General features: G+C 41.6%; 56 protein-coding genes and 9 tRNA genes (2 of these 65 running past the window's edge). 12 read left to right on the top strand and 53 right to left on the bottom strand.

Features of this window, described 5'->3' with window-relative positions:
- The 15 genes from JJN14_RS01255 to JJN14_RS01185 form a co-directional block, all read right to left on the bottom strand.
- Positions 1-37 carry the 5' end (the start) of a 3'-5' exoribonuclease YhaM family protein gene (locus tag JJN14_RS01255; protein ID WP_201058704.1) on the bottom strand. Its footprint begins 905 nt before the window's first position, so only the first 37 of its 942 coding nucleotides appear in the window; its start codon is at positions 35-37; the stop codon falls past the left edge of the window.
- Positions 27-1,283: a DNA recombination protein RmuC gene (rmuC, locus tag JJN14_RS01250; RefSeq protein ID WP_201058703.1), complete on the bottom strand. Its 1,257-nt coding sequence runs from the start codon at positions 1,281-1,283 to the stop codon at positions 27-29. Before rmuC ends, JJN14_RS01255 begins: the two co-directional genes overlap by 11 nt.
- A gap of 1 nt (position 1,284) precedes the next feature.
- Positions 1,285-1,947: a thiamine diphosphokinase gene (locus JJN14_RS01245; RefSeq protein ID WP_201058702.1), complete on the bottom strand. Its 663-nt coding sequence runs from the start codon at positions 1,945-1,947 to the stop codon at positions 1,285-1,287.
- Positions 1,910-2,566: a ribulose-phosphate 3-epimerase gene (rpe, locus tag JJN14_RS01240; protein WP_201058701.1), complete on the bottom strand. Its 657-nt coding sequence runs from the start codon at positions 2,564-2,566 to the stop codon at positions 1,910-1,912. The genes JJN14_RS01245 and rpe overlap by 38 nt, the downstream gene beginning before the upstream one ends.
- A gap of 10 nt (positions 2,567-2,576) precedes the next feature.
- The gene (rsgA, locus tag JJN14_RS01235) at positions 2,577-3,455 is read right to left on the bottom strand and encodes a ribosome small subunit-dependent GTPase A (protein ID WP_201058700.1); all 879 of its coding nucleotides are present in this window, start codon (positions 3,453-3,455) and stop codon (positions 2,577-2,579) included.
- Between the two features lies 1 nt (position 3,456).
- Positions 3,457-4,329: a 16S rRNA (adenine(1518)-N(6)/adenine(1519)-N(6))-dimethyltransferase RsmA gene (rsmA, locus tag JJN14_RS01230; RefSeq protein ID WP_201058699.1), complete on the bottom strand. Its 873-nt coding sequence runs from the start codon at positions 4,327-4,329 to the stop codon at positions 3,457-3,459.
- 65 nt (positions 4,330-4,394) lie between these two features.
- On the bottom strand, positions 4,395-4,961 hold the full coding sequence (gene rnmV, locus JJN14_RS01225) for a ribonuclease M5 (RefSeq protein ID WP_201058698.1): 567 nt from the start codon (positions 4,959-4,961) through the stop codon (positions 4,395-4,397).
- Entirely contained in the window at positions 4,961-5,731 is a 771-nt protein-coding gene (locus JJN14_RS01220) for a TatD family hydrolase (protein ID WP_201059121.1), read from the bottom strand. The genes rnmV and JJN14_RS01220 overlap by 1 nt, the downstream gene beginning before the upstream one ends.
- A 139-nt stretch (positions 5,732-5,870) precedes the next feature.
- Entirely contained in the window at positions 5,871-7,010 is a 1,140-nt protein-coding gene (locus JJN14_RS01215; RefSeq protein ID WP_075232260.1) for a tyrosine-type recombinase/integrase, read from the bottom strand.
- Positions 7,011-7,072: 62 nt separating this feature from the next.
- Positions 7,073-7,282 carry a DNA-binding protein gene (locus JJN14_RS01210; protein WP_201058697.1) on the bottom strand — a complete coding sequence of 70 codons (210 nt, stop codon included), beginning with the start codon at positions 7,280-7,282 and terminating at the stop codon, positions 7,073-7,075.
- 51 nt (positions 7,283-7,333) lie between these two features.
- The gene (locus tag JJN14_RS01205; RefSeq protein ID WP_201058696.1) at positions 7,334-8,185 is read right to left on the bottom strand and encodes a rolling circle replication-associated protein; all 852 of its coding nucleotides are present in this window, start codon (positions 8,183-8,185) and stop codon (positions 7,334-7,336) included.
- A gap of 237 nt (positions 8,186-8,422) precedes the next feature.
- Positions 8,423-8,989, bottom strand: a complete 567-nt coding sequence (locus JJN14_RS01200; protein WP_061087562.1) for a hypothetical protein — start codon at positions 8,987-8,989, stop codon at positions 8,423-8,425.
- An 11-nt stretch (positions 8,990-9,000) separates the two neighbouring features.
- Positions 9,001-9,366, bottom strand: a complete 366-nt coding sequence (locus JJN14_RS01195; protein WP_075232262.1) for a hypothetical protein — start codon at positions 9,364-9,366, stop codon at positions 9,001-9,003.
- Between the two features lie 139 nt (positions 9,367-9,505).
- The gene (locus JJN14_RS01190; protein ID WP_075232263.1) at positions 9,506-9,931 is read right to left on the bottom strand and encodes a sigma-70 family RNA polymerase sigma factor; all 426 of its coding nucleotides are present in this window, start codon (positions 9,929-9,931) and stop codon (positions 9,506-9,508) included.
- Between the two features lie 196 nt (positions 9,932-10,127).
- On the bottom strand, positions 10,128-11,081 hold the full coding sequence (locus JJN14_RS01185) for a hypothetical protein (RefSeq protein WP_201058695.1): 954 nt from the start codon (positions 11,079-11,081) through the stop codon (positions 10,128-10,130).
- A gap of 152 nt (positions 11,082-11,233) precedes the next feature.
- On the opposite strand from JJN14_RS01185, the gene JJN14_RS01180 reads away from it, so the two are divergent.
- Positions 11,234-11,566 carry a helix-turn-helix domain-containing protein gene (locus JJN14_RS01180; RefSeq protein WP_075232265.1) on the top strand — a complete coding sequence of 111 codons (333 nt, stop codon included), beginning with the start codon at positions 11,234-11,236 and terminating at the stop codon, positions 11,564-11,566.
- Positions 11,567-11,865: 299 nt separating this feature from the next.
- Complete coding sequence (locus JJN14_RS01175; protein WP_201058694.1) at positions 11,866-13,710, top strand: APC family permease; 1,845 nt, start codon at positions 11,866-11,868, stop codon at positions 13,708-13,710.
- Positions 13,711-14,044: 334 nt separating this feature from the next.
- Here the strand turns inward: JJN14_RS01175 and JJN14_RS01170 are convergent, their stop codons facing one another.
- From JJN14_RS01170 to JJN14_RS01155, 4 genes are all read right to left on the bottom strand, one after another.
- Positions 14,045-16,009: a peptide ABC transporter substrate-binding protein gene (locus tag JJN14_RS01170; protein WP_201058693.1), complete on the bottom strand. Its 1,965-nt coding sequence runs from the start codon at positions 16,007-16,009 to the stop codon at positions 14,045-14,047.
- 137 nt (positions 16,010-16,146) lie between these two features.
- Positions 16,147-16,281 carry a 50S ribosomal protein L34 gene (rpmH, locus tag JJN14_RS01165; RefSeq protein ID WP_000831905.1) on the bottom strand — a complete coding sequence of 45 codons (135 nt, stop codon included), beginning with the start codon at positions 16,279-16,281 and terminating at the stop codon, positions 16,147-16,149.
- Positions 16,282-16,425: 144 nt separating this feature from the next.
- On the bottom strand, positions 16,426-17,640 hold the full coding sequence (locus JJN14_RS01160; RefSeq protein ID WP_000666455.1) for a pyridoxal phosphate-dependent aminotransferase: 1,215 nt from the start codon (positions 17,638-17,640) through the stop codon (positions 16,426-16,428).
- 262 nt (positions 17,641-17,902) lie between these two features.
- Positions 17,903-18,202: a hypothetical protein gene (locus tag JJN14_RS01155; RefSeq protein WP_120770873.1), complete on the bottom strand. Its 300-nt coding sequence runs from the start codon at positions 18,200-18,202 to the stop codon at positions 17,903-17,905.
- A gap of 163 nt (positions 18,203-18,365) precedes the next feature.
- On the opposite strand from JJN14_RS01155, the gene JJN14_RS01150 reads away from it, so the two are divergent.
- Entirely contained in the window at positions 18,366-18,818 is a 453-nt protein-coding gene (locus JJN14_RS01150; RefSeq protein ID WP_004260486.1) for a universal stress protein, read from the top strand.
- 56 nt (positions 18,819-18,874) lie between these two features.
- Here JJN14_RS01150 and JJN14_RS01145 read toward each other — a convergent pair whose 3' ends face one another.
- Positions 18,875-20,263: a Cof-type HAD-IIB family hydrolase gene (locus JJN14_RS01145; protein ID WP_201058692.1), complete on the bottom strand. Its 1,389-nt coding sequence runs from the start codon at positions 20,261-20,263 to the stop codon at positions 18,875-18,877.
- Between the two features lie 65 nt (positions 20,264-20,328).
- On the opposite strand from JJN14_RS01145, the gene JJN14_RS01140 reads away from it, so the two are divergent.
- On the top strand, positions 20,329-21,291 hold the full coding sequence (locus JJN14_RS01140) for an asparaginase (RefSeq protein WP_201058691.1): 963 nt from the start codon (positions 20,329-20,331) through the stop codon (positions 21,289-21,291).
- A 50-nt stretch (positions 21,292-21,341) separates the two neighbouring features.
- Here the strand turns inward: JJN14_RS01140 and ccpA are convergent, their stop codons facing one another.
- Entirely contained in the window at positions 21,342-22,352 is a 1,011-nt protein-coding gene (ccpA, locus tag JJN14_RS01135) for a catabolite control protein A (protein WP_001090627.1), read from the bottom strand.
- Positions 22,353-22,590: 238 nt separating this feature from the next.
- Here ccpA and JJN14_RS01130 point away from each other — a divergent pair, with 238 nt between their 5' ends.
- Positions 22,591-22,908 (top strand): DUF960 domain-containing protein, encoded by a 318-nt coding sequence (locus JJN14_RS01130; RefSeq protein ID WP_000886037.1) that lies wholly within the window; start codon positions 22,591-22,593, stop codon positions 22,906-22,908.
- 6 nt (positions 22,909-22,914) lie between these two features.
- Positions 22,915-23,187, top strand: a complete 273-nt coding sequence (locus JJN14_RS10015) for a hypothetical protein (RefSeq protein ID WP_236253699.1) — start codon at positions 22,915-22,917, stop codon at positions 23,185-23,187.
- Between the two features lie 8 nt (positions 23,188-23,195).
- Here JJN14_RS10015 and folK read toward each other — a convergent pair whose 3' ends face one another.
- The 6 genes from folK to JJN14_RS01095 form a co-directional block, all read right to left on the bottom strand.
- Positions 23,196-24,008: a 2-amino-4-hydroxy-6-hydroxymethyldihydropteridine diphosphokinase gene (gene folK, locus JJN14_RS01120; protein ID WP_201058690.1), complete on the bottom strand. Its 813-nt coding sequence runs from the start codon at positions 24,006-24,008 to the stop codon at positions 23,196-23,198.
- Between the two features lie 41 nt (positions 24,009-24,049).
- Positions 24,050-24,604, bottom strand: a complete 555-nt coding sequence (gene folE / locus JJN14_RS01115) for a GTP cyclohydrolase I FolE (protein WP_201058689.1) — start codon at positions 24,602-24,604, stop codon at positions 24,050-24,052.
- Entirely contained in the window at positions 24,585-25,907 is a 1,323-nt protein-coding gene (locus JJN14_RS01110) for a bifunctional folylpolyglutamate synthase/dihydrofolate synthase (protein WP_201058688.1), read from the bottom strand. Before JJN14_RS01110 ends, folE begins: the two co-directional genes overlap by 20 nt.
- 1 nt (position 25,908) lies before the next feature.
- A complete protein-coding gene (gene folP / locus JJN14_RS01105) occupies positions 25,909-26,889 on the bottom strand; it encodes a dihydropteroate synthase (protein ID WP_201058687.1) in 981 nt (326 codons plus the stop codon).
- Between the two features lie 93 nt (positions 26,890-26,982).
- On the bottom strand, positions 26,983-27,690 hold the full coding sequence (locus JJN14_RS01100; protein WP_201058686.1) for a CPBP family intramembrane glutamic endopeptidase: 708 nt from the start codon (positions 27,688-27,690) through the stop codon (positions 26,983-26,985).
- Positions 27,691-27,742: 52 nt separating this feature from the next.
- Positions 27,743-29,161: an NCS2 family permease gene (locus JJN14_RS01095; RefSeq protein WP_201058685.1), complete on the bottom strand. Its 1,419-nt coding sequence runs from the start codon at positions 29,159-29,161 to the stop codon at positions 27,743-27,745.
- 189 nt (positions 29,162-29,350) lie between these two features.
- Here JJN14_RS01095 and JJN14_RS01090 point away from each other — a divergent pair, with 189 nt between their 5' ends.
- The 5 genes from JJN14_RS01090 to JJN14_RS01070 all read left to right on the top strand — a co-directional run bounded on the left by JJN14_RS01090 (position 29,351) and on the right by JJN14_RS01070 (position 34,454).
- Positions 29,351-30,163 carry a Cof-type HAD-IIB family hydrolase gene (locus JJN14_RS01090; protein WP_201058684.1) on the top strand — a complete coding sequence of 271 codons (813 nt, stop codon included), beginning with the start codon at positions 29,351-29,353 and terminating at the stop codon, positions 30,161-30,163.
- A gap of 224 nt (positions 30,164-30,387) precedes the next feature.
- Positions 30,388-31,407: an alcohol dehydrogenase AdhP gene (gene adhP / locus JJN14_RS01085; protein ID WP_000649145.1), complete on the top strand. Its 1,020-nt coding sequence runs from the start codon at positions 30,388-30,390 to the stop codon at positions 31,405-31,407.
- Positions 31,408-31,651: 244 nt separating this feature from the next.
- Positions 31,652-32,641, top strand: coding sequence for a PTS sugar transporter subunit IIB (locus JJN14_RS01080; protein ID WP_049551676.1), 990 nt, complete (start codon positions 31,652-31,654; stop codon positions 32,639-32,641).
- 74 nt (positions 32,642-32,715) lie between these two features.
- Complete coding sequence (locus JJN14_RS01075; protein WP_201058683.1) at positions 32,716-33,528, top strand: PTS mannose/fructose/sorbose transporter subunit IIC; 813 nt, start codon at positions 32,716-32,718, stop codon at positions 33,526-33,528.
- Between the two features lie 14 nt (positions 33,529-33,542).
- Positions 33,543-34,454 (top strand): PTS system mannose/fructose/sorbose family transporter subunit IID, encoded by a 912-nt coding sequence (locus JJN14_RS01070; RefSeq protein WP_049551677.1) that lies wholly within the window; start codon positions 33,543-33,545, stop codon positions 34,452-34,454.
- 160 nt (positions 34,455-34,614) lie between these two features.
- Here the strand turns inward: JJN14_RS01070 and pepC are convergent, their stop codons facing one another.
- The 9 genes from pepC to tgt form a co-directional block, all read right to left on the bottom strand.
- Positions 34,615-35,949: an aminopeptidase C gene (pepC, locus tag JJN14_RS01065; RefSeq protein WP_201058682.1), complete on the bottom strand. Its 1,335-nt coding sequence runs from the start codon at positions 35,947-35,949 to the stop codon at positions 34,615-34,617.
- Between the two features lie 111 nt (positions 35,950-36,060).
- Positions 36,061-36,783, bottom strand: coding sequence for a pseudouridine synthase (locus JJN14_RS01060; RefSeq protein WP_125416578.1), 723 nt, complete (start codon positions 36,781-36,783; stop codon positions 36,061-36,063).
- A gap of 223 nt (positions 36,784-37,006) precedes the next feature.
- Positions 37,007-37,237, bottom strand: a complete 231-nt coding sequence (locus tag JJN14_RS01055; protein WP_201058681.1) for a GlsB/YeaQ/YmgE family stress response membrane protein — start codon at positions 37,235-37,237, stop codon at positions 37,007-37,009.
- Positions 37,238-37,246: 9 nt separating this feature from the next.
- Complete coding sequence (locus tag JJN14_RS01050) at positions 37,247-38,488, bottom strand: aminopeptidase (protein WP_201058680.1); 1,242 nt, start codon at positions 38,486-38,488, stop codon at positions 37,247-37,249.
- Between the two features lie 23 nt (positions 38,489-38,511).
- Positions 38,512-38,664 carry a hypothetical protein gene (locus JJN14_RS01045; protein WP_201058679.1) on the bottom strand — a complete coding sequence of 51 codons (153 nt, stop codon included), beginning with the start codon at positions 38,662-38,664 and terminating at the stop codon, positions 38,512-38,514.
- A gap of 18 nt (positions 38,665-38,682) precedes the next feature.
- Positions 38,683-43,074, bottom strand: a complete 4,392-nt coding sequence (locus tag JJN14_RS01040; protein ID WP_201058678.1) for a PolC-type DNA polymerase III — start codon at positions 43,072-43,074, stop codon at positions 38,683-38,685.
- 345 nt (positions 43,075-43,419) lie between these two features.
- Positions 43,420-44,571, bottom strand: a complete 1,152-nt coding sequence (gene nagA / locus JJN14_RS01035; RefSeq protein ID WP_201058677.1) for an N-acetylglucosamine-6-phosphate deacetylase — start codon at positions 44,569-44,571, stop codon at positions 43,420-43,422.
- A 151-nt stretch (positions 44,572-44,722) separates the two neighbouring features.
- Complete coding sequence (locus tag JJN14_RS01030; protein WP_201058676.1) at positions 44,723-46,540, bottom strand: acyltransferase family protein; 1,818 nt, start codon at positions 46,538-46,540, stop codon at positions 44,723-44,725.
- A gap of 100 nt (positions 46,541-46,640) precedes the next feature.
- A complete protein-coding gene (tgt, locus tag JJN14_RS01025) occupies positions 46,641-47,783 on the bottom strand; it encodes a tRNA guanosine(34) transglycosylase Tgt (RefSeq protein ID WP_001285237.1) in 1,143 nt (380 codons plus the stop codon).
- 116 nt (positions 47,784-47,899) lie between these two features.
- On the opposite strand from tgt, the gene JJN14_RS01020 reads away from it, so the two are divergent.
- Positions 47,900-48,757, top strand: a complete 858-nt coding sequence (locus JJN14_RS01020) for a DUF975 family protein (RefSeq protein ID WP_201058675.1) — start codon at positions 47,900-47,902, stop codon at positions 48,755-48,757.
- Positions 48,758-48,782: 25 nt separating this feature from the next.
- On the opposite strand, the gene pcp is transcribed toward JJN14_RS01020, so the two are convergent.
- From pcp to JJN14_RS00935, 17 genes are all read right to left on the bottom strand, one after another.
- The gene (pcp, locus tag JJN14_RS01015; RefSeq protein WP_078238598.1) at positions 48,783-49,427 is read right to left on the bottom strand and encodes a pyroglutamyl-peptidase I; all 645 of its coding nucleotides are present in this window, start codon (positions 49,425-49,427) and stop codon (positions 48,783-48,785) included.
- A 112-nt stretch (positions 49,428-49,539) separates the two neighbouring features.
- Positions 49,540-49,902, bottom strand: coding sequence for a DUF1304 domain-containing protein (locus tag JJN14_RS01010; RefSeq protein ID WP_201058674.1), 363 nt, complete (start codon positions 49,900-49,902; stop codon positions 49,540-49,542).
- A 10-nt stretch (positions 49,903-49,912) separates the two neighbouring features.
- Positions 49,913-50,338 (bottom strand): MarR family winged helix-turn-helix transcriptional regulator, encoded by a 426-nt coding sequence (locus JJN14_RS01005; RefSeq protein ID WP_201058673.1) that lies wholly within the window; start codon positions 50,336-50,338, stop codon positions 49,913-49,915.
- Between the two features lie 303 nt (positions 50,339-50,641).
- The gene (locus JJN14_RS01000) at positions 50,642-51,844 is read right to left on the bottom strand and encodes a LysM peptidoglycan-binding domain-containing protein (protein ID WP_125386679.1); all 1,203 of its coding nucleotides are present in this window, start codon (positions 51,842-51,844) and stop codon (positions 50,642-50,644) included.
- Between the two features lie 159 nt (positions 51,845-52,003).
- On the bottom strand, positions 52,004-52,630 hold the full coding sequence (locus JJN14_RS00995; protein ID WP_201058672.1) for an HAD family hydrolase: 627 nt from the start codon (positions 52,628-52,630) through the stop codon (positions 52,004-52,006).
- A gap of 3 nt (positions 52,631-52,633) precedes the next feature.
- Positions 52,634-53,914: an MATE family efflux transporter gene (locus JJN14_RS00990; RefSeq protein WP_033687429.1), complete on the bottom strand. Its 1,281-nt coding sequence runs from the start codon at positions 53,912-53,914 to the stop codon at positions 52,634-52,636.
- 60 nt (positions 53,915-53,974) lie between these two features.
- A complete protein-coding gene (gene thrC / locus JJN14_RS00985) occupies positions 53,975-55,459 on the bottom strand; it encodes a threonine synthase (protein WP_201058671.1) in 1,485 nt (494 codons plus the stop codon).
- Positions 55,460-55,534: 75 nt separating this feature from the next.
- Positions 55,535-56,812: a gamma-glutamylcysteine synthetase gene (locus JJN14_RS00980; protein ID WP_201058670.1), complete on the bottom strand. Its 1,278-nt coding sequence runs from the start codon at positions 56,810-56,812 to the stop codon at positions 55,535-55,537.
- Between the two features lie 106 nt (positions 56,813-56,918).
- Positions 56,919-57,002, bottom strand: a tRNA-Leu gene (locus JJN14_RS00975).
- Between the two features lie 9 nt (positions 57,003-57,011).
- A tRNA-Gln gene (locus JJN14_RS00970) sits at positions 57,012-57,083 on the bottom strand.
- A 13-nt stretch (positions 57,084-57,096) separates the two neighbouring features.
- A tRNA-His gene (locus tag JJN14_RS00965) sits at positions 57,097-57,169 on the bottom strand.
- A gap of 14 nt (positions 57,170-57,183) precedes the next feature.
- Positions 57,184-57,254: transfer RNA gene (locus tag JJN14_RS00960), tRNA-Trp, on the bottom strand.
- Between the two features lie 4 nt (positions 57,255-57,258).
- Positions 57,259-57,339, bottom strand: a tRNA-Tyr gene (locus JJN14_RS00955).
- 12 nt (positions 57,340-57,351) lie between these two features.
- A tRNA-Phe gene (locus JJN14_RS00950) sits at positions 57,352-57,424 on the bottom strand.
- Positions 57,425-57,427: 3 nt separating this feature from the next.
- Positions 57,428-57,501, bottom strand: a tRNA-Met gene (locus JJN14_RS00945).
- Positions 57,502-57,511: 10 nt separating this feature from the next.
- Positions 57,512-57,601, bottom strand: a tRNA-Ser gene (locus tag JJN14_RS00940).
- Positions 57,602-57,605: 4 nt separating this feature from the next.
- Positions 57,606-57,671: transfer RNA gene (locus JJN14_RS00935), tRNA-Glu, on the bottom strand; it runs 6 nt beyond the window's last position.

The raw sequence follows: 57,671 nt of genomic DNA, 5'->3' as shown, positions 1-57,671 counted from the left end.
CAAACAGCTCATCTTTTTTCATGTGACTAATCTTCATATTCTTCCTCATCTTCTTGGAAATGGAGTAGATCAAGCGCAGGCTCACCTTCTGATAACTCAATGTGACGGAGCGTCCGCTCGATAGCTGTGGTACGACGGTTTAATAATTCATCAATATTGCCAGAGGCATGTTGGAGGTGTTTTTGTGCCTTAACCAGAATGCCACCAAACTTGCCAAACTCGGTCTTGACACTGGCAAGAGTCTTGCTGATATGGTCGGCACTCTTTTGGATATTGAGAGTCTTGAAGCCAACCGATAGGGAGTTGAGCAGAGCTGACAGGGTACTTGGACCTGCGACAATAATCTGCTCCTCCCGCCTCAAATCATCAAAGAAAACAGGATTGCGGACGATTTCTGAGTAGAGACCTTCTGTCGGAACAAACAAAACTCCAAAATTGGTCGTCCGAGGCGGTGCTATGTACTTGCTCTTGATATCCTTTGCGAAACGCTTAACGCTTGCTAAGAGCGACTTGCGACAGCGTTCGATTTCTTCCTTATCACCTGCTTCATAGGCTTCTTCTAAGCGATAATAATCTGCCAGTGGAAACTTGGAGTCAATCGGCAGGTAGACATATTCCTGGTCGCCTTGTCCGGGTAACTTAATGGCATACTCCACTCGTTCACTGGAGTTTTCAACCGTTGCGTATTCTCGTTCATACTGGGTAGGGGTCATGATGTCCTCAATGATTTGTCCCAGTTGCAATTCGCCCAGAATCCCTCGCGTCTTGGTTCCAGAGAGAACCTTATTGAGAGCACCAACATCGCGGGCAACTGTCTGCATTTCTCCCAGACCACGATTGACCGACTCCAGTTGTTTGGAAACTGTCTCAAAGGAAGCCTGTAAACGTGTCTGCAAGGTCTTTTCTAGTTTTTCCTCGACCGTATGACGCATTTGTTCCAAACGTTGCTCATTTGATTCCTGCAAGGCTTGGAGACGTTGGTCGGTCTTATCTCTTGTTTGCAAGAGATTATCTGTCATTTCTTGACGGACCTGAGTCAAACCTTGGTGCAATTCGATTCGCACTTCTTGCAAGCGGTCGCTGACAGCCACTTCCAAGTCTTTTTGATCTAACTGGCTGGCTTGTCTTGCTTGTTCAAAGCGGTAATCCAACTGGTCTGACAAGTGATCTGCCTGATCCTCCAAGCTCTTACTTAGATGTTTTTCCTGCTTATCCTGCCTTTGCCAAATCAGAAAGATACCAGCTAGGTTGGCAATCAATAATAGAACAAGTAAACTTTCCATCCTACCTCCTGTCCTTACTATGCAGCACGACCACATAACCATCTGGGCAAGTCACCGACACTTCCCTATCTATATATTCGTTAGAAGCGTATACTTTTTTAAAGAAAAAATTTTCCTCTGTCAACTCATACTTGGCACCAATAATAGTCAGCTGGCTATCCCGAACCGGCATAAAAGCTAGATAGTCGTAGTCTGAACGGGGTTCTAGCTGACTGGTCCCTTCTGGACAATAGGCAATCAAATTTTGCCCATCCTCAATTTCTATCTGGCTCATATAGGGTGCCAACTTGGGATTGCTAGGTAAAAAGACATTAGCCAGCATGTGATCAATACGGCCACCCAAAGCACCGAAAATAGTAACCTCAGCCTGAGGATTTTTCTCAAAAATAGTCACGAGAGCCAATTCCAGATCTGTATCATCTTTTTCTGGTCGCGCTTGGACAAAATGTTGGGCACATTTTTGAATCACCTGTCGTTCTTCTGCAGTCACTGAATCAAAATCTCCAACCGCTAGAGCAAGAGGTAGGTTTTCCTCCAAGACCCAGAGCGAGCCTCGATCCACACCGACAAAACTATCAAAGTCCGTCCGATAATGACCGCGGTCTCCTCCTGCAAAAACGGCAACCCTAGTCCAGTTGTTTTCTGAGAGTTTGTACTCGCTCATTGACATCTCCCTTAAAGACATAGGAACCTGCTACAAAAACAGTCGCACCAGCTTCTTTAGCTTGAGCAATAGTTTGATCATCAATCCCGCCATCGACTTCAATTTCAAAATTCAAGCCTTTTTCATCACGAAGAGCAACCAACTCTCGGACCTTATCCATGATCTCTGGTAGAAAGGCTTGCCCACCAAAGCCTGGGTTAACTGTCATGACTAAAACTTGGTCAACTAGATGAAGGACGTGCTTAATCGCCTCAACAGGCGTACCAGGATTGATAACAACTGAAGGCTTAACTCCGAGTGAACGAATTTTTTGGAGGGCACCATGAATATGGGGCGTTGCTTCCACATGGATGCTGATGATATCCGCACCTGCACGCGCAAAGTCTTCTAAATGATGCTCTGGATTAGCTACCATCAAGTGGCAGTCAAAGACCATCTTACTATGAGGGCGAAGAGCTTCAACCACACCTGCACCAAAACTGATTTGTGGCACAAAGTGCCCATCCATGATATCGATATGGGCATATTCTGCACCAGTTGCTTCTAGACGCTTGATTTCACGTTCAAAGTTGGCATAATCTGCTGCCAGAATTGACGGAGCAATCTTGTATTGAGACATAGGTTTCTCCTTATTTTGGAATTTTTTTGCTGACTTTTTTATAAGTTTCTCTGCGATTTTCAATCTCACTGAGGAATTGTAGGTAGTTGTCAAAACGGAAGGACGCGATAGCGCCCTCTTCTACAGCTGGCTTGACGGCGCAAGCTGGCTCATGGGTATGAGTACAAGTGCGGAATTTACAATCTCGGCTGACACTAGCGATTTCTGGAAAGGCCTGATTGAGGTCTTCCGCCGTTGAGACTTCATAATCCAAGGATGAAAAGCCTGGCGTGTCTGCAATTTTACCCCCATTGAGGTTGTAAAAACTAACAGCTCGAGTAGTATGGCGACCGCGACCCAGACTGTCTGAGATTTCTCCTGTTTCAAGATTGAGATCCGGTGCGATTTTATTGAGGAGAGTTGATTTTCCAACACCCGTCTGGCCCATAAAGACTGTAACCTTACCTGTCAACAAGGGCAAAAGTTCTTCCTTACTGGTCACAAAATCGTAACCAATAGCACCATAAGTCTGCTGGTAAAAATCCAATTCTGACCGTTCTTCCAGCAAGTCCATTTTAGAAATATAGACGATTGGATGGATGTCCTTGTGCTCCAAAAGAACCAAGAACCGATCTAGCAAATTGCTGTTAAAGTCCGGTTCCTTGACGGACATGATTACCACAGCTTGATCGATATTGACAATGGGCGGACGAACCAGACTGTTTTTCCGTTCGTGAATTTTGAGGATATAACCTTCTGAATTTTCCTCGGCAGAGAAATCTACCCAATCCCCAACGTAAGGGGTATGGCCTTTTTTACGGAAATTCCCACGCGCGCGCGTCTGATATACCTGGCCATCACTTTCTACATAGTAGAACCCTGCCAAGGCTTTAATGATTTGTCCCTGCATCTTAGAGCCCTTGTCCTTTAAGCGCATCTGCTAGGCTGGCAAACTCTGCCAAGCTGAGAGCTTCCCCACGCACACTTGGTGACAAGCCTGCCTGATCCAAGGCCTTGGTCAGCTTATCCTTGACTTCTTCAGTCTTGCCAAAGTAACCTGTCAAATTGTTCCACAAGGTCTTGCGGCGATGGGTAAAACTAGCCTTGGAAACCTTAAAGAAGAAATTCTCGTCTTCCACTGCTACGGCTGGCTCTGGACGACGCACCATTTTTAAAATGGCTGAGTCCACATTTGGTGCTGGCACAAAGACCGTACGAGGTACGATAAAGGCAACCTTGGCGGTCATGTAATACTGAACTGCAATCGACAAGCTGCCGTAAGCCTTGGTATTTGGCTTAGCAGAGATACGATCTGCCACTTCTTTTTGCATCATAACCACAAACTCACTAAAAGGAATGCCACTTTCAATCAAGTGCATGAGAATAGGTGTCGTGATATAGTAAGGCAAGTTGGCTACTACCTTGATTGGTAAGTCAGGATTTTTAAAATTCTGGATATGCTGCGCCAAGTCAACCTTTAGAATATCCTCGTTGACTACGGTCACATTGTCAAAATCCCGCAAGGTATCGGCTAGGATTGGTACCAAGCGGTGGTCAATCTCAAATGCCATGACTTGAGCTGCACGCTCAGCTAAAAACTCAGTCAAGGCACCAATTCCTGGCCCAATCTCGATGACATTGACTTGGTCATCAATTTCAGCCGTATCCACAATTTTTTGAAGAATATTGGTATCCGTCAAGAAATTTTGCCCGAAGGACTTTTTAAAGGTAAAACCGTGACGCTCTAGCACTGCCTTGGTCACGCTATAATCTGCAATTCTCATCTATTCTCTTTTCTATTATCTGTTACTACTATTGTAACACATTCCCCTTGTATTTTGGGGTCTGCTTAGCTGTTCTCATAAGATTTCATAGCTTCTTCCACTTCTGCCAAGGTGACCCCAAACAACTCTAGGCGTTTGAGGAGTTGCTTGCCGTTGGAATAGCCAATTCGGAGAGCTTCTCCTAGATATTCTCTTCGCTTACGGCTATCTACTCCGGCTAGAAAACCAAGGCGGATCAAGTCGCTACGACTGATGTCAAACTGACTCTCATGTTCAAATTGTTCTGTCACCTGAGCGAGAGCCGTTTTCAGGTCTTCATAGCTGGCATGCTCAATTCCCAGAGACCGTCCCTTGGTTTTGGACTTGGGAACAGCTTCATCTCGTTTGAGGAAGGCATGCTGAACTGTTGGGATGGCCGTCATAATCATGCGGCGAATCCGCTCCCCATTAAAATCTGGGTCTGTAAAGACAATGACTCCATGACGTTGGTGCAAGCGCTGAATCCGCTCTAGATCCTGCTCATTGATGGCAGAACCTCGTGTCTCATAGGTCTCTACATCGAAATAGCGTTTGAGATTGGCCGTATCATCGCGCCCTTCGACCACGATAACTTGAGAAATTTTTTCTTTCATTACTTGCTGTCCAATCCCAAAATTCGTTCTGCATTTGCAGTCGTTGCTGCCGATAACTCCTCGGTCGTCATGCCACGCAAGTCTGCAATAAAGTCCACTACATAGCGAGTATAGGCTGTTTTGTTTTCGCGACCACGTTTAGGAACAGGAGCCAAGTAGGGAGCATCCGTCTCCACCAAAATCTTGTCCAAAGGAAGTTCTCTAGCCGCCTCTTGGATATCGGTTGCTTTCTTAAAAGTCACCACTCCTGAGAAGGAAATAGTCATACCAAGCTCGGCAAACTTCTCTGCCCATTCAAGAGTCCCTGAGAAAGAATGCATGATACCACCACGAGGACCAACGACCTCGCTCTTAATAATCTCATAGGTATCTTCCAGCGCATCACGGGTATGGACCACAAAAGGCAAATCCAAATCCTTAGATAACTGAATCTGACGACGAAAAACCTGCTCCTGCACCTCTTTCGGTGCTGTCATCCAATGGTAGTCCAATCCAATTTCACCTAAAGCAACAACCTTGGGATGCTTGAGCTTATCAAGCAAGTAGGCTTCAATCTCCTCCGTGTATGTCCCTGCTTCTGTCGGATGCCAACCGATAGTCGCATAGAGCCGGTCATACTCATCCACCAACTCTAGAGCACGCTCAATTGTCGGTTTATCAAAACCAACAATATTCATCTGTGTCACACCCATCTCAGCAGCCAAGGCAATTTCTTCTGCCTCACGACCTGCAAATTCTTCTACATTCAAGTGTGTATGTGTATCAAAAATATCCAAACTATATTTCCTTCTCTTTCCTCAATGTTCCTTAACTACCAAATGAAAAGACTTTCTCTCTTCTATACTTCCCTATATTTCCCCTAGTTTCTATTCACTTTGGTTAGTACTTGGTTAGTTCTATGGTTAGCATCTACAGATGAATTTGATTAAGTTTCTCTCTCAATTCATCTTGTATATTTTTTGTTACATGACTATAGATCCTTAAAGTGATAGATTCATCTCTATGTCCAACTCGCTCCATAATAGCCTTTATGGGTATCCCTAGTTCAGCCAATAAACTAATATGCGAATGTCTAAGCATGTGAATATTATAGGATCTGTGCCCACCCAACACTACTTCACAAATACTTTTGATAAATCTATATAACAAAGGCTGTCTCATAATGTTACCTTGCTCAGTCACAAAGATGAACTCCTCATCAAAACAGTTACTACGAAAGTACTCGATAATATCCAAGCAACGTTCACTTAGTACTATCGTCCTGACAGAACCTACTGTTTTCGTTGTCTGTAAGATTCTCTCATCATATCCATGAGCAACATAATCTATTGTATGATCAATTGTTAAAAGATTCGCTTTGAAGTTTACATCTTGATAGCGAACCCCTATAAACTCTGCAAAACGAAGACCAGTTAAAAAGATAAATTCCATTGCCAAAGCATAACGCTTATCTTTATTGTGACTTTCACAATACGATAAAACCTGTCCTAGTTCCTCTCTACTAATGAAATTATCCTTTGCTTTTTGCAACTTCTCATAGTCCGCTTTCTGCTTCGGAATTACCACCCCTTTAACTGGTGAGTCAGAAATATATCCGACCTTTACAGCATAATCAAAGATAGCATTCAAGTATATTTTTCGATTTTTTCTTGTTGAATTTTGAACATTCAAATTCATTAGATATGTTTGAACTAGCTGAGTGGTGTAATCTGATATTCTCAAATTTCCTACTGCTCCCATGAAAAGCTCTAAACTTTTCATCTCACTTCTATAACTAGAAGATTTTATCTCACTGGAACGAATCGTTTTCCATTCTTCCAATAGTTGACTAAAAATCATTTCTTCTAGCTGTTTCTTTTCAACTTCCTCTTTTGTAGGGGCGGTTAGAAGTTTTTCGATTTTTAGCGCTAAACGACGTTTTGCTTCTGCTTGAGAAACTCTAGATTTTGATTTTAGAGTCACAGAGACTTGCTTCCACTTTCCCTCTCGTTCATGATAGAATTTTTCATAATAACGGTATTTCCCATTATCCAATTCTTTAAAAAACATTTCTCCTCCTTGTACTTTTAAAGCAAAGGAAAGCTATGTAGCATAGCTTAATTATAACACAACTACATAGCTTCCTCATATTTCTTTTGTTTATACTGCAAAAATTCCTTATAGCCATCAACATCAATATAGACCCTCTTATGAGAAGGCTTTAAAATGTATCCTTGGAATTTTTCATTTCTCCGCATTTCTGTTAGATCATTGTTTAAGGTTTTTAACGGAACATCAAATAATTCCGTAATCCCTCTCTTGCTTTTATATATATTTTCCATAAAATTCTCCTATTTTGATATAATAGGGATGGTAAAAGGCATTTTCTTTTATTACCTACTTAGCTTGTCAGTTGCTCCGCTAAAAGTATCTGACAGGCTTTTTATATTATCGTAAAACTCCGTAGTATATTCTTTTACACCATGAGGAGTTTCATGTTTTGTGGTACGTGAAAATGTCGGAGGACTGTTAATTTTATAAGTTTCCATAAGCTCACCCTTTGTTGTTGTAATTTCCAAAGGCTTTTCAATTCCTCTGCTTGTACGATAAATTCGAATTCCTTTTGGATACATGTATAAACGAGCTCCTTTTACAATGGATTTGTTTTGTGAATCCTCATCACCTATCTGCAAATTAGATAAATAAGCAATCAAATAATTCCCAACCCTGTCAGCTATCCTTAACCTTTTGGTCTTGGTAAAACCTTGACCCCACATATTAGCAAGGTCATTGTTAGGAATTGTTAGCTCTGAATCATTCTTTAATAACACATGTAAATGCCACCTTCCACTAGCTTGTGGTTCAATGACCGTAATGTAATCAACCTTTCCAAACTGATTACGAATGCGACGAATGAACGCTTTGAAATCCATGTAAACAATTGCTGGCTCGGTAATATGGTCTCGATAAGTCAACGTTATCCATAACTGGTTGATACCTCCCGTAAAATTATGAGCTACTAGACGACGTAGTTTTTTCATAGTCTGTTTAGTAGACTTCAAATTATCGAGTCGTGTACTACTAGAAGTATCCATGTTATGTATTTCGCCTGTTTCCAAGTTTACATAGCGTTTCCCTTCAATAACTTTTATAACTTGCTCTTGTTGACCGTTCGCGGTTGTCATTTCGATCGTATTACCATAAACGTAACTTTTCACAATTTTACTAAGTTCTATTTGCTTCATACTCTATACCTATAAAAATATGCTTTGCGCTTTTGTGTGACGCTTATCAAGTTAAGGCGTCGTACTATCGATGATTAAATTCAGATTTATTCCATGATTTATTGACAATAGGGACCCTAAGATTATAAAACTGATTGTGTCGGCGCGGCGAACAAAGTTCGACCGCACCGCCCCAACCAGTCTAATCTATCTTAACCTATAGCCAATAAACTTTCACGGCATAAAGAATTTAACCATCTAAGACCACGGATGTTTCAACTTGAACAACGCCCCTTTAATCGTTCGTTTATCTGATTCATTACATATGATGAATACTAGATAGCGTAACCCATGCTTTACATATAGATCAGCGAGACCATGAAGAGCATATTTGTGCAAATAAAAAATCCAAGTATCCTGTATTCGTAATAGAACTTCTGGGGGTAGCTCTCCAAAAACTTGAAACCGGAAAACTACACACCTAGCTTCAAATTCTCGAATCCCATGGTTATCAATTGCACATAAAGGAACTCTTTCATCTGCTACATGCACTCTCTGAATTGACTTACTCCCATCAGCTTGATCAACTTCCTGCTCCTCATAAATCGGAGATAGCTTATATGCAAACTGATTTTCCTGAATATTTTCTTTCACTAATTCTACCAATACATTTTGCGTAGAAGCTAGAAATCTATTCCAGTTTTTTTGATTTTCTTCTATCTGGACTTTCATCTGGTACTCCTCAAGTTTTCTACTAAAAAGATGATAAACTTCCTTAGCACCTTCAAAAATCTTCATAGGTAATTCTTCGATAATCGATGGCATATTTGCCTCCTTTAAAGTGCGACAACTTCAATGACTTTTGCAGTCAAACTAAGTTGGTTACGATATTCTCCGTATACAATTGCTTTCTCAATGTCTACAATTTCTACAGATGTCAGCATTGGTTGAAACGTATCATAATCCTTCATAGATGCAAATGGAACTTTTACAGTGAGCTGCTCCCCAGTATTATTTTTTTCGTTGGGATAGTCACTTTCATCCGCAAAGATCAGCACGCAAACTTTTACACCTTTCTCCGTTTCCGAACCAGTTTCACTTTTTTCTATCCACCTTGTTGCGGACACAAAACGTAGTTCTTTGCGAGAAAGGAAAAGTGACGTATTAAACTCTGTAAAATAAGTTAAGTTCTTAAGTCCCATAATTCAATACCTTCTTTCTAAACTTAAAAGTAAATCGTCTACTTTTAAGCAAATAAACACTGTGACGATTACAGATAACAACGTTTAAACTTACACCTCCTTATCTATTAGGAGAAATTTCAATAGAATTCGGAGGAGATTATAAATTTTTTAATTCTTTTCGTAGAATCTCTACAATACGCTCATAGTGTCTTTTTACAGTTTTGTCAGTAAGTCTAACTTCCTTTGCAAGATGCAAGAATGATTTATTCTCAAAAACAACTCCAAACAAGATTTTTTTGTCTCTATCACTCAACAATCTCTCAATAGCATCGTTTATAATAGCAATTTCTTCTTTTTTAATTAAGAGAGATAATGCATCACTATCATCTGCTATCGTATCTAATAAAGAGCCTTTATCAATTGAACTACTGTCTAAACTACACAGACCATAAGATCTATCTTTTCTACATAAATTCTCATAAGACTGGTTTAATAAGTTATCTACCTTTTTCCAATCGTCAGTAAGTACAGCTCTTTGAATCGCTTCTTCTCTACGTTGTTCTACTTTTTTTAAATCTACCATATGTTGGTACCTCCTGCTAGGGTTTACCAACTATACAGAGTTTGTCTCTTCACGCTATCGCCAGTGGAAAAAAACTTAGTAGTCATTTTAGATAGAAACAGTCAGATGTATAAAAAAATAGCAGTTATACAAAATCGTATAACTGCTATGCATTTTTTAGAGCCAAATCTATATGCTATTTGTCTTTTTTATTCAATTATTCTTTTAGTTCTACTTTTTCTAGTTCCATTACTGCGTTATTTTCTTTATTTGAGGTATCATTCTTCAAAAATCCTATGAATACTTTCTTACCATTTTCAACCGGGATATAGAATTGCACTCTATCTAAATCAACATATATTTTTTCTGTATCCTTTATCTTATATCCTCTACTTTCCATGATTGTGATAATTTGTTCTTTTGTTTTCAAATCCTTAACAGTATTAGTAAATGACTCATATGAAGTTAAATAAATCACCTTATCTCCTACAATAATTCTATCACTTGAAAACTTAATATTAGGTAATCTATCTATATTTTTTTGATCTTCTTCCACAGAACTTTTAGTTCCATAAACCTTCGTAACACGATAAGTTCCGCTAATTTTTATGTTTACTAATGGTACTAACTCATATGGTACAGATGTATTCTCACCAATTATATCAAGATATACCATCTTATGTTGATCTATCTTATACAGGATTCTTCCGTAACGTTCTTGGTCTTTATTATCAAGTAATGAAATGAACTTCAAATCTTCTTTTTTGATTTCACTATTTTTTAATATCTCGAAATTTTCCTTAAATGATTTGACGATATCTTCTTCCGAAAGTTTAGTTTTTGTGATATTTTTAAAATCAGAATATGAATCATGAATAGTTACATCATAATTAAATACTTCATTATTTTTTAGCATATAGTCAATTTTTAATTTTTCTGAACCTGAAAATTCCCAAACACTAGTTTTAAGTCCTACTGAACCCCACTTCTTATCAAACAAATTATCACTTGATGAATTTTCGGAAAAATAATTAGATATAGTTATACCTGCAGCGGCAAAGATTCCCAATATAACAATCGTAAGTAATATGACTCTCACTAAACTAAATTTTTTAGTTTTCTTGCCATTCTTATTATCCTTTTTACCTTCTTCGTTTTTCTGCTTTCTCATATATCTTATTCTCCTTGATTTTTGTATTGTTTTTTATCTATTTTAACACAAAATAGTACGGTACGCTATACTTTATTGATATTTTAGACAGTTAATTGTACTTAAAAAATCATATAAAGGATAGTAGAATAGTACAAAAGAGGAAATTACGGATGGAAGCTAATCAATTACAAAAATACATAGCAGAGCGTATAAGAGAATGTAGAAAAGAACAGAATCTTAGTCAAGAACAATTATCCAATAAAGCCGGACTAGGTGTTAAAGCAATACAAAACATCGAGAATATGAAATACGATTTTAAAATACACACACTTGAAAAGGTTCTTACAGCTTTAGGCATGACCGTAGAAGACTTCTTTAATTTCCCACTTTCAGATAATTCCATCCCTATCACTACATTGACTGAAAACATCTCAGATTTACCACACACAAAAAAATTAAAAATCATTTCTTTGTTCAATGAAATTGTTAAAAATATAGATTAAAAGAGGAACTCTGAATGAATTCCTCTTTTTGTATGCTACTTTAACTTTCCTTTGGTTAGTTCTATGGTTAATTTATACCTTAATAATGTCAAGAGTCCTTAAACTGTACTCCAAACACTCTAGATATGTGTATCAAAAATCATCTCTTCTAACCTCGTTTTCTATCTTCTATTATACCAAAAAACCGCCCTATCTCCTCATCTGTAAAAAATATTCTAAAATCTATTGTCGTCTCTTGACGCAATTTTTTCAAAGCAGTATAATAGCACTTATTGAAATTTTCAGTAAAGGAAAATACCATGTTTACAAAATTAAAACAGACCTTTATCGGTCGTCCTCTTAAGTCCTTAACCGAAGGCGAAGGGGGACTACTGGGAAAAATGCAGGCACTAGCCATGTTATCAAGCGACGCTCTATCTTCCATTGCCTATGGGCCTGAGCAAGTAGTCCTCGTCTTGGCTAGTCTCTCTCCTCTTGCGATATGGTGGAGTCTTCCTATCGGCCTCTTTGTCCTCCTGCTCCTAGCTAGCCTGACCGTCTCCTACCGTCAAATCATCCATGCCTACCCTCAAGGAGGAGGGGCCTATATGGTTACTCGAGAAAATCTATCTCCCGAACTTGGCTTAATCGCTGGAGGTAGTCTGCTAGTTGACTACATGCTGACCGTAGCGGTATCTGTTTCATCTGGAGCGGACGCTATCACAGCAGCTCTCCCTGCTCTCCACCCTTACAACCTTCACATCTCCATTTTTCTAGTTTGCTTGCTTATGCTCTTGAATTTACGGGGCTTAAAAGAATCTGCAAGTTCACTGATGATTCCTGTCTATCTCTTTATCATCAGTACTATCTTTCTCTTGCTCTACGGAATCTTTCAACTAATGACAGGGTCTCTCAGCTATCAGGCAACTTCACCTATTGGGCATGCTGTTCCGAGCCTGTCTATCGTTCTCATTCTAAGAGCCTTTACCAGTGGCTCTGCCTCTCTGACAGGGGTTGAAGCTATTTCAAATGCCGTTCCCTTTTTCAAGGCTCCAAAAGAAAAGAATGCCGCTCAAACCTTGACCATTATGTCACTGATTTTAGGTTTTCTTTTTGCAGGCATTACCTTCCTAAACTACTGGATGGGGATTCTGCCTCAACACGGAGAAACTATTCTTTCACAGATGGCTCAAGGCATCCTTGGTAATTCCTTCTTAGGTCACCTTGGCTATTATATCTTCCAATTCTCCACAGCCTTGATTTTAGCCGTAGCTGCAAATACTGGCTTTTCGGCCTTCCCTATGCTAGCTTACAATATGGCTAAAAACAAATACATGCCCCATCTCTTTATGGAAAAAGGAGACCGCCTAGGCTACTCCAATGGAATTTTAACTCTGGCTTTTGGAGCTATGATTCTTCTTCTCATTTTTAATGGCAATACAGAACGCTTGATTCCTCTTTATACTATCGGAGTCTTCGTTCCCTTCGCCCTATCTCAGACTGGGATGATTCGTCATTGGAAAAAGGAAAAAGGAGCAAATTTCTTAAAACCTGCTCTTGCTAATATCATTGGGGCAATCATTTGCTACGCGATTGTACTAATCTTGCTCTTTTTCCGTCTCAGTGATATCTGGCCTTTCTTCCCGATTATTCTCGTACTCACCCTACTCTTCTTGGCCATTCACAGTCATTACCAAAAAGTGGCCCAACAACTGCGTCTCTATGAAGGAATCGAAAAACGTACCTACGATGGCAATCTGGTTCTCGTCCTCGTAGGAAATGTCACCCGTGTAAGCGTTGGAGCTATTAACTACGCTCAAAGTATCGGAGATGAAGTCTTAGCAATGCACATTTCTACTAAGGAAACAGCAGAGAAAGACCAAGAAATTCTCCAAGAATTTGCCGATTACTTCCCCACTATTACTCTGAAAAACATCAAGACCAGCTACCGTGACATCATTACGCCTACTGTCAAGTATGTCAAACGGATATCCGAGGAAGCCCAGAAAAAGAACTATACAGTCACCGTTCTGGTACCCCAGTTTATCCCTAATAAACCTTGGCAAAATATCCTGCACAATCAGATGAGCCTCAAACTAAAATACGCCCTCCGTTGGCACCAGGACGTCGTTGTCGCTAGCTACTCCTATCACTTAAAAGAATAAAGAAAAGGCCCTACCAGAAGCGAGAAGCGTCTGATAAGGCCTTTTTCTGAAACCAGTCACTATGCCTATACTCAATGAAAATCAAAGAGCAAACTAGGAAGCTAGCCGCAGGCTGCTCAAAGCACTGCTTTGAGGTTGTAGATGAAACTGACGAAGTCAGCTCAAAACACTGTTTTGAGGTTGTAGATAGAACTGACGAAGTCAGCTCAAAACACTGTTTTGAGGTTGTAGATAGAACTGACGAAGTCAGTAACATATATATACGGTAAGGCAACGCTGACGTGGTTTGAAGAGATTTTCGAAGAGTATTAACTGAAAAGCATGACTAGGAATATCATTGAATGTGGTTAGCTAAATCTTCCTGAGCTTTTTTATTTGACTCAGCTTTTTCTTTCAGCCATTTTTCATAGAGTTCTTGATACTGTTTAGCAGTGACTGGCTCTTTTTGCAATTCAACATATTTGTAGTTGTCCGCATTTCCTTTATGACCAACGAATGAGAATGGACCTGTAAACGGTACACTCTTACGGAAGATTGGGTTGGCTCCACCACTTTGAACTGGTAGGAAGAGGGCACTATCTGTCAACCAAGCTTGGGCTTCAGCATATTTTTCATAGCGAGCTTGAGTATCTGTGATTTCCGCATCAGCCTGATCCAAGAGTTTCTTGTAGTCAGCAAGACCAATCTTATCCTTGACTTCCTTGTCTTTTCCTTCAGACAAGCCCATATTTTTCAACTGAGAACCTGTCTCTGGGTCTAGAATCGCTAGGTAAGTCTTAGGATCTGAGTAGTCTCCACCCCATCCTGAGATGTCGATATCGTAGTCTTTTTGTTCTGCTGTATCTGCAAAGTAGGTTGCTTGGTCTTTTTCATCTGGAGAAAGTTGGATAACATCGATGACCACATTCTCCTTACCAAGGGTTTCTTCCACTGTTTGTTTGAAAGAGCCGGCCTGTTGCACATCTAATTTAGCAGTCTGGTCAACTGGCATATCCAAATGAATTGGGAAAGTTACTCCCTGTGCTTGCAGACTTTCTTTGGCCTTGGCAAACTTCTCTTTGGCCTTTTCAGGATTCAAGAAGGCTTGCTTACCATCGTTTAGATTGATATTTGCCCAATCTTTACCGTAGTTGACAATTTTCTCATTGACAATGTCACCGAAGTTCTTATCACCAACTTGGACAAAGTCACTTGGTGTAACCGTATTACGCAAGATACGGTCTGCTCCTTCTTCACCATTTGTCTGTGCTGCATAAGCATGACGGTCAAAGGCAAAGTTGATAGCCTGACGGAAATCTTTATTTTGCATAGCTGCGCGTGAATCTGTCTTTTCCTTATCAGACTGTTTCATAGTCTGCTTGTAGCTTTGACGATTGACGTTGAAAAGATAATAGAAAGTAACTGAGTTTTGTGGTGTATAGGTAATCTTGTCCTCATTGCCCTTCTTGAGTTCAGCAAATACTGAACTTGTTGGGAAGATACGACCATCTGTATAATTACCATCCAAGAAACCTCTGGCAATGCTGTCTTGGTCAGAACCGTCAAAGAAAGAGAGTTTCACTTTCTCGATTTTAACATTGTCCTTATCCCAGTAATTAGGGTTTTTGTCAAGTTCAATCAAAGATTTGGATGTGAATGATTTAAATAAGTAAGGACCATTTGACAAGATACTTGATGGTGTCACACTTCCAAAGTCATCTCCCTGAGACTTCAAGAAGGCTTCATTTACAGGACTAAGGATACTTGCTGTTGTTTTAGAGTTCCAATAAGTCTCAGGTTGGTTGAGAGTGTATTGTAGAGTGTAATCATCCACTGCCTTAACACCAACAGTTCCAAAATCAGATGATTTCCCTTCAACATAGTCTGCTAGTCCCTTGATAGAGTCTTGTACCAAGTACAAGTTTTCAGCCTTTTTATCAGCCGCATACTTGAGACCAGTCACAAAGTCATGAGCTGTTACGTCCGCATACTCTTCTCCTTCAGAAGTGTACCATTTAGCTCCCTGACGGATCTTATAAGTGTAAGTCAAGCCATCTTTTGACACTGTCCATGACTCAGCCATAGAGGGGATGAGATTGCCATACTGGTCATTTTCCAACAACCCATCAATCAAGTTGGTTGTGATACTAGATGTAGAATCTCGTGTAGAGGTAATATAATCCAAGGTATCAGGGTTGCTGACAAAGATATAAGAGTAAGTCTTGTCTGCATTACTTGATTGGGAAGACCCACATGCCGCTAGAGCTAGACCTGCTGTCAAAGCCATAGCTCCAAAAAGCATAACTTTTGATTTCTTCATGATTATTCTCCATTTTTTACAGTATGTGAAATATTATACACTATTCGAGCAAAAATATAAAGCTTTTTGTACTTTTTTACAAAAATAAAAATCAGTAGACTCGAGTTCCTACTGATTTTTGATAGAATTCGTTTGGATTATGCAGCCAAAACTTTGCGTCCTTTACGACGACGAGCTGCCAATACGCGACGACCGTTTTTAGTTGACATACGGTTACGGAATCCGTGTTTGCGCGCACGACGAAGTTTACTTGGTTGATAAGTACGTTTCACGATGAATACCTCCTCATAGATTTTGTATTCGTTTAGCCGGCTATAAAGTGATCAGTTACTAAACATACTTTACTATTCTATCTGATTCTTTTACTTTTGTCAATAGCTCAAGGCAAATGTTTCCAGCTTTTTCGAATGTAAGCCCTATCTACGATACTGTTTCAAGAAACGAGTCATCTTTTCTTGAATTTGGGCCAGTTCATCGACACGAGGAAGGTAAACAATACGGAAGTGGTCTGGTTCCTGCCAGTTGAAGCCTCGACCATGAACCAAGAGAACCTTTTCCTGCTTCAAGAAATCAAGGACAAACTGTTCATCATCATCGATACGGTACATATTGCGATCGATTTTAGGGAAGATATAGAGTCCAGCCTTGGGTTTAACCGCAGACAAACCTGGGATATCTTGAATGGCATTGTAGATGAAGTTTCTTTGCTCGTAAATTCGTCCACCAGGAAGAAGCAATTCATCGACTGATTGGTGGCCACCCAAGGAAGTTTGTACGACTTGTTGGGCCAAAACGTTAGAGCAAAGGCGCATATTGGATAGCATATTGAGCCCTTCGATATAGCCCTTGACATGAGTCTTAGGTCCAGACAAGACCATCCATCCCACACGGAAACCAGCAATACGGTGGGATTTTGATAGACCATTCATGCTGACACAGAAGACATCTGGTGCCAAGCTAGCCACAGGCGTATGCACATGTCCATCCATGACCATGCGGTCGTATATTTCATCCGCAAAGATAATCAAATCGTTTTGACGGGCAATCTCAATAATCTCCAGCAAGAGTTCTTTAGGATAAAGGGCTCCAGTTGGATTATTTGGATTGATAAGGACGATTGCCTTGGTATTGGAAGTAATTTTTGACTTGATATCGTCAATATCTGGGTACCATTCTGCAGCTTCATCACAGATATAGTGAACGGCATTTCCTCCAGCTAGGCTGACAGCTGCTGTCCAGAGAGGATAGTCTGGCATAGGCACTAAGACTTCATCTCCATTGTCCAAAAGCCCCTGCATGGACATGACAATCAGCTCACTGACACCATTTCCAAGGTAGATATCATCAATATCTACATTTGGGAATTTCTTCAGTTGACAATACTGCATAATGGCCTTACGGGCTGAGAAAATCCCTTTGGAGTCAGAATACCCTTCACTATCCCGCGCATTCATAATCAAGTCATGAATGACCTCGTCTGGCGCTGTAAAGCCAAATTCTGCTGGATTTCCTGTATTCAGACGTAAAATCTTTTCTCCGTTTGCTCGCATCCGCATGGCTTCTTCCAAAACAGGACCACGGATATCATAAGCAACATGCTCTAACTTACTAGACTTGTTATATTCTTTCATCTTGTTTCCTCAATTCATCAGGATAGTAATATTATACCACTAGAAAGAGAATGCGACAAGTTTACTGAAATGTGTTATACTCTTCGAAAATCAAATTCAAACCACGTCAACGTCGCCTTGCCGTACTCAAGTACAGCCTGCGGCTAGTTTCCTAGTTTGCTCTTTGATTTTCATTGAGTTTTACTAGATTAAGATAGAAGAAAAACCTCGCTAAAAGCGAGGCCAAGACAGGGGAGATAGCAGGTATTTTGCGAAAGTCACATCACATACCAAAAGATAAACCTAGAAAAAGCAAGCCTAAAAAGGAGTCATAAAGAAGATTGAACATGAGGAAAAGTCCCCATATCATCAAGTAATCCCAACGCCCACTTCGTTTAGCGACTAGGAATAATACCAAATGATAGAGTAAATGAAAGACTAAAAAGCCAACAAAACCTGGATAGAGAAGCGGAATTAGCTTCTCTAATTGCCAGACCATGATAACTTCTAGCAAGACTGAAACTAGGATGATTTCATAATAAAGGAAATTTGATTTTTTTGCTTCTTGAAAAGAGTGATTCATCATTCTCCCTCCCTTCACTTCTTTCCTGCTATCCTTTCTTTTATTTTATCATATATTTATATAGATTTTAAACGCTAACATTCTTTTGAAAAATACTTTTTTGCTTTACTTCTATAGTGAAAAGGTTTACAATTAAAGTAAGAAAATTTCAGGAGGTTTCATTATGGCACAACGTTACCAAAATATCATGGTCGCAATCGATGGTTCTAAAGAAGCGGACTTGGCTTTTGTCAAGGGAGTTCATTCTGCTCTACGAAACGACGCTAAACTTACCATCGCACATGTCATTGACACACGCGCTCTCCAAAGCGTATCCACCTTTGATGCTGAAGTTTACGAAGAACTCCAAGTTGACGCTGAAAGTCTGATGAAAGAGTACGAAAAACGTGCTAAAGATGCTGGTGTGGCAAATGTTCACATCGTTATTGAAATGGGAAATCCAAAGACCCTACTAGCACGTACTATTCCCGATGCTGAGGAAGTGGACCTCATCCTCGTTGGTGCAACTGGTCTCAACGCCTTTGAACGCCTCTTGGTCGGCTCTTCATCTGAATACATTCTCCGCCATGCTAAGGTCGATTTGCTGGTTGTGAGAGAACAAGAAAAAACTTTGTAATAACGAAGAAAAGGAGCACCTAGCTCCTTTTTATTTACTTTTTATTTACTTTTTGTTTACGATTTATTTCTCTCTTTATGGCGTTCATAAGCCTTGAGCTGGCGCTGCAGTTCCTTTTTAATAGCAGGTTCTGGAGCATATTTTTCTTCCCAATCGTCTGGCTTTAAGATTTTGTGGGTCACTGGATCAAAATGAGCCTTGCCATCTGGGAAAATTTTCCCCATATTGGCCTGATGGACAATATCAAAAATACGTTCTGGATCCACCCCCATCAAGACAAAACTACCGTAGGTAAAATAAAGCGTGTCAATCAGAGCATCTACCTGACCTATCAAATCTTGCTGGGCAGGTGTCTTCTTGGATACTTTCTCTGCTGCCTTATCAAGAGCCTGATGAAGTTGCGATAGAGCTTGACCAAAGTCCTCTTCAGAAGGACTGGCAGCTCTAACAAATTCCACCAATTCTTCTATTTTAAAGCCAGCCCTGTGGGTTGCACCTTCTAAATCCCAAGCTCGTGGTTCTTCTTGGGTTCGTTCATCCATCATGTGGTGGAAGGTCTTGACCTTATTGAAATGATAGTCACGGCTGACAAAGACTTTTTCTGAAGCTAGAACACCAAAATGTTCCAGGGCCTTGTGGATTCCGTCTTGCTGATTGCTGGTGGTAATGTGCTTAGCAACTTCCTTGACACTGCTACTACCATTTCCCATAGCGACCGACATACCGACACCAGCCAGCATTTCTAGGTCGTTATCCGAATCACCAAAGGCCATGACTTGGTTGAGGTCAAAGCCATATTCTTTCCCAACTCGGCGTATGCCTTCCAATTTAGAGTTTCCTTGATTGATGACATCCGCTGCAAAAGGATTGCTACGTGTCAATTTCAAATCTTCAAAATCTGCTGCCGCCTTCTCAGATTCTTCTGGCGTCATCAGCATCAAAACTTGGTAGATAGGCTGATTCATCAGTTGAAGCAGGTCTTCTTCCTTTTGGGGAACAACCTTGCTGACCATACGATTAAAGGAATGACTCACTGTCCGAGTTAAAACTGAGGGAACGAAGCGACTGATTCGTTGGGAAAAAGAACCCAAACCAAAGGACATGATTTTGGAACCTAACATAGCATCCTTGGTCCCTAGGGCAATCTCCTTACCTTCTTTTTTAGCATAAGTAATTAGCTGGCGCAAATGTAACTTGGAAATAGGACTCGTGAACAAGACCCTGTCTTTAGTAAAGATATACTGGCCATTGTAGGTTACCGCAAAGTCCAAATCCAAATCGTCCATCAATTCCTTAACAAAAAAAGGTCCTCGACCTGTCGCTACGCCGACAAGTACCCCTTGCTCTTTGACGATTTTAATCGCGTCCTTAGTGGATTTCAAAACACTCTTGCGATCGTTGACCAAAGTTCCATCGATATCAAAAAAAACAGCTTTGACTTCCATCCTGTCCCAATCTCCCCTTTTGTGATACAATGATTATACCACATTTCAGAAAGAGTGAGTAAATCATGCCTAAGAAAATCCTTGTTTTGCATACTGGTGGAACTATTTCCATGCAGGCCGATGCTTCTGGCGCTGTTGTGACGAGTTCAGATAATCCCATGAACCATGTGTCCAACCCACTTGAAGGAATCCAAGTCCACGCCTTGGACTTTTTTAACCTACCAAGCCCCCATATCAAACCCAAGCATATGCTAGTCCTCTACAAGAAAATAAAAGAGGAAGCAGATAACTACGATGGGGTTGTGATTACACATGGAACCGATACTTTAGAGGAAACAGCCTATTTCCTTGATACCATGGAAGTTCCCCATATGCCTATCGTTCTAACAGGGGCCATGCGTAGCTCTAACGAACTCGGCAGCGACGGTGTTTATAACTATCTGAGTGCTTTACGGGTGGCTAGCGATGACAGGGCTGCTGACAAAGGGGTTTTGGTTGTTATGAACGATGAAATCCATGCTGCCAAGTATGTTACTAAAACGCATACGACCAACGTCGGCACCTTCCAGACCCCAACACATGGGCCACTTGGTCTGATTACGAAGCGGGAAATCCTCTACTTTAAAACAGCTGAACCTCGTGTTCGCTTTGACCTTGATCGCATACAAGGATTAGTTCCTATCATCTCGGCTTATGCCGGTATGACAGATGAGCTGATTGATATGCTGGATTTGGAACAATTGGACGGCTTGATTATCCAAGCCTTCGGAGCTGGTAATATTCCCAAAGAAACGGCTGAAAAGTTAGAAAGCCTTCTGCAAAAAGGAATCCCAGTCGCCCTGGTATCACGATGCTTTAACGGTATAGCGGAACCTGTTTATGCCTACCAAGGTGGGGGTGTGCAGTTGCAAAAATCTGGTGTCTTCTTTGTTAAAGAACTCAACGCCCAAAAAGCTCGCTTGAAACTCCTCATTGCCCTCAATGCCGGACTAACAGGACAGGTTTTGAAAGACTATATGGAAGGCTAAGTCTCTCCTCAAAAAAAAATCAGGAAATCTGCACGATTCCCTGATTTTTTCTATTTACGTTTTCGTGTTGAGCGACGTTCTGTCAAACCATGAGGTAAGAGAACTTCACGTTCTTCCAACTCTTCCTTGTGCATAATCTTAGTCAACATACGCATACTAATAGCACCAAGGTCATAAAGAGGTTGGGCAATAGTTGTCAAGTTTGGACGGGTAAAGCGTGAGATTTGTGAATCATCACTAGTAATGATTTCAAACTCTTCTGGTACTGACACACCCTTATCAGCAAGACCGTTCAAGACACCTGCTGCCAATTCATCACCTGTTACAACTGCTGCAGTTGCATTTGATGAAATCAAGCGTTCTGCCAAGGCATAGCCATCTTCATAAGTGTATTTAGACTCAAATACCAATCCTTCGCTATAAGAAATCCCTGCTTTTTTCAAGGCTTCCTTGTAGCCAACCAAACGAACCTTACCATTGATATCATCCACTAGTGGACCGCTAACAAAAGCAATGCGCTCATTTTCTTTAGCAAGGTAGGTCACTGCATCAATCGTTGCTTGTTTGTAGTCAATATTGACACTTGGAAGCTGATGTTCTACATCCACAGTTCCTGCAAGAACAACCGGTGTTCGAGAACGAGAAAACTCTGAACGAATTTTTTCAGTCAAGTGGTAGCCCATAAAGATGATACCATCCACTTGCTTAGAAAATAGTGTATTGACAACTGAAACTTCCTTGTCATCGTCCTCATCACTATTAGCAAGGACAATATTGTACTTGTACATTTCAGCGATATCATCAATCCCTTTAGCAAGCGTTGAGAAATAGCCATTGGTAATATTGGGAATCACAACACCGACAGTGGTTGTCTTTTTACTTGCAAGACCACGCGCCACGGCATTTGGACGGTAATCCAAACGATCAATCACCTCAAGCACTTTTTTACGGGTGTTCTCTTTTACATTCTTATTGCCATTGACTACACGGCTAACCGTCGCCATTGAAACTCCTGCTTCACGGGCGACATCATAAATCGTTACTGTATCGTCTGTATTCATTCCATTTCCTTTCTATATCATACCTCATGAGACTCCAAAAAAGAGACGGTATGAAAATTTCGTTTTCATGTTTCTACTTATTCCATTCTATCACTATTTGTAAACACTTTCAAGTATTTTTTGAAGATTGTTTGAAAAAAATTTCATAGAAAGCCTAAGTTTTAAAGAAAAAAATTACCTTTTCTTGATTTTTAATCCTAATTGCTGTATGATAAGGGAAAAGAAAGGGGGCAGAGATATGGCTTTTACCAATACCCAGATGAGGTCGGCTAGTTTTGGCATTGTTACCAGCTTGCCTGATGATGTCATTGACTCTTTTTGGTATATCATCGACCATTTCTTAAAAAATGTCTTTGAATTGGAAGAAGAACTCGAGTTTCAATTGCTCAATAACCAAGGAAAAATTACCTTCCACTTTTCAAGTCAACACCTCCCTACAGCCATTGATTTTGATTTTAACCATCCCTTTGACCCTCTTTATCCCCCCAGAGTCTTGGTTTTAGACATGGATGGTAGAGAAACTATCCTCCTCCCAGAAGAAAATGACCTATTTTAATACTCAATGAAAATCAAAGAGCAAACTAGGAAGCTAGCCGCAGGTTGCTCAAAGCACTGCTTTGACGTTGTAGATAGAACTGACGAAGTCAGCTCAAAACATGGTTTTGAGGTTGCAGATAGAGCTGACGAAGTCAGCTCAAAACACCGTTTTGAGGTTGCAGATGAAACTGACGAAGTCAGTAAACATATATACGGTAAGGCGACGCTGACGTGGTTTGAAGAGATTTTCGAAGAGTATAAAAACTCTAGCCTTCAGTTGCAAGTGACTGAAAACTAGAGTTTTTTCTATTTTTTCAAAACATTATACAAGTTGCGGATCGGTTGCTTTAATGTCGGATGGATAAAATGAGGCGCAATTTCCTGTAAGGACTCAAGAACAAAAAGGCGTTCCGCTATGTAAGGATGAGGCAAAATAAGGTCGTCTGTATAAATGACCTGGTCCTCCACAAAGAGCAAGTCCAAATCAATCAAACGAGGCCCCCAATGTACCTCTCTCACCCGTCCCATCTCTGACTCAATGGCTAACAAGGTTTCTAACAAGACTGGTGCTGGTAGCCAGGTTTCCACCTCAACCACTTGATTAGCAAAGCTATCCTGCTCCACACCACCCCAAGGCTCCGTCGTCAAGACACTGGACTCTTTGAGAATATGGATACCTCGAGCTCGCATCTTCTCAATGGCTTGTTTCAAGTTTGCTTGTTTATCTCCCATATTGCTTCCTAGGGCGATAAAGGCCCGTTGCTTGCGACGATGAATGGTTACCGAGCAAGTATCTAGTGGTAAATGCACTGGCGCCCAAGGTTTTTTCAGTTCTAGCTTTATTTCTTGGACAAGAGGATAGACCTCAAAGGTACGTTCTACCAGTTTGTAGGCTACCGTTTCAATCAAGTCCTCAGTTGTTTCCTGAAACCAAGTCATCCACTGCTGGCACAATTCTCCGTAATGGACAGAGGCTGTTAAATCCAAATCTGTCGCCGCCTTGGTCATATCATAGGATAGGATTGCGGAAATAACAAACTTCTGCCCCAATTCTTTCTCACTAGGAAAAAGACCATGATAGGCAAAAATTTCCAAATCCTTAATCTGTAGTTGATCCATAATGATTCCTTTCTAGAAAAATCCGCCCAAAGCGGATTTTTTTACAGTCCCATTAAACGATAAGCCTGGTCTCGGAGGTCCTTATCTGTTTCAAATAGACCACGAGCTACTGTCGTCAAGGTGACAGTTCCTGGTTTTCTGACACCACGCATGCTCATACACATATGCTCCGCCTCAATGACAACAAAGGCTCCTTTAGCACCTAGATACTCCATCAAGGCATCGGCTACTTCGATATTCAAACGTTCTTGAATTTGCGGCTTTTTAGAATAAACTTCAACCGTACGGGCTAGCTTAGACAAACCTGCCACACGACCATCTGGAATGTAGGCAATATGTGCTCTCCCATAAAATGGTAGAAAGTGGTGTTCACACATAGTGTGGAAAAAGATATCTTTTTCTACCACCATATTATCGTCAATAATCTCAAAGGATTTTGACAAATGATCCTCCGCTGTTTGACCAAGACCTGAAAAAATCTCTTGGTACATACGGGCCACTCGAGCAGGCGTTTCCTGCAAGCCCTCACGGTTAACGTCCTCTCCTACAGCCTCGATAATCATTTTTACAGCTGCTTCAATCTTTTGTGTATCCATTTTCGTTTTTCCTCTCCATCAGATAGGATCTCACTTGGCTCAAGAAATACAAGGAACCCGTGACAATCCTAACTGTTTTTTTCTCTTCTTTTTTATCTGTCAATTTCTGCTCTAGAAAATCCTGCCAATCTTGGTAGCTGAGATTTCTAGACTTGGCTGCCTCTTTCAGCACGCTTTCATCAGTCGCCCGACTATCGTCAAAATGTGTCAGAGTAAGCTCGGTATCTGGCATGGCCCCCAGCAAGTCTAACATATCCTCCAAAGCCTTGGTTTTGATACAAGTAAAGAGGATTTCCTTACGATAATCCGCAAAGCGTTCTTGCAAGGTTGTCAATAAAGCCTTGATAGCATGGGGATTGTGGGCTCCATCCAAAATCATCAAGGGTTCTCTTGACACGATTTCCAAACGCCCTGGCCAACTTGTTTCTTCCAAGGCTTGAGTCAGCAAGTGATTGCTTGCTTGCTCTCGACCATCTTCTTGACAATAATTATCAAGTAAAGCTATAGCCATCCCAGCATTCTCTATTTGGTACAAACCAAGCAGGCCAGTCTGGAAGCAACCTTGTCTGACAACACTTGTATAGTCAAAGACTTCGCCTGTAACCACACTCTTTTGATGGCTGACCTGATAATCTGTCCCGTAGGCAAATCTCGGCGCATCTTTCCCTTCCGCAATGCGGTCAATAACAGCCAAGGCTTCTGGAGCAATGCGGCCTGTCACCGAGGGAATGCCTTGCTTAATAATACCAGCCTTCTGCTCTGCTATGGCTTCCAAGGTGTCACCAAGTAGGGCCACATGATCCAGTCCAATGGTCGTGATGCCTGTTAGAATGGGCTGGCAGACATTGGTACTATCCAAGAGTCCACCCATGCCGACTTCCATAATAGCCACATCTACTTGCTCTGAAGCAAAGTAGTCATAGGCTATAGCTGTAATTATCTCAAACTCGGTTGTGCCCTGCAAATTGGCAGCCGATTCCCCCTCAATCAAAGACTGATAGTCTGCCATGAGAGCCTCTAGACTCGCTTCTGGGATAGATTCTCCATTGATGCTAATCTGGTCTGTGTAATGAATGAGATAGGGCGAGCTGAACACCCCAACTCTCAGCCCTAGCTTTTCTAGCATATTTTTCAAAAAAGCAATGGTAGACCCCTTACCATTGGTCCCTCCGATATGGATGACCTTGAGTTTTAGATGGGGATTGCCACGCAAAGCTAATAGTTCCACCATTCGTTCCAAACCAAAATGCGGTTGGTCCGTCCGGTAGTTAGCAATCCACTGATTGTTTTCGATTTCTTTCATCTTATTTATATTGTTTTAAATCTAAATTTTCCGCTTCATCAGCTAGACGAATAGCGGAGGCAATTTCAACTGCCATCTTATGACTAGCTACGTCATGCACGCGCACCACTTCTACACCCTGTCTCGCAGCAATACTGGTTACATGAGCCGAAGCTGTATCTCGATTGCGGAAACCAAGTTCTGTCTCAGGATTGACTTCAAAACCATTTTCTTCTAGGATATTGATGACAAATCGCTTGCGCGAAACTCCAAGAAAGATTGGATAACCTTTCTGATGTAGTTTATCCAGGTCCCGTAAAAGAATCAGATTTTCTTTCTTAGTCAGACCAAAGCCAATTCCTGGATCCAACAGGATGTTTTCTTGAGCAATCCCAGCTTCCTCTGCTCTCGCTAAGGCTCTGTAAAAGAAAGCCTCCATCAAGTCTTCGATTGGCATTTTTTCAAAGTCAGCTAACTCTTCCTTTGTAAAAGCTTGTCCAAAGCCAAAATGAGGAAATATGAGCGAGCTAGGGTGCTGAGGTCGTGCCATGACTGGATTAAACATGAGGACCACTTTCGCTCTCGCTCTAGCTACCACATCCGCCATTTTCTCATCACCCATAAGACCAGTGATATCATTGACTATATTGGCACCAGCAACCAAAGCAGCCTCTGCCACCTGACTTTTCCAAGTATCAATGGAGATGAGGACATCACTTTCCTTGCGAATAGCTTTAATCACTGGAACAACACGCTGGATCTCCTCTTCTATCTCAACATAGCTACTTCCCCTTCCCGGCCGAGTCGATTCTCCGCCGATATCTAGCATGCTGGCTCCTTCTGCTATCAATTTACGAGCCTGCTGGAGCGCCTGCTCAAGAGCAAAAAATTGACCACCGTCCGAAAAGGAGTCTGGGGTTACATTGATAATTCCACAAATAGCTGTCTTTGCATGATTGGCTTTACTTGACATATCGATCACTCCCTCAAGGCTTTTCATCATATTATTTCTCTATTTTACCATAAAAAGAAAAAGATGGACACGATTGCATTCATCTTTTTCCCAGTAGAAACAAGTAAGCAATTGTCAAAAATCTTAAACAGAAATCCCTAATGTCCGACTCAAAATCACCACGAGAGCCAACAAACAGAAAGCAACCCCATTCACAATCATGTGAAGTAAGATAGACATTTCCAAACGTTGGGTCTTGTATGCCGTCCAAGACAGAACAATCGACATACCTCCATAAATCAATAAAGAAGGTAAATTACTTGGTTGGTGCAATAAAGCAAACACAATCGTACCGACTACAAATCCCAAGTTCTCTTTTCCTCGGAAAATCTTTTTAGGAACAATCCCACGGCACAAGATTTCCTCACAAATCGGAGCAAGCAAGGCCAGTAAGAAGAAACTGGAAATCAAAGAACTATTCTGAACCATGTCGTTAATCTGAGACTGATTCCCTGTTGTCGTCTCATTTGATAGTTGCAATAAAATGGAACCAAGTATATTTGACCCGATAATAACTAGATAACTCAAGCCCAAACGTGCCAAATCCTTCGCTCTAAAAAAAGAAAAATTAAAACTTGCTAATTGCGTTTTACGAGCTCCAAAAATAAATAGTGCCAACACTACAATCGAAATACCAGCAACTATCAGTCCTGACTGTAACAGTGGTACTGCATTTAAAGTTAAAATAGCAGTAACCCCTATAGGAATCTGATATAAAATTGTCGCTAGCAAAAAGATTAACAGCCAGCCTGCACGATTCAACAATTCTTTCCACATACTTTTCTCTTTCATCACCTATCTCCTTTGTATTAAAAAAGGGGAAAAATCCCCCTGGGTTATCCTATTATAAGGCCATGCTAATGTAGTTAAGGATAAACAAGGCATCCAAAATCCAAATCATGATGTGAACATCTTTAGCTTGACCTTTGACAAGCTTAGTCAAAGTGTAAGTCAAGAAACCAACTGCAATCCCTTGAGTGATAGAGTAGCTGAATCCCATAAAGATAGATGTGAAGAAAGCAGGAACCGCTTCAGACATATCGTCCCAATGGATATTTTTCAAGCTAGCCAACATCATAATCCCAACGATAATCAAGATTGGAGCTGTAGCGGCTGTTGGTACGATCGCTAGAAGTGGGCTAAAGAAGCTTGAGATCGCAAAACAGATTGCCACTACCAAGGCTGTCAAACCAGTACGTCCACCTGCACCGATACCAGCAGCAGACTCGACATAAGTCGTTACGTTCGAAGTACCAGCGATGGCACCAATTGAAGTACCAATCAAGTCAGAGTAAAGAGCCTTATCCAACTTAGCTGATTGGTGATTTTCACCATTTGTCGCTACGATACCAACTTTTTCACCTGTACCGATCAAGGTACCAATTGTATCAAAAATATCTGTCAATGAAAAGGCAAGAATAGCCATCAGAGTTTCAGGCAAGCGAGCTGTATCTGAAATCAAAGCTCCCAAACCTTCTGAACCAAGAGCTGCACCAAAGACTGTCTTCAAGTCTTCAAAAGCTGCACCAACATGGTTATTAGCAAAATCGATGCTTGACAAATCTACCAAACCAACTGCGATAGCAAGAACAGTTGTTGTCAAGATAGAGAGGATAATTCCTCCTTTAATCCCTTTAATGACAAAGAAGATTGTGATAGCAAGTCCTGCAAGTGCCACCAAAACAGCTGGGTTATTAAAGTCAACCAATCCTGGAACTGCTGAAGAGTTTGCTGCAATCGTTGCTTTAGCTTTGTCAGCCCCTTCTCCTACAACAGTATAGTTACCTGGATCAATCGTAAATTTCAAAAATCCAGCATTCTTAATTCCTACGTAGGCAAGAAAGACACCGATACCAGCTGAAATAGCTGAACGAAGGGCATTCGGAATCGATTCAATGATCATTTTACGAACATTTGTCAAGGTAATAATCAATGAGATAATCCCACAGATGAAGACCATAGCTAGGGCTTGTTGCCAAGAATAACCGAGTCCAAATACGACTGTAAATGTAAAGAAGGCGTTAAGACCCATACCTGGCGCTTGGGCATAAGGTAAGTTAGCATAGAAGGCCATCATCAAGGTACCCGCTACTGCACCAATGATCGTCGCTAGGAAGACACCTTGAGCAGGCATTCCTGTTTGCGAAAGAATTTGTGGGTTTACAAAGAGAATATAACTCATTGCAAAGAAGGTTGTTAAACCAGCGAGAACCTCTGTACGAACGTCTGTACCGTTCTCTTTTAGTTTAAATAATTTGTCCATTATTAATCTCCTTTTAATTTTTACGAACAATAATAGAATTATATCATTTATCATTCACTTTTTCAATATCTTTGTTTGATTTATTTAAGAAATTGATCCAATTTCATTTTTTGTTTGGAATCTGCTTTTCTGCCTACTTTCTGTTATAATAGAAGACATCTTATCTGAAAAGACACTAGAAAGGTCCCTATGACGAAAAAAATTATTGCAGTTGACCTGGATGGAACCCTGCTCAACTCAGACAGTCAAATTTCTGATTTTACCAAAAAAACCATAAAAAAAGTTACTGAAAAAGGCCATCAAGTTATTATTACGACAGGGCGTCCTTACCGAATGTCAAAAGATTTTTACCGTGAACTAGGCTTAAACACTCCTATGATTAACTTCAACGGCTCCCTTACTCATTTACCAGACCAAGTTTGGGATTTTGAAAAGTGTTTGACGGTAGACAAAAAATATCTGCTAGACATGGTTCAACGTTCAGAGGACATTCAAGCCGATTTTATCGCTGGAGAATACCGTAAAAAATTCTATATCACAAATCCCAATGAAGAAATTGCCAATCCCAAACTATTTGGGGTAGAAGCTTTCCAGCCTGAAGATCAATTTCAGCCTGAATTGGTGACCAAGGACCCTAACTGCATTCTGTTGCAGACCAGAGCCAGTGACAAATATGCCTTGGCAAAAGAAATGAACGCCTTCTACCAGCATCAACTGTCTATCAATACCTGGGGAGGTCCGCTCAATATCCTTGAGTGTACTCCAAAAGGAGTCAACAAGGCCTTTGCTTTGGACTACTTGCTCAAGGTAATGAACCGCGACAAAAAAGATTTGATTGCTTTTGGAGATGAGCACAATGATACCGAAATGCTCGCTTTTGCTGGGAAAGGTTATGCCATGAAAAATGCCAACCCAGAGCTACTCCCCTATGCAGATGAGCAAATTTCCCTAACAAATGATCAAGATGGGGTTGCCAAAACCCTACAAGACTTATTCTTATAGTCCATACTGACCAGCTTTCGAGCTGGTCTTTGTGTTCTTTTCACAGTCTCGTCAACCGGTTAATCGATTATTCTACTTTTTACCTCCAAGACCTTGGAAAAGGCTTTCTTTTGTGATATACTTCACATATAAATACAAGAGAGCTCGTCACACTCGACTCTGTTGATACAAAATCAATCCAGTCCTGTTTCTCCTGCTCTCAGTTAATATCAAGGAGGATAGCTATGAAAGCTGTTGTTGTAAATCCAGAAAGCACTGGTGTTGCTATTGAAGAAAAAGTACTCCGTCCACTTGAAACTGGGGAAGCACTTGTAGAAATTGAATACTGTGGTGTTTGCCACACTGACCTTCACGTTGCTCATGGCGACTTCGGTCAGGTACCAGGACGTGTTCTTGGACACGAAGGTGTTGGTATCGTTAAAGAAATTGCCCCAGATGTAAAAAGCCTTAAAGTCGGCGACCGCGTCAGCGTTGCTTGGTTCTTTGAGGGATGCGGTACTTGCGAATACTGTACAACTGGTCGCGAAACCCTTTGCCGTACAGTGAAAAATGCCGGCTACTCAGTAGATGGTGGTATGGCTGAACAATGTATCGTAACTGCAGACTATGCTGTCAAAGTTCCTGACGGACTTGATCCAGCCCAAGCTTCTTCTATCACATGTGCTGGTGTAACAACCTATAAAGCTATAAAAGAAGCAAAAGTTGAACCAGGCCAATGGGTTGTTCTTTACGGTGCTGGTGGACTTGGTAACCTCGCAGTTCAATATGCTAAAAAGGTATTCAATGCCCATGTCATCGCAGTTGATATCAACAATGATAAACTTGCCCTTGCAAAAGAAGTAGGCGCTGACATTGTGATTAACGGTCTCGAAGTTGAAGATGTACCAGGACTTATTAAAGAAAAAACTGATGGAGGAGCTCATTCTGCTGTCGTAACTGCTGTATCTAAAGTTGCCTTCAACCAGGCTGTTGACTCAGTTCGTGCTGGTGGTCGAGTGGTTGCTGTTGGTCTTCCTTCTGAAATGATGGAACTCAGCATCGTGAAAACCGTTCTAGATGGAATCCAAGTCATCGGTTCTCTTGTTGGAACTCGTAAAGACTTGGAAGAAGCCTTCCAATTCGGTGCAGAAGGTTTAGTAGTTCCAGTTGTTCAAAAACGTCCAGTAGAAGATGCTGTAGCCATTTTCGACGAAATGGAAAAAGGTCAAATCCAAGGACGTATGGTACTCGACTTCACCCACTAATCTAATAAAAAACTATTTTAAAAGTTGGAATGCGCTTCCAACTTTTTTATATTAAATTTTAATATCAAAAATTACTATGTCTTCTTGAAACCTTATTATATCAATATCATTAAATACACTATTTAAATGTTTTCTTGAATATTTTATATCAAATAGTTGCTTTTTATATGAAAACGGTTTATACTTATCTAGTCTTAAAGTTTTCTTAAACGAAAACTAAAACAAAAAAGGAGGAATGACAATAATGAGTATCGGAATCATTATTGCGAGCCACGGCGAATTTGCTGCGGGTATTCATCAGTCAGGATCTATGATCTTTGGTGAACAAGAAAAGGTTCAAGTTGTAACCTTTATGCCAAATGAAGGTCCTGATGATTTATACGCTAAGTTTAATAACGCTGTTGCTGCATTTGACGCAGAAGATGAGGTTCTAGTTTTGGCTGACCTTTGGAGTGGATCTCCATTTAACCAAGCTAGTCGCGTGATGGGAGAAAATCCTGAGCGTAAGTTTGCCATCATCACAGGACTTAACTTACCGATGTTAATCCAAGCCTATACAGAGCGCCTCATGGACGCTACAGCAGGTGTGGAAAAAGTCGCTGCGAATATTATCAAAGAAGCCAAAGATGGCATCAAAGCTCTTCCAGAAGAGTTAAATCCAGTTGAAGAAGTTGCAACTGCTGCAGCTGCTCCTGTAGCCCAAGCTGCTATACCAGAAGGCACTGTTATCGGAGATGGAAAACTCAAGATTAACCTTGCCCGTCTAGACACTCGTTTACTTCACGGTCAGGTTGCAACTGCTTGGACTCCAGATTCAAAAGCAGACCGTATTATTGTTGCTTCAGATAACGTTGCCAACGACGATCTTCGTAAAGAATTGATTAAACAAGCAGCTCCAAATAATGTCAGAGCCAATGTGGTTCCAATTCAAAAATTGATCGAGGTTTCAAAAGACCCACGCTTTGGAGAAACACATGCCCTTATCTTGTTTGAAACACCTCAAGATGCCCTTCGTGCAATCGAAGGTGGCGTGCCAATCAAGACCCTTAATGTAGGATCAATGGCTCACTCAACAGGTAAAACAATGGTCAACAACGTTTTGTCTATGGACAAAGATGACGTTGCTACATTTGAAAAAATGCGTGACCTCGGTGTTGAATTTGACGTGCGTAAAGTACCAAACGACACCAAAAAAGATTTGTTTGACTTGATTAACAAAGCCAACGTTCAATAATAGACATTAAACTATAGAAGAATTCTAAGAAAATTTTTCACTTTATTATCATTAAATAGAAAAGGAATAAAACCATGTCAGATATTTCAATTATTTCTGCTGTCTTGGTTGTAGTTGTTGCCTTCCTTGCAGGTCTTGAAGGTATCCTCGACCAATTCCAATTCCATCAACCAATCGTAGCTTGTACGCTTATCGGACTTGCAACTGGTAACCTCGAAGCAGGGGTTATGCTTGGTGGATCACTTCAAATGATCGCCCTTGGTTGGGCAAATATCGGAGCTGCCGTAGCTCCTGACGCTGCTCTTGCATCTGTTGCCGCAGCAATCATCTTAATCAAAGGTGGTAACTTTACTACTGAAGGTATCGCCGTTGCAACAGCAACAGCTATCCCTCTTGCCGTAGCTGGACTTTTCTTGACTATGATTGTTCGTACAATCTCAGTTGGTTTGGTTCACACTGCAGATGCTGCTGCTAAAGAAGGAAATATTGCAGCTGTTGAACGTGCTCACTTTATCGCACTTCTTCTTCAAGGTCTTCGTATTGCTATCCCTGCAGCCTTCCTTATCGCTATCCCAGCTTCTGCCGTTCAAGATGCTCTTAAATTGATGCCAGACTGGTTGAACGGTGGTATGGCTGTCGGTGGTGCTATGGTCGTTGCCGTTGGTTACGCTATGGTTATCAACATGATGGCAACTCGTGAAGTATGGCCATTCTTCGCAATCGGTTTTGCTTTTGCTGCCATTTCTCAATTGACTTTAATTGCCCTTGGTGTAGTCGGTGTTGCCCTTGCCTTCATCTACCTTAACCTTTCAAAACAAGGTGGTAACGGTAGCGGCGGAGCTGCGACTTCTAACGACCCAATCGGTGATATCCTAGAAGACTACTAGAAAGGGGAACAATCATGACTGAAAAACTTCAATTATCAAAATCAGATCGTAAAAAAGTTTGGTGGCGTTCACAATTCCTTCAAGGTTCTTGGAACTACGAGCGTATGCAAAACTTGGGTTGGGCTTATTCATTGATCCCAGCTATCAAAAAATTGTACACTACTAAAGAAGACCAAGCTGCTGCTCTTGAGCGTCACCTTGAGTTCTTCAACACTCACCCATACGTAGCTGCTCCAATCATGGGAGTTACTCTTGCACTTGAAGAAGAACGTGCGAACGGTGTTGAAATCGACGACGCTGCTATCCAAGGGGTTAAAATCGGTATGATGGGACCTCTTGCTGGTATCGGTGACCCAGTATTCTGGTTTACAGTTCGTCCTATCCTTGGAGCTCTTGGTGCATCACTTGCTGCATCTGGTAACTTGGTTGGTCCACTTCTCTTCTTCTTCGGATGGAATGCGATCCGTATGGCCTTCCTATGGTACACACAAGAGTTTGGTTACAAGGCTGGTTCTGAAATCACTAAAGACATGTCTGGTGGTATCTTGAAAGACATCACTAAAGGTGCTTCTATCCTTGGTATGTTCATCCTTGCCGTTCTTGTACAACGTTGGGTATCGATTAACTTCACTGTTAACCTTCCTGGTAAACAATTGGCTGAAGGTGCCTACATCAACTTCCCAGAAGGTCCTGTATCAGGTGCTGAATTGAAAGGTATCCTTGGTCAAGCACTTGGTGGATTGAGCCTAGATAAGATTCAACCACAAACCCTTCAAAGTCAGTTGAACTCATTGATTCCAGGATTGATGGGACTTCTCCTTACTTTCCTTTGCATGTGGTTGCTTAAGAAAAAAGTATCACCTATCTCAATCATCCTTGCACTCTTTGCAGTAGGTATCGCAGCTCGTTTCTTCGGTATCATGTAATCAAGCAACTTAAAAGGAACCAGGTTCTAAGCCTGATTCCTTTTTTCTATGCTTTTATACTCTTCGAAAATCAAATTCAAACCACGTCAGCGTCGCCTTACCGTACTCAAGTACAGCCTGCGGCTAGCTTCCTAGTTTGCTCTTTGATTTTCATTGAGTATTATTCTGCCAAGGCTCCCATTGGATCCCATGGTGCAAGTACGATTGGTTCTGCTTCATAGGCAGCTTGTTCTTCGGCTGTCAGCAATTCTTTGCGAACAACGATTTGGTAAGTGTATTCGTCCATCCAAGCATCTGAGGCAACAAAGTAACCATCTGTACCGACCTTGTCTCCCCATGAGTTTTCAACCTTCCACTTAGTTGATTTCCCATTTTCGTCCAAATCCACACCTGTCAAGACCATAGCGTGGGTCATCAAGCTCTCACTGTAGTCCAAACGTCCAGCCTTGTCTTGAATGAGTTTAATATCCATGCTTGATTCAAAGTCATAAACATCTGTCGCAAGAATTCCAGCTTTACGGTTGCTGAGCTGGCCGACATCAGAACCAAACCAAACAGTCTCACCTGCTTGCATTTGGGCAATCGCCAATTCTTTCAAGCGCTCCATTGGAACGTTGATATAACGAACCTCGCGGCTACCAACGACATTCCCCAACATCTCAACTGTGTACGATTTACCGTATGGTTTATCAGCAGTTGGGGCATTGATAACAGAAACATAGTCTTCTAGAGGAAGATTGACATATTTCTTGTAAAACTCTTGTGGTGTAATGCCCTTTTCACTTTGGTAGTTGTTATCTTTATCGCGATAAGCAAAGTCAAATTTACGTGGCGGAAGACCCAATGACATAGCAAGGAAGTTAAAAATTTCTTGCAAGAGGTCTTCTTTCTTAGATTGAACAGTCGCTTTGTCAGCACCAGAAGCAAGCAAGTCACGCAAGATTTGAGCATCTTGACGAAGCAATTTGTTGAGAATGGCATTTAACTCACGGCTGCTACTAGATGAAACAGACTCAGGGTAAACTGACTTAGGCACGACACCGTATTTCTCAAAGAGAGAAACGACCATATCCCATTGACCGCCATCTTGTTGTGGAGTTTGAAGTAGGAATTTAACCTTACGGCTCGTCAAATCTTGGTCTGCAGTCGCAATGACTTGCTCCAAGAACCAGTTTGATTTCTCATACTTGTCCCAGAAGAATGTGTGGGCCTGTGATAACTCAAAATTTTCCAATTTGTATTGCGAGATGAGTTTGTGGCGAAAGGTGTTGAGGGCTGCGAACATCCAGCAACGACCAGAAGCCTTCTGGTTAGTGACCTTGTCCCTGGTCAAATCCAATGAGAAAACAGGCGTATTGTCTACATGGCTTTGGCGACGTTCTAGGGCTGCAAAAATTCCGTTATGACTAGCAGCATTTTCAATTGCTTGGTATTTGACATTTGCTTCATAGTTGGCAAATAGTTTATCAGTAAATGATTCTTGAATCGCGTTCATAGAGTCCTCCTTTTATTCTACAGTCTATTATAACTCTTTTCACAAAGGAAGCAACTGAAAAACATAAAAGGCAAGGACATTCTTCCTCACCTTTTTCAAATATAAACTAAATTAAACAATACCAGCACGGAGAACTTCTAATTCTTCTTTGGTCAAGCGACGCCATTCTCCTCGTTCTAAGTTCTCATCCAAGACTAAAGTTCCCATAGTCAAACGTTGCAAGTCTACTACTTCCTTGCCGCAATAGGCAACCATTCGTTTGACCTGATGGAACTTCCCTTCTGCAATGGTCACACGGATTTGGCTTTGATTCTTTTCTGTATCTATAGACACAAGCTCCAGTTTAGCGGGTTGACAAGTAAAGTCTTTGAGAGGAATACCCTCAGCAAATGTCTCCACATCTCCTTGGGTCATGATTCCCTTGACTTGTGCAAGATAAGTCTTGTCCACATGACGCTTGGGCGAAAGAAGAGCATGAGCCAGCTGACCATCATTGGTCAAGAGCAAAAGGCCATGCGTGTCAATATCCAAGCGTCCTACTGGGAAAACTTCCTTGCTACGCGCCAAGTCATCCAACAAGTCCAGAACGGTTCTGTGCTTAGGATCCTCAGTCGCTGAAATAACACCTTGGGGCTTGTTCATCATATAGTAGACAAACTCTTCATACTCCAACACTTGCCCATCAAAGCGAATCTCATCTATTTTTTCATCAATCTGCAATTTAGCTGATTTCTCTTTTTTACCATTTACAGTCACGCGCCCAGTCTTGAGCATGTTTTTGACCTCTGTCCGGCTCCCTACAGCGCAGGCAACTAAAAATTTATCTAATCTCATAGAACTATTATATCATACTCAAAAGGAGGCTGGTACAATGACCAACCTCCTTTTCGTTTCATACTCTTCAAAAATCTCTTCAAACCGCGTCAACGTCGCCTTGCCGTATATATGTTACTGACTTCGTCAGTTCTATCTGCAACCTCAAAACAGTGCTTTGAGCAGCCTGCGGCTAGTTTCCTAGTTTGCTCTTTGATTTTCATTGAGTATCAGATTTAAGAAATTAACTTCCTCGTCTCCAGAAAATCGCTAAGACAATCATGGAACCTAGTACTGCCGGAATAATGGCAGTTCCTGCTATTATCGGTCCCCAAGTCCCAAAAAGCAAGTGGCCTATAAAGGCACCAATCCAACCGAGAAACATTTTTCCAAAACATCCCATACGTTCTCCACGATTGGTCAAAGCACCTGCCAAGAGTCCCACTAGGAGACCAACGAACATACTTCCTAACATATTATCTCCTTAATTTGCCCAATCTCCGTTACGGAAGAGTGGTACACGTGTCCCATCCTCACGGATACCATCGATATCCATTTGACTAGACCCAATCATAAAATCCACGTGAACATCTGAACGGTTAAGCCCCGCAGCTTCAAGCTCTTCTTCGCTCATCTCTGCTCCACCAACGACGCTAGTCGCATAGGCTGCACCGATAGCCAAGTGGTTTGACGCATTCTCATCGAAAAGGGTGTTGAAGAAGGTAATGCCTGACTGAGAAATTGGGCTTGGATCTGGTACCAAGGCACATTCACCCAAGGCACGCGCACCCGCATTTTCAAAGACAAGGTCTTTCATGACCTGATCACCCTTCTCAGCAGTGATATCTACGATTTGTCCATCCTTAAAGGTTACCTTAATACCTTCAATGATATTTCCGTTATAGCTAAGCGGTTTTGTAGAAGTGACATAACCATCTGCGCGACGAAAATCAGGTGCTGTGAAGACTTCCTCTGTCGGCATATTTGGCAAGAATCCTTCGCCCTGTGCATTGATTGCACCAGCTGATTCCCAAACGTGGTTCTTCGGCAAGCCAAGGGTCAAATCTGTCCCTGGCGCTGTATAGTGAAGGGCTGAAAATTGCTCTTTATTAAGCATATCAGCCTTGCTCTTGAGGATGGCTGCATGTTCTTCCCAAGCCTTAACAGGATTTTCTTCATAGACACGACAAGTTTTAAAAATTTGGTCCCAAAGGAGATCGACTGCTTCTTCGTCGCTCGCAGCATTTGGAAAGACTTTTTTAGCCCACTCAAGTCCAGCAGCGGCTGCCACAGTCCAGCTAACCTTGTTGGATTGAGTTGCAATACGCATTGGCTTCATAGCCAGTCCCATCGCTTTTGCAGAAGCTGAAAGTTTGTCAGCGTCCACACCGTTCAAAGCACCTGGGTCAGAAGAACGTACCCCAAGACGGCTGGCCTTGTTCTCCAAGAGGTAGTTCATCTCAGCAATCTTGTATTCTGGCACATTGTCCAGACGCTCCATCGGTGCGTGGAGAAATTTCTCACGGTTGATGACATCATCTGTCCACTGAACGATGACCTCATGCGCACCCAAAGCATAGGCTTCTTTCACGATTAAATGCGCCAACTCCCGTTGCTCCACATCAATAGAGAGAGCCAAAGTGTGACCAGGTTGCACATTAATTCCGTTCGCAACCAATAATTTCGCATATTTTTCTAGATTTTCTTTAAAATTTGGTAAAACCATTCTATTCTTCCTTTTCTTTTTGTTTATTTTTCTTTCAAAGCAGAAAACAATCCTGCTAAAGCAATGGCACCAGACAAAAATGCTGTTGATAGAAGAATTGTCTGATCAGCAATTTCTAATTGATATTCAAATACTTTCTCAGCCGGCTTATCTTCCGCGAATATTCTTAGTTTCATCTTTTTTCCTCCAAGACCTTAAAACAACTCATCAAACAAACTGAGCTGGTTATCCTCTGGCATATTGCCCAGAATCCCCATTTCATCCATCTTTTCAACCAAGGTTGATGAGAGCCCTCCACGCTTGCGCAACTCTGTTTTAGAGAGGAATTCTCCCTCTTCACGCGCTCGCACTAACTGCTTGGCAACGTTCTCTCCCAGACCATCCATTGCTACAAATGGCGGAATGAGAGTGTCTCCATCAATGAGGAACTCTGTCGCCTGACTACGGTAGAGGTCGAGTTTGCCAAACTTAAAACCACGTTCCCACATTTCATTGACAATCTCAAGAGTTGTATAGAGGTCAATTTCCACATTAGAGGCTTCATTATTCTTCCGTTTTTCAGCAATTTCTTCCATTCTGCGCTTGATAGCATCCAAGCCCGCTCCCATAGTCTTGATATCAAAAGCCTTAGCACGGATGGAGAAGTAAGCACAGTAATAATAAATGGGATGGTGAACCTTGAAGTAGGCCACACGCAAGGCCATCATAACGTAGGCTGCCGCATGGGCTTTAGGGAACATGTACTTGATTTTCCCACAGGACTCGATATACCACTCTGGTACCTTATTGGCTTTCATGGCTTCAATGTAGCCATTTCGCTCTTCCTCGGAAATCTTCAACCACAAGCCCTTACGCACCCGTTCCATGATGGTAAAGGCCATCTTAGGCTCGAGACCAGCATGCATGAGGTAAACCATGATGTCGTCCCGACAACCGATAACTGTTGATAGGTCCGCAATTCCTTGCTTAATCAAATCCTGGGCATTTCCCAACCACACATCGGTACCGTGGGACAGGCCTGAGAGCTGAAGCAACTCCGCAAAAGTTGTCGGATGCGTCTCGTCTACCATTCCACGTACAAAGTTGGTTCCAAACTCTGGAATTCCCAGCATACCCGTCGGTGTTCCGATTTGCTCAGGAGTTACTCCTAGCACATCAGTCCCAGAAAAGAGGGCCATCACGCCTTCATCATCCATAGGAATTTCATTAGGGTCAATCCCAGACAAGTCCTGCAGTTTCCTAATCATGGTCGGATCATCATGTCCCAGTACATCGAGTTTGAGGACATTCTCGTCGATATCATGGAAGTTAAAGTGAGTCGTTTGCCATTCAGCCGTCACGTCATCTGCTGGATACTGGACAGGCGTAAAGTCGTAGACATCCATGTAGTTAGGAATAACAACGATTCCCCCTGGGTGTTGTCCCGTTGTCCGCTTGACACCAGCAGCACCTTGAGCAAGGCGTTCCACCTCTGCATCACGATAAAACTTCCCGTAGTCTCTCTCATAGCCCTTTACAAATCCATAGGCAGTCTTGGCAGCTACCGTACCAACCGTTCCCGCACGGAAGGCATATTCCTCACCAAAGATATCACGCACATCCAAGTGGGCGCTAGGCTGATCTTCTCCCGAGAAGTTCAAGTCAATATCGGGAACCTTGTCCCCATCAAAACCAAGGAAAGTCTCAAACGGAATATCCTGTCCGTTTTTACTGAGTTTGTGACCACAGTTTGGACAGTCCTTATTGGGCATATCAAAACCTGAACCGTAAGAACCATCGGTGATAAACTCACTGTACTGACACTGACCACAGACATAGTGAGGAGAGAGAGGATTGACCTCTGTAATCCCAATCATAGTCGCAACGAAACTAGATCCGACAGACCCACGAGAACCAACCAAATAGCCCCGTTCATTGGAACGTTGCACCAGCATCTGCGAGGCCAGATAAATCACGGCAAATCCATTACCCAGAATAGAAGTTAATTCCTTTTCAATTCGCAAATCAACGATATCTGGCAGCGGATTTCCATAAATCTCAAAAGCTTTCTTGTAGGTCAATTCAGCGACTGTTTCTTCAGCCTTATCGATAAACGGCGTGTACAAGTCACCCTTAACGACCTCAACAGGTTCAAAGCTATCTGCCAAGGCATTGGTGTTTTCAATAACCAGTTTACGTGCCAGTTCCTCTCCCAAGAAGGCAAAGTCATCCAACATCTCATTTGTCGTTCTAAAATGAGCCTTGGGAAGAGGAGCTGGTTGGGCATGTTCTCCATGACCGATAGTTCTGTTAATCATAGCCCCTTGGCCCAAACTACGGACGATAATTTCACGGTAAATCTCCTCTTCTGGTTCGATATAGTGGACATTTCCCGTAGCTAAAACAGGTTTGCCAAGGCGATCTCCAACCTCTATTAAACTCTTGATAATAGTATGGAGTTCTTCCATATCCTTGACCTGCTCCTTAGAAATCAAGGGAGCATAGATAGCTGGTGGCATGACCTCAATAAAGTCATAATACTTGGCCACCTCAACCGCCGCATCCACACCTTGGGAAACGACTGCATCAAAAACTTCACCTTCTGCACAGGCTGATCCTAAAATCAAGCCCTCCCGATGGGCATCTAGAACTGTTCTCGGAATCCGTGGCACTCCTTCAAAGTACTTGGTGTTGGACAAAGAAACTAGTTTAAAGATATTTTTTAGCCCTACCTGATTCTTGACATAAATAGTCGCATGCTTGATTCGAGCTTTTTTATAAGAGTCTGGACTAATCAAATCAATGTTTAGTCTAGCCAGATCAGTCACACCATGTTTTTCTGCTACCTCTTTGATAAAGATAAAAAGCAGACGACCAGTAGCTTCCGCATCGTAGTTAGCCATGTGGTGATGTTCCAAGGCCACACCAAAACGCTTGGTCAAAGGCCCCAAACCATGACGTTTATACTCAGGATAGAGATTTCTAGCAAACTCCAGCGTATCAATAACTGGCTGACTAATCTTTGGAAGACCATGGCGCTCATAATTGGCATTCATAAAGCCAACGTCAAAGGTAGCATTATGGGCAACTAAGATTGTATCCTGGCAAAATTCTTGGAATTCTTGCAAAACTTGTTCCAGTGGTTTAGCATTTTTGACATGATCATCTGTAATACCAGTCAACTCCGTGGTAAAAGCTGACAAAGGATGCCCAGGATTGATAAATTCATCAAATTCAGCAATGACATTCCCCTTGTACATCTTAGAGGCCGCAACCTGAATCAAGTCATTGTAGATGGCTGATAGACCCGTCGTTTCCACGTCAAAAACCACATAGGTCGCTTCTGATAAGTCCATCTCCACTTCGTTATAAACGATAGGAACACGATCCTCAACGATATTGGCTTCCATTCCATAAATCAGCTGAATTCCCGCTTTTTTGGCCGCCTTATAGCCGTGTGGGAAGGACTGGACATTTCCATGGTCGGTGATGGCAACCGCCTTGTGTCCCCACTTAGCAGCTGTCGCAACGATTTCTTCAACCTCTGGTAGAGAATCCATGGTCGACATGTTAGTATGAGCATGAAACTCAACCCGACGCTCACCTTCTGGCATCAAATCCTTCCGCTCATAGTGAACAACTTCCTGCACATCCTGCACATTCATAGTCAAATCACGTGTGAAGTTATTCATCTCCACATTTCCACGCACTCGGAGCCAAGAATTCTTCTTGATGAGGTCAAATTTCTGAGCCTCTTCCTCATTTTTAACCCACTTTTGCATAGAAAAACTTGAAGTGTAGTCGGTCATTTTAAAGTTGATCAAAACGCGCCCTGTTCTAGTCACTTTTTGCTCTACATCAAAAACAACCCCTTCAAAGACCAGACGATTTTCCTCAGTCGTTACTTCGATCATAGGAGTAATATCAGCCTTATCCAGCTTCGGTTTAGCTACAGCTTTTTTGGCCTGAAAATCAAAGACTGGTTTGTCTTCTGCTGGAGGTGGTGCCATCTGTTCTAGTTGCTCCATAGCACGGAGCGCTTCCTCATTGGCGGCTTGAACAATCTGCTCATTTTCAGCATGAAAGGCTTCTTCCTGCTCTTGAGTCAGCACATCATTCTTTTCTACTTGACAGTTAAAAGTAGGAAAACCAAATTTTTCAAGTTGTTTAGTTAAATTAGGAAGATGATTTTTCTTAAAGTGTTCCTTATCGATCGCCTCTGAGCCTTCAATAAGGAGTTGATTGCCCTCAGCACGAACTTGCAAATTCTGATAAAGAGATTTAAAGCCTTGACTAGCACATGGCCCCTCAGAAAAAGCCTCTCTATAATAGGCTTGTAAAAGTTGATTTGAAAATTCTTGAGATAGAGCCTTGATTTCAAAAACAGCTTTATTTCCTGTCTTAGAAAATTCCTCACTCAAACCCTTCTTTAATTCTAAAAAGATTTCAATCGGTAAAATATTAGAAAATACGAAATGAAACTCCCATACCTTACTAATTTTATGAACTACAACTCGCTCAATATCAGCCTGTGATAAAGCAGGAGCCTGTCTCATTTCAGCAGGCATCCCCAGTTGATTCATCAAAATTTCAAAACTGTTTGACATTCATTTTCCTCACATTATTCTCCTACTATTTTACCATATTTAGAGGTATTTTCTAAAGACAAAAGGAAGCCACTTCAAGACAACAAAAAATTTTCTTATTTGTACTTTTACTACTCATTTAAGGAGATTTACCTATAGAAAAAGAATGAGTTTAAGGAAATTAAAAAATTTTCATAACAGTACTCCCAAAAAAAGTTAGATGAATAGTTTATCTAGAGATTTAGTTCTGTTTTACACACAACGAAAACACCCCGAAAGTTAGTCGGAAAAAATCTAACTTTTGGGGTGCAATTGATTCTTTATAAAACCTGAAAAGAAATCAGTCTTTAACTCCTGCCTTCTCTCTTATGCTTGATAACGTTTCACGCCATCTAGGTAGGTTGCTACCAATTCTAAATCTTTATCTAGTACGATAAAGTCCGCGTCATAGCCTTCACGGATTTGTCCACAAACATCATCAATGTGAACAGATTTTGCTGGGTTGAAGCTGGCCATCATAACTGCTTCGTGTGGAGAGGCAATGTTCCAGTCGACAACATTTTTCAAACCGTCTTTGAGTTTGAGAATAGAACCTGCCAAGTTACCTGTCGATTTGAGACGAGCAGTTCCATTTGCAACGACAACTGGGAATTCTCCCAACATGTAGTCGCCGTCTTCCAATCCACCCGCTGTCATACAGTCTGTGATAAGGGCAATATTTTCAGTTCCTTTTTGTTTGATAAGAATTTCGCAGGCTTTTGGATCTACGTGATGGCCGTCACAGATCAACTCTGCATAGGTATGTGGCAATTGGTACATGGCTCCAACCATACCCAGTTCGCGGTGAGTCAAGCCACGCATTCCATTGTAGGCGTGTACCCAAACACTCGCTCCAGCATCGACTGCTTTTTTAGCTTCATCAAAAGTCGCGTTTGAGTGCCCAAGAGCAACCGTCACACCTTCTCCAGTGATAGTCCGTACAAAGTCTTCTACACCTTCACGCTCTGGCGCAAGAGCAATTTTATTAAGCAAGCCATTAGCTGCTTTTTGCCAAGCACGAAACTCATCCATGCGAGGATCTTTCATGTAGGCAGGGTTTTGAGCCCCCTTGTATTTCTCTGTGAAATAAGGCCCTTCGAAATAGATTCCACGAATCTTGGCTCCACTTGCTTCCTGGTAACGAGCACCAATATTTTCAGTTACCGCGAGCAATTGCTCATAAGATGATGTCAAAGTGGTTGGCAAGAAGCTCGTTACCCCCATGCTGAGGAGTCCTTCACTCATGGTGTGAAGGGTTCCTTCGATATTATTATCCATAACATCCACACCACCAAATCCATGAATGTGGGTATCCACAAGTCCTGGCGCAATGCTGTATCCTGTATAGTCAATGACGTCAGCGCCTTCAGGAATCTCTTCTACATGCTTTCCAAACTTGCCATCCACAAGTTCCAAGTAACCACCACGACGAACTCCGTGTGGGTAGAAAAACTGATCCGCTTTAATATAGTTAGGCATAATGTTAACCTCCTTAAAAGATTGATTCTACAATTTATTATGTCAATTACATTATAAACCTTTCTTTTTTATTTGTAAATGGTATAGACCTATTTTCTAGAGATATTTTAAAAGAGCTGGATTTTTCCAACTCTTCTCTTTTAAATACAAGTTATTTTGATTTGACTGGCTTGTCTTGAGCTGTTTGCAAGGCTGCAGCAATCGTATCTGCATACAATTTTGCTCCTGCTTCAATTTTACTATTGTCACTTCCAAAATGGACTTGGTCTGTTCCAGTCCAAATTTCTGGATGCTCTTTCGCAACTTGATTCCAATCTGCTATCGTGATGTAAGGAGTCTTCTCTGCCAATTCTCTCATATAGGCAGCCTCTTTCTCAACGATTGCATAGGTCTCTTTTGCCTTATCCCCCTCATAAGGAGTCACCAAAACCATATGGTGGCCCTTAGGAAGATTTTTCACGATGCTATCCCAATCTTCCTTGTAATTTTCAGGATTATTTACCCCAGTTGCAATAACCACCATCTTTGGTAGAAATTTATTCTGGCTATTATTTAGCATGATTTCATTGACAGTCTTGGTTGTTCTGCTGACTTGTGCATTAATCTGTGCTCCAGGAAGGGCTGTCTGCAAAGCTGTATTAGCTCTTAGCGCTACCGAATCACCAATTAACATAGTGCCATCAGCAATTCCTAAACTATCAGCTTCTGCTCGTTCTGTCATCACCTTGGTCTGGTTAATATTTGTTGCAGCTTGCTTCAAGCCATTGACAGTTAAGTCTGTCTCAAAAGCTCCCACTTGTGGTGCCAACAGAGTTACTAAGAAGACAATGAAGGCCAAAATTCCAGTACTTGCTGCAAGGATTGTGTGAATATGAGGCAGGGGACGGAGGGTTTGTATAATAGGTGTGTCCTTTCCTGCAATCCAAGGTTCCAATACATAAAATGACAGACTGGCAAATCCATAAGAAAAAATCAGGGTCAGTAATACAGCAAGAAGATTTGATGTCAACTGTGAGAAAATAATATAGAAAGGCCAATGGAAGAGATAAACTGCATAGCTAGTATCTGCTAAAAAGCTGATAATCTTTGGCTCCTGCATGTTAGGAGTCTTTTCATGTAAGACACGCGCCGCCAGAATCATAGCAAGGGCTGCAAGGCTGGCAAGCAAGAAGCCCATAAGATAGGCAAAGAGATAGGTAAATTTGACAAAGAAGGTCAAAATGAGTAAGAATCCAAAACCTCCCCCAAAAACTAAAAGGGTCTTGCGTAAATCCCAAATTTTATCCAACTGCTTAACTAAAGAAGTCGTCTGACGAACGCCTACAATCGTTGCTAGGATACTTCCCAAAAAGAATGGATAGACATGAGTTAAACTAGAGAAGTAAACAGAAGAATAAGAGGTTACTAGAAAACTACCGATAAACATGGAGAAGAAGCTGATCAAGAAGGCAGCAGCAGATAAGAGAAAGATCATTCCTCTCAACTGACCATTTGATTTAGACTGTTTAGATAAGAACCAAACTGCCAATCCCCAGAGGATATAGTAGTGAACCTCAACAGCCAAGCTCCAATTATGAACAAACAAATGTGGAATGAACTGAGATTCATAACTCCCACCTGTTAGCAGTTCATAGAAGTTGGTCATAAAGCCTAAGACACCCGCAATCTGACCCCCAATTCCAGCCACATAGTCTTGGCGAACCAAGAAAGTAAAAGGCATGGTCACCAAGACCATCAAAACCACAGGTGGCACGATACGATAAAAGCGTCTCCTAAAAAATCCAACCAAATCAATTTCATGATTTTTAGAAAATTCTTCGATAAGTAGAGCTGTAATCAGGAAACCTGAAAATGTGAAAAAGACATCTACCCCGAAAAATCCTCCAGGAAAGATTGTCTGAAAGAAATGATACAAGAGTACCAAAAGTAAACCTGTAATCCTAATCAAGGAAAACCATTTAATACGCATACGAGTTTATTCTCCCTTTCATTATACACTTTATTCTATCAAAAAAAGAAGAAAAATCCCAAGAGAAAACTTAGGATTTTTAGCTTATATCAATTCCAGTTTAAAAATTACGGCCTGACTTGTTATAGCCATATTTTTCAACAAAATACTCACGGAATTCCAAGAGATTGTCATCCATAATGGCTTGTCGCACTTGCTTCATCAGGTTAAGCAAGAAGTAAAGATTGTGGTAGCTAGTCAAGCGGATACCAAAGGTTTCATCAGCCTTGAGCAGATGACGAAGGTAGGCGCGTGTATAGTTCTTACATGTGTAGCAATCACACTCAGGATCCAACGGCGTAAAGTCCTCAGCAAACTGGGCATTTTTGACAACCAAACGCCCCTGACTAGTCATACAAGTTCCGTTACGAGCGATACGAGTCGGCAAGACACAGTCAAACATATCTACACCACGAATCACCCCATCAATCAAGCTATCTGGCGCTCCCACACCCATCAAATAGCGAGGTTTGTTTTCAGGTAACAGTTGGGTTGTGAAGTCCAAGACGGCATTCATCTCTTCATGGGTTTCTCCCACTGCCAAACCACCGATAGAGTAGCCTGGGAAATCCATGCTGACAAGGTCATGAGCTGATTGGCGACGCAAATCTTCAAATCCAGCTCCCTGCACAATTCCAAACAAACCTTGGTCATGCGGACGACGATGAGCCTTCAAACCACGCTCAGCCCAACGGCTGGTACGCTCGATTGATTTCTTAACGTAGTCATAAGGTTGATAAAACTGGGGACATTCGTCAAAGGACATCATGATGTCTGAGCCCAGATTGTTCTGAATAGAGATAGCTTTCTCCGGAGACAAGAACATCTTAGACCCATTGAGATGGTTTTTAAAAGTTACGCCTTCTTCTGTGATATTCCGGCTATCTGCTAAAGAATAAACCTGGAAACCACCACTATCTGTCAAGATAGGCTGGTCCCAATTCATGAACTTGTGGAGACCACCTGCGCGTGCGATGAGTTCATCTCCAGGACGAAGCCAGAGATGATAGGTGTTTGACAGGATAATTCCCGAACCCATCTCCTTCAATTCTTCAGGCGACTGAGTTTTGACAGTGGCTTGTGTCCCAACTGGCATAAACATAGGTGTCGGGAAGGTACCGTGGGGAGTGATGATTTCTCCCAGACGAGCTCCTGTGTGTTTTTCTTTCTTAATCAAACGATATTTGATTGGTGAATCTGACATTTTTTACCTCCGAAGCTGGGAAAGACAGTCCCAGTTCATACTTTGTGCCCAAGGGCATACTGTATGATTTTATCAAAAAAAGTAGGAACTGTCACGAACTATGGTATAATGAGAGAATGAAATACCCAAAAATTGATTTAAAAACCGTTCGTCTGCAAGCTAGACAATTTCAAGCTGAAAATCCCCGCCTCTTTCTCGTCTATCTCTTACCTAGTATACTGGTCATCTTGTCTGGCTTCCTCAATCCCTTAGAGCGTATCAACGAGGCTATTTTAGAACATTCTTTTTTAAGCGTGCTTGGCCATGTATTCCAAGCCTACCTCTTTCCATTATTAGTCTCCTTTATCGGAACGATACTTCTAACCAGTTCAGTTTATACAACGCTGAAACTCATCAAGAATCCTGATACAGGACTATCCGTCAAAAATAGTCTCACACTCTTTAACGAAGAGCACTTTTCACAAACCTTTTTGACTCTCCTTCTCAAACGTTTCTATCTCTTTTTATGGAGTATTCCTAGTTTGCTTGGAATTTACTTTCTTTTTTACAGTAGCTTTCTAGCAAAGAAATTCGTTGTCCTTCATCCTGAATTTCCCAATCTGGATCTCTCGTCAATTGAAACCGAGCGCTTCCTCATGACCTTTGGTCTTTACTTTCTAGCAAGTATCCTCTTGATGATTGTCGGAAATAGTCTCTATATTCCACAATACTATGCCTATTCGCAGGTAGAATTTCTCCTCTGTGACACCCTAGACTTAGGACAAGCCAAACCAGGACAAATCCTAAAAACCAGCCGTTTCCTGATGAAAGGCTACAAATTTCAGCGCTTTATTCTAGACTTACAACTCCTTCCTTGGTACGTCCTCAATTGGATTACTTTTGGGATTGCTAGTTTCTCACTCCTACCCTACATTCAAATCAATAAAATAATTTTTTACCGAGCAGTACTGGCTCGAAAACGTCCAAAAGCTTGAAGGTGGCCCCTCAAGCTTTTTTCTATCAATGAGTTTCTCCGCCTGCCAACTTGAGGTCTTGATCTCCATGTTCTATAATAGCCCCGATTGCTGCTTCTATCCCTCGCATAATGTCCACTAAACTCATAGCTGGGGTAGTCGGTCGATTCACCACCTGTTCCATCATATAAGGAATATGCATAAAACCTGCCTTAACATGGGGAAATTTCTTTTCTACCAAATAGAGGGCCTGATACATCAAATGATTGCAGACAAAAGTCCCTGCCGTATTGGAAACAGAGGCCGGCAAGCCTTCTTTTTTTATAGCTTGAACCATCGCTTTAATCGGCAAACTGCTAAAGTAGGCCGAAGCACCATCCGCTCGAATGGGAAGGTCAATCGGTTGATTACCTTCGTTATCAGGAATGCGTGCATCGTCTTGATTAATGGCTACTCGTTCAGGCGTCAAGCTAGATCTTCCACCTGCTTGGCCAATACAAAGGACAAAGTCAGGTTGATAACGACTCATCTCTTCTTCCAACACTTGGGCCGATTGGTGAAAGACTGTTGGCACTTCTAACCAACGGACCTCAGCACCATGGATTTCAGCTGGTAAACCTTTAATGGCCTCCAAAGCTGGATTGACTTTTTCCCCTCCAAAGGGCTCAAAACCTGTCACTAATACTTTCATTTCTAACTCCTCAAAACAAATTCAATGAGACTTTTTTCTTAAAAACAAGTATAACATATTTCCCTTATTCTGGAGTGAAAAGGACTAGAGAGGATTAGACCGGCATTAAAGTTTATTTAAAGAGTAAAATACTAATCAAGGCCAAAATAGCTGGTCCACCTTGCTTCAAAATAATTTTCTTATCTGCTGTGAGAGAGCCATAAGCCGCAGCTCCAATCACAAACAAGACAAAAATAGTCACAATTTCTAAATTCTGTGAGAAATAAATCCCATATAAGAGAAAGACTCCTAGCAGACCGTTATAAATCCCTTGATTTTTAAACAGTGAACTTACCGACGGACGAGCCAGTTCTTCCTTGTCCATGTTAAAGATACGACTAGTCGCATCTGATTGCGTTGCAATACTTTCCAAATAAAAAATGTAAAAATGCTCCAAAGCAACGATTGTTGCTAAAATGATTGTAATAATTGACATCTATTTCTCCTTAAATTTCTATATTTTCAATACCCAAAACCAATTTATTTACTAAACGTCTGAGTTCTGTTCTTTCAGACTCTGTTAAGATACTTTCCATCTCTTCCTTAATCTTGATATGTTGCAGAGGGTGATTCACCACTAACTGCTCCTTGGCATACTTCGTAGCCTCTACCAACACTTCTCGCTGATTTTCAGGATTGCGATGACGCTCCACCAAACCTTCCTTTTCCAGAATCTTGAAATGTCGTGTCAAGGCGGCCTGATCAATCTTCAAACGCTCCTGAACCGCTATTTGATTACAAGGGGAATGCTTCAGCAGAAACAGTAAAATCTGATACCGTGTCAAACTAATCCCAAGTCTTTTTTCAAACAATTGCGTACTTGCTTGCTCAGACAAGCGGAGTTGATACAGTAAATCTTGAATCTCTATCATTTCTTTCTCCTTTTACTTGATTTATCAATAGTTGACTAATCAAGTAAAATGCAAAGTAAAATAGATTGCAAGAATGTTGCTTGAATCATTACAAGATGCTAGTTTTCCATTCATATTGATACTCAATAAAAATCAAAGAGCAAACTAGGAAGCTAGCCGCAGGCTATACTTGAGTACGGCAAGGCGAAACTGACGTGGTTTGAAGAGATTTTCGAAGAGTATGACAAAGAAAAAACGAACGAGAATCGCTCTCTATCACGAAAGCTAGATCTCATTCGCCAAAATGATATTACAAAGTCTGGTTTATCCATTCATTGAAACGTGAACGTGATCATAGTGATTTTCTGTCACGCTACCACGGTCTGGCATTGGGTTCCAAGTATTAGCTGGTCCATATTTGCTATCGAATGGAGCATAGAAACGTTGTTTCCAGATGATGTAACTAATTCCACGGCTAGCCATGTTTTGAATAGCGTATTCCGCAATCTTATCCCCTAGTTCTGAGCTTTCTGGTACCATAAAGTCGATAGCCAAACCTTTTCCGTGATCTCCACTGTCTCCTGGACGGTAACCACTAAAGGATGTGATGCCAAACAAGTTGGCGATTTCTTCTTTAAAGGCAGCTGTTTGTGGTTGAAGGCCTGCATTTTCAGATTTCGCTACCGCCAGTCCAGCATAATCGGGCGCTGCTGGAGCTGCGTAAGTTGTTGCAACTGTTTTCTTCTCTTCTGGTTGATAAGTAGAAACTACTGTTGTAGCATCATTTGATGAGACTTCTTTTGCTTCTTCTGAACTTGTTGCAGTTGTTTCTGTTGTTTTTTCTTCTACTGGAGTTGTAGTTTCTTCCACTGTTGAAACAGCTTGAGGGCTGGCTTGTGTTTCCTCTTTCTCAGCTGGAATTGTTGCCTGAGGAGTTGCCTCTGCAACTGCATTGCTTGTTTCGGCTGTTTGCTCCTCTGACGTTGAAGTATTTGTAGATGGTGCTACTTCTTCTACAGTAGCAACTGTCTCTGCAACTTCTGAATTTGTTGCTACTTCTTTTGTACTTGTAGTTTCTACCGCTTTTGGCGCTTCTGCAATCGGTTGAGAAAGGTCTGCAACCTGAACAGTTTGATCATCAACCGTCACTTGATTGGTTGTCAAATCTGCTGTCGCAGTTGTCACTTCTTCACTAGAATCTGCTTGAGGTGTTTGGATTTCAACTTCTGTTACTTCTTCAGATTCATTGACAGTCGTTGTCAAAACAGTTTCTGGGAAAATCAAGTCCATATTAGTGATTTTATTCAAATTCGCAAGAACTGTGACATCTACACCCAAGGCTTCTGCAATGGTGCTCAAGGTATCACCATACTGAACGGTATAACTTGTTTTGTTATCCGTTTTAGTCAAATCATTTTGGATTTGCTCAACACTACGTGCAGTCCAAAGAACTTCTTCTGCTTGAGTTGCCAATACTGGGGCAAATGACAAGGCTACTGTTGAGGCTAATAATATTCTTTTCTTCATTCTTTCAAATTCCTTTCAAATGAGTACCTGTCTATCATAACACAAAAAATGCAGAAAAAAAGCCCTCTCGGGCCTATTTAATAAAACTGTCTATTCCTTGTAACAAACTCTGTTACTTGAAATAGTTTGTTAGGTCTCTGTCACAAAACTGACACAGTCTTATCGTTCCCAATCCCCAAAAATGCAAGGAATATCTGCTAACTCTTGAATCCTGTGATTGCCTCCATAAGACGACTCTAAAAAATTAATGCTCTGAATACCACTATTCTGGGCAAATTCCACATCCAGAGTCCGATCCCCTATATAATAGGTCTTCTCAGAATCCAACTGATACTTGCCTAACAGATAGGTAGCCGCTTCTGAACTAGGTTTACGCGCAAAGCCACTCTGACTTGTTAAAATCTCTGTAAAATAAGATTCCAAACCCAAGTCTCTTAGAATGGTAAGAGCATTGTCTCCCTTATGAGTGTAAACAAACTGCTGAATTCCTGATTCCTCTGCCCAAGCTAGCACATCACGCGCACCTGGCATCAAAACTACCTGAGCATTCTTCTCAGCCAAACTCTGGGCACGCACCTGATTTAGCATTTCCACATCCAGCTTTCTCTCTTCTGCCGCCTGCACAAGTAAATCCTGCACAGAAAACTTGAGGATAAACTCTCTCACCTGCTCCTTTTCATAAGGAATAGAAAACTGAGCAAAAGTTTCCTCAATCCCTGACAAAATCGCTTCGTAAGAGTCCAATAAAGTCCCGTCTAAATCCCAAATAAAAGCTGTTTTTTGCATTTCCTATCCTTTCAAGCTCATATAACGCTGGTAACGGTAACGTAGAAATAACCAACGAAAACCATTATCCAAAAGGGTTCCGGCCCAAATACCGGGCAAGCCCCAACCAAGCACAATCCCCATCAGATATCCTGTTCCAATGCGGATACACCACATTCCTATACTTGTCGCATAAAAGGGAAGCCGAGCATTGCCCAAACCCTGCCAGACTGCTGTATAGATGACTGTTCCTATCGTCATAGGAGTACCAAGTAGTGAAAAAAGTGTCACTAGCACACTAGCCTCCACCGCTAGAGAATCATTCGTATAGAGATGAGTCAGTGGTATGCCCAAGGCATAGACACTAAGCGTCAAGGGCAACATGAGAAGCAGAGAAAGCCAAAAGGTTTGCTTGCTCAAATTAGCTACTTTTTTCCAATTATCCTCCCCAACTGCTCGAGCCACCAGCATGACCGTTGCCGTAGCGACGCCAAAGGCAGGCATATAGTTAAACTGGGTCAAGACTTCTCCGACTGCATTTCCAGCCACTGCCTCTGTCCCGAAAGACACAACCAAGGCAATGATTACTACATCTCCAGCCCGCATCATAAGCCGCTCTCCAGCTGCTGGCAAAGCTAAGGTCAATAGTTCCTTATCTAAACCAAAAGTCGGTTTCTCAAAAGGCAACTTTAATTGCGACCATAAAATCACAAGACCTACCAAACGAGACAGAATTGTCCCCCAAGCAACACCAGCTATCCCCATATCCAGAACAAAAATAGCTAGACTTGAAAAAAGAATATTCAAGGCATTGGATAAAAGACTCACATAGAGGGGCAAACGTGGATTATGCGTTGCACGAATCAAGGCACCCAGACTGGTCATCAAGCCCAAAAGAACAATCGATCCGCCTACCAAGGATAGGTAGAGCCCACCACTCTCAGCTACATCTATCTCCGTCCCCAAAAGTCCTATCATCTCTTTCCCAGCGAAGATGGACAAAAATCCTAAAAGGAAACTTAATAGTAAGGTAATCTTCAAGGCTTCAGTCACATGATAGGCTAGCATAGATTGATCCTTCTGCCCCAAACTTTTTGAAATAACACTGGAAATAGCAGCTCCCAGAGCGATGAAAATCGCCTGGTAAATCGTGATAATATTGCCAGCTACTGATACACCCGAAATAGCTATCAAGCCCAAGTGGGCTACCAGATAACTGTCCACCATCCCCATGAGCATCTGCAAAAAGTTTTCGCCCATAGCTGGTAAGGCAATATTAAGAATGTCTTTATTTTTCTTAAACAATCCTTCCTCCTGATGAAAAGAAACTCAGTTGGTTTCCCAACCGAGTTTACTCCCTCTGTCTTAAAGTCCTAGATAAGCCTCAACCGCTACTTGCATGTCTGTTGCTGCAACAGTTGTCTTATGACGAACAGGAGCTGTTTCAAGCCCGTCAACTGCTGGCGGCACTGCCACTCCTGAAATATCATGTAATTGAGCCAAGGCTTCAAAGTCGCCAAGCCCTGATTTTCCAGTTACAGCTTCTACTGCAACCACTGGGAACTTGTATGGACTCGCTGTTGAAGCAATCACTGTCTTAGTCACATCGCCAGTAGCCGCTTGGTATTTCTTATAAACTGCCGAGGCAACCGCCGTATGTGGATCCTCGATATAAGAATCTGACTCATAAACACGCTTGATTTCTGCCACTGTTTCTTCCTCAGTCGCATATTCAGCTGCAAAGAGATTAAGAATCTCTGCATCAAAGTCTGTCAACTCATATTGTCCTTGCTTGTTCAAGGCATTCATGAGTTCAGCTGTTTTAACCGCATCATTACCTAAAAGATGGAAAATCAAACGCTCCAAGTTTGAAGATACCAAAATATCCATAGATGGACTAGTAGTCACTTTAAACTCACGTTTCTTGTCGTAAACACGTGTCTTGAAAAAGTCTGTCAAAACATTGTTGTCATTTGAAGCACAGATTAATTTGCCAACTGGAAGACCGATTTGTTTAGCATAAAAGGCAGCCAAGATATTTCCAAAGTTTCCTGTTGGTACTGTGAAGTTGATCTGTTCACCAGCCACAATCTCACCAGTCTTGACCAACTGAGCATAGGCGTAAACATAATAAACAATCTGTGGCACCAGACGACCAATATTCATAGAGTTTGCAGATGAAAATTGCAACTTGTTGGCCGCTAATCTTTCACGAAGAGCCACATCGTTAAACATATGCTTCACATTTGTTTGGGCATCATCAAAGTTACCATCAATAGCGATAACATGAGTATTGTCACCAGTCTGAGTGGTCATTTGCAACTCTTGTACCTTGCTGACACCATCCTTTGGATAAAAGACAATAATCTCAGTACCAGGAACATCCGCAAACCCTGCCATAGCAGCTTTCCCAGTATCACCAGATGTCGCTGTTAAGATGACAATCTTATTTTCCAAACCATGCTTCTTAGCAGCTGTTGTCATAAAGTATGGCAAAATAGACAAGGCCATATCCTTAAAGGCAATTGTTGAACCATGGAAAAGTTCCAGATTGTATTGCCCGTCTAATTTCACTAATGGTGCGATAGCTGGAGTATCAAACTTGCTATCGTAGGCATTGTTGATACAGTAGTCCAACTCTTCAGCTGTAAAGTCATCTAAAAATGCTGACAAAACAAGCTTAGCAACTTCCTGATAAGAAGCATCTTTCAATTTGTCAAAGTCCAAATCTACCTTTGGATAAGTAACCGGTGTAAATAAACCACCGTCCGTCGCCAAACCTTGCAAAATAGCTTGGCTAGCAGTTACTGTATTGTTGGCATCACGCGTTGATTGATAAACTAATGTCATTACTCTCTATCCTTTATCTATAGTCTCATCCATTATATCATGATTTTTCAGAAAATTCTCCTTTTACAAGAGAAATTATAGGCTCAATTCTTCTTTCAAAGGCTGTAAGTAGGTCATTTCTTGCATATTTCTCATCTCCAGTCCTTCCTCGGCTAGCAGTAGTAAGTCTTTGGAAATTTCAATAATCGCAGTTTCTTCCTCATCTGTAAGCTTCTTCTTAGAAAATTGTCGTCTTAAAAACTTATAATTTCGCCCAAATTCTTTAAAGAAAGGTGCTGCTTCTAAGTAAGCTTCTAACTTATCTAAATTAACCAATAATCCCAAGTGAAAAGCTGCTGAAGCGAAGGTTCTATCTAGAGGTTGAGTACACACACTACGAAACTCAACTGTTCCGCGAGTCGTTAAGTCTTGGTACTGATAACTACGATGTGTTCCAAAATCCTTCTCTTGAGGATAAATAATAATCTCATCCCCATTAAGTGCATATGCTTGGATTTCAGGTGTAGCCAAATAGTCCCTCGCCTGAATCGGATAAAAATAATAGGTTTGTTCATCACGTTCCGCAGTAAAAATTGCAGAATGATCTAGATAATCAAAAAAATCATCCTCATCTTTAAAGAGTCTAGCATTGACCCCGACGTTTTCTGGATAGATACCATGCATCGATTCTTCCCAGAAAATATCCCTTGCAATTCTCGTATCCCAATCCTCACCTGAAAACTCAGAATTGGCAAATAAATAAGCCTTAGCCGCTTCAATTTGGGTAAAAGCATTAATCACTCGTAAGTAGTTAAACTTTGAAACATCCAACTGTACCTGACTCCCACAGATAAAAGCACCATATTCAGGGAAATGATGCAAGTCTGATTTAGTCACATTTCTACTCAAATTCAAATAGTCCATCAGCATGCGATACCGTGGGAAAGCCACTGGACAATTCTCATTTTTATCCCAGTTGGGATGAATACCACAGCCGACAATAGCATGATTTGATTCAGCTAGCTTCTTCTGGATTACTTTCATATAAATACTAAAACGTTCTTCAACCTCTTGTATCGTTTCAGCCTTACCAAATGCAAACTCAATCGTAGTATAGGAAACTTCAAATAAAATAGTATCCTGACTTACTGGATCCACTAACTGAATAGGAGTCCCAAAATCATCTACCTTTTCGACAGTAAAATTCATAGCAGAAACTAAATATCGGAATAAGCATTTGATAACTTTAACATCTGTAGCATTCCCTTCCAAGTTTACAATAGGATATTCCAGCTCAATCCCGAGAAACAATTCAGGATTTTCTTTAATATTTTTCAAATACCGATGTTTTAATAAATCGATAGAACGAGACATACTTCCCTACACTTTCATAATCTAAATAAAATTTGAATAACTATTATTATACCAAAAATAATATAAAAAGGAACGAAGATTTACAACGTTCCTTAACTCTATACTATACCGGCGGCCGGGGTCGAACCGGCACGTCCTTGCGGACACTGGATTTTGAGTCCAGCGCGTCTGCCAATTCCGCCACGCCGGCAAATAGTAACTGGGGTAGCTGGATTCGAACCAACGCATGAGGGAGTCAAAGTCCCTTGCCTTACCGCTTGGCTATACCCCAATAATATAAAATAGGCGAGTGATGGGGATCGAACCCACGCATGCCAGAGCCACAATCTGGTGTGTTAACCACTTCACCACACCCGCCATAATTCTATTAACACGGGCAGTAGGAATTGAACCCACACTGAAGGTTTTGGAGACCTTAGTTCTACCTTTAAACTATGCCCGTAAAATGGAAGGGGAGGGATTCGAACCCCCGAACCCGAAGGAGCGGATTTACAGTCCGCCGCGTTTAGCCTCTTCGCTACCCTTCCAAAAAATATAAATGGCGCGAGACGGAATCGAACCGCCGACACATGGAGCTTCAATCCATTGCTCTACCAACTGAGCTACCGAGCCTTATTGCGGGAGCAGGATTTGAACCTACGACCTTCGGGTTATGAGCCCGACGAGCTACCGAGCTGCTCCATCCCGCGTTAATACAAAAGGAGGATGTGGGATTCGAACCCACGCACGCTTTTACACGCCTGACGGTTTTCAAGACCGTTCCCTTCAGCCGGACTTGGGTAATCCTCCAAAATAGTCCGTACGGGATTCGAACCCGTGTTACCGCCGTGAAAAGGCGGTGTCTTAACCCCTTGACCAA

This window comes from Streptococcus mitis, assembly GCF_016658865.1.
Taxonomy (GTDB): domain Bacteria; phylum Bacillota; class Bacilli; order Lactobacillales; family Streptococcaceae; genus Streptococcus; species Streptococcus mitis_BT.
This window is presented reverse-complemented; position numbering and strand designations above follow the sequence as displayed.

Bases quoted from the DNA above. Each gene is read 5' to 3' on its own strand.
- JJN14_RS01170 (WP_201058693.1), bottom strand. From the start codon at position 16,009: ATGAAGAAATCAAAAGTTATGCTTTTTGGAGCTATGGCTTTGACAGCA.
- JJN14_RS01010 (WP_201058674.1), bottom strand. From the start codon at position 49,902: ATGTCAATTATTACAATCATTTTAGCAACAATCGTTGCTTTGGAGCAT.
- JJN14_RS10015 (WP_236253699.1), top strand. From the start codon at position 22,915: ATGAAAATCAAAGAGCAAACTAGGAAGCTAGCCGCAGGTTGCTCAAAG.
- JJN14_RS01150 (WP_004260486.1), top strand. From the start codon at position 18,366: ATGGCACAACGTTACCAAAATATCATGGTCGCAATCGATGGTTCTAAA.
- JJN14_RS00995 (WP_201058672.1), bottom strand. From the start codon at position 52,630: ATGCAAAAAACAGCTTTTATTTGGGATTTAGACGGGACTTTATTGGAC.
- JJN14_RS01190 (WP_075232263.1), bottom strand. From the start codon at position 9,931: ATGGTAGATTTAAAAAAAGTAGAACAACGTAGAGAAGAAGCGATTCAA.
- JJN14_RS01130 (WP_000886037.1), top strand. From the start codon at position 22,591: ATGGCTTTTACCAATACCCAGATGAGGTCGGCTAGTTTTGGCATTGTT.
- JJN14_RS01195 (WP_075232262.1), bottom strand. From the start codon at position 9,366: ATGGGACTTAAGAACTTAACTTATTTTACAGAGTTTAATACGTCACTT.
- JJN14_RS01050 (WP_201058680.1), bottom strand. From the start codon at position 38,488: ATGGTTTTACCAAATTTTAAAGAAAATCTAGAAAAATATGCGAAATTA.
- JJN14_RS01045 (WP_201058679.1), bottom strand. From the start codon at position 38,664: ATGAAACTAAGAATATTCGCGGAAGATAAGCCGGCTGAGAAAGTATTT.
- JJN14_RS01000 (WP_125386679.1), bottom strand. From the start codon at position 51,844: ATGAAGAAAAGAATATTATTAGCCTCAACAGTAGCCTTGTCATTTGCC.
- JJN14_RS01110 (WP_201058688.1), bottom strand. From the start codon at position 25,907: ATGAAAGAAATCGAAAACAATCAGTGGATTGCTAACTACCGGACGGAC.
- JJN14_RS01095 (WP_201058685.1), bottom strand. From the start codon at position 29,161: ATGGACAAATTATTTAAACTAAAAGAGAACGGTACAGACGTTCGTACA.
- JJN14_RS01205 (WP_201058696.1), bottom strand. From the start codon at position 8,185: ATGAAGCAAATAGAACTTAGTAAAATTGTGAAAAGTTACGTTTATGGT.
- JJN14_RS01100 (WP_201058686.1), bottom strand. From the start codon at position 27,690: ATGAAAGAGAAAAGTATGTGGAAAGAATTGTTGAATCGTGCAGGCTGG.
- JJN14_RS01030 (WP_201058676.1), bottom strand. From the start codon at position 46,540: ATGCGTATTAAATGGTTTTCCTTGATTAGGATTACAGGTTTACTTTTG.
- JJN14_RS01185 (WP_201058695.1), bottom strand. From the start codon at position 11,081: ATGAGAAAGCAGAAAAACGAAGAAGGTAAAAAGGATAATAAGAATGGC.
- JJN14_RS00980 (WP_201058670.1), bottom strand. From the start codon at position 56,812: ATGTCTCGTTCTATCGATTTATTAAAACATCGGTATTTGAAAAATATT.
- pepC (WP_201058682.1), bottom strand. From the start codon at position 35,949: ATGAACGCGATTCAAGAATCATTTACTGATAAACTATTTGCCAACTAT.
- JJN14_RS01090 (WP_201058684.1), top strand. From the start codon at position 29,351: ATGACGAAAAAAATTATTGCAGTTGACCTGGATGGAACCCTGCTCAAC.
- JJN14_RS01070 (WP_049551677.1), top strand. From the start codon at position 33,543: ATGACTGAAAAACTTCAATTATCAAAATCAGATCGTAAAAAAGTTTGG.
- JJN14_RS01005 (WP_201058673.1), bottom strand. From the start codon at position 50,338: ATGATAGAGATTCAAGATTTACTGTATCAACTCCGCTTGTCTGAGCAA.
- rsmA (WP_201058699.1), bottom strand. From the start codon at position 4,329: ATGAGAATTGCAGATTATAGCGTGACCAAGGCAGTGCTAGAGCGTCAC.
- adhP (WP_000649145.1), top strand. From the start codon at position 30,388: ATGAAAGCTGTTGTTGTAAATCCAGAAAGCACTGGTGTTGCTATTGAA.
- JJN14_RS01210 (WP_201058697.1), bottom strand. From the start codon at position 7,282: ATGGAAAATATATATAAAAGCAAGAGAGGGATTACGGAATTATTTGAT.
- JJN14_RS01155 (WP_120770873.1), bottom strand. From the start codon at position 18,202: ATGAATCACTCTTTTCAAGAAGCAAAAAAATCAAATTTCCTTTATTAT.
- JJN14_RS01140 (WP_201058691.1), top strand. From the start codon at position 20,329: ATGCCTAAGAAAATCCTTGTTTTGCATACTGGTGGAACTATTTCCATG.
- ccpA (WP_001090627.1), bottom strand. From the start codon at position 22,352: ATGAATACAGACGATACAGTAACGATTTATGATGTCGCCCGTGAAGCA.
- JJN14_RS01215 (WP_075232260.1), bottom strand. From the start codon at position 7,010: ATGTTTTTTAAAGAATTGGATAATGGGAAATACCGTTATTATGAAAAA.
- folE (WP_201058689.1), bottom strand. From the start codon at position 24,604: ATGGATACACAAAAGATTGAAGCAGCTGTAAAAATGATTATCGAGGCT.
- JJN14_RS01080 (WP_049551676.1), top strand. From the start codon at position 31,652: ATGAGTATCGGAATCATTATTGCGAGCCACGGCGAATTTGCTGCGGGT.
- thrC (WP_201058671.1), bottom strand. From the start codon at position 55,459: ATGACATTAGTTTATCAATCAACGCGTGATGCCAACAATACAGTAACT.
- JJN14_RS01245 (WP_201058702.1), bottom strand. From the start codon at position 1,947: ATGAGCGAGTACAAACTCTCAGAAAACAACTGGACTAGGGTTGCCGTT.
- rmuC (WP_201058703.1), bottom strand. From the start codon at position 1,283: ATGGAAAGTTTACTTGTTCTATTATTGATTGCCAACCTAGCTGGTATC.
- JJN14_RS01200 (WP_061087562.1), bottom strand. From the start codon at position 8,989: ATGCCATCGATTATCGAAGAATTACCTATGAAGATTTTTGAAGGTGCT.
- JJN14_RS01145 (WP_201058692.1), bottom strand. From the start codon at position 20,263: ATGGAAGTCAAAGCTGTTTTTTTTGATATCGATGGAACTTTGGTCAAC.
- JJN14_RS01055 (WP_201058681.1), bottom strand. From the start codon at position 37,237: ATGTTAGGAAGTATGTTCGTTGGTCTCCTAGTGGGACTCTTGGCAGGT.
- JJN14_RS01040 (WP_201058678.1), bottom strand. From the start codon at position 43,074: ATGTCAAACAGTTTTGAAATTTTGATGAATCAACTGGGGATGCCTGCT.
- JJN14_RS01075 (WP_201058683.1), top strand. From the start codon at position 32,716: ATGTCAGATATTTCAATTATTTCTGCTGTCTTGGTTGTAGTTGTTGCC.
- rnmV (WP_201058698.1), bottom strand. From the start codon at position 4,961: ATGAAAGAAAAAATTTCTCAAGTTATCGTGGTCGAAGGGCGCGATGAT.
- rsgA (WP_201058700.1), bottom strand. From the start codon at position 3,455: ATGCAGGGACAAATCATTAAAGCCTTGGCAGGGTTCTACTATGTAGAA.
- JJN14_RS01175 (WP_201058694.1), top strand. From the start codon at position 11,866: ATGTTTACAAAATTAAAACAGACCTTTATCGGTCGTCCTCTTAAGTCC.
- JJN14_RS01160 (WP_000666455.1), bottom strand. From the start codon at position 17,640: ATGAAAGAATATAACAAGTCTAGTAAGTTAGAGCATGTTGCTTATGAT.
- tgt (WP_001285237.1), bottom strand. From the start codon at position 47,783: ATGTCAGATTCACCAATCAAATATCGTTTGATTAAGAAAGAAAAACAC.
- JJN14_RS01020 (WP_201058675.1), top strand. From the start codon at position 47,900: ATGAAATACCCAAAAATTGATTTAAAAACCGTTCGTCTGCAAGCTAGA.
- pcp (WP_078238598.1), bottom strand. From the start codon at position 49,427: ATGAAAGTATTAGTGACAGGTTTTGAGCCCTTTGGAGGGGAAAAAGTC.
- folK (WP_201058690.1), bottom strand. From the start codon at position 24,008: ATGGATCAACTACAGATTAAGGATTTGGAAATTTTTGCCTATCATGGT.
- JJN14_RS01180 (WP_075232265.1), top strand. From the start codon at position 11,234: ATGGAAGCTAATCAATTACAAAAATACATAGCAGAGCGTATAAGAGAA.
- nagA (WP_201058677.1), bottom strand. From the start codon at position 44,571: ATGCCTAACTATATTAAAGCGGATCAGTTTTTCTACCCACACGGAGTT.
- JJN14_RS01060 (WP_125416578.1), bottom strand. From the start codon at position 36,783: ATGAGATTAGATAAATTTTTAGTTGCCTGCGCTGTAGGGAGCCGGACA.
- rpe (WP_201058701.1), bottom strand. From the start codon at position 2,566: ATGTCTCAATACAAGATTGCTCCGTCAATTCTGGCAGCAGATTATGCC.
- folP (WP_201058687.1), bottom strand. From the start codon at position 26,889: ATGATGAAAAGCCTTGAGGGAGTGATCGATATGTCAAGTAAAGCCAAT.